53 protein-coding genes and 1 pseudogene (1 of these 54 running past the window's edge) are annotated in these 56,723 nt (G+C 66.8%); 32 read left to right on the top strand and 22 right to left on the bottom strand.

The window, feature by feature from the left end:
- The 4 genes from AC1DJN_RS00860 to AC1DJN_RS00845 all read left to right on the top strand — a co-directional run.
- Positions 1-280, top strand: partial view of an outer membrane protein transport protein gene (locus tag AC1DJN_RS00860; RefSeq protein ID WP_478038590.1) — the final stretch only. The gene continues 1,148 nt to the left of window position 1, outside the view; the window shows 280 of its 1,428 coding nt (coding positions 1,149-1,428); its start codon lies off the left edge, out of view; the stop codon is at positions 278-280.
- A 109-nt stretch (positions 281-389) separates the two neighbouring features.
- On the top strand, positions 390-830 hold the full coding sequence (locus AC1DJN_RS00855) for a hypothetical protein (RefSeq protein WP_051501537.1): 441 nt from the start codon (positions 390-392) through the stop codon (positions 828-830).
- Positions 831-901: 71 nt separating this feature from the next.
- Complete coding sequence (gene pnuC, locus AC1DJN_RS00850) at positions 902-1,510, top strand: nicotinamide riboside transporter PnuC (protein WP_025878300.1); 609 nt, start codon at positions 902-904, stop codon at positions 1,508-1,510.
- Positions 1,497-2,567 (top strand): AAA family ATPase, encoded by a 1,071-nt coding sequence (locus AC1DJN_RS00845; protein WP_032975635.1) that lies wholly within the window; start codon positions 1,497-1,499, stop codon positions 2,565-2,567. The genes pnuC and AC1DJN_RS00845 overlap by 14 nt, the downstream gene beginning before the upstream one ends.
- Before the next feature lie 88 nt (positions 2,568-2,655).
- Here AC1DJN_RS00845 and putA read toward each other — a convergent pair whose 3' ends face one another.
- Complete coding sequence (putA, locus tag AC1DJN_RS00840) at positions 2,656-5,874, bottom strand: bifunctional proline dehydrogenase/L-glutamate gamma-semialdehyde dehydrogenase PutA (protein WP_032975634.1); 3,219 nt, start codon at positions 5,872-5,874, stop codon at positions 2,656-2,658.
- Between the two features lie 273 nt (positions 5,875-6,147).
- Here putA and AC1DJN_RS00835 point away from each other — a divergent pair, with 273 nt between their 5' ends.
- From AC1DJN_RS00835 to AC1DJN_RS00810, 6 genes are all read left to right on the top strand, one after another.
- Positions 6,148-6,624 carry a DUF2244 domain-containing protein gene (locus tag AC1DJN_RS00835; RefSeq protein WP_025878297.1) on the top strand — a complete coding sequence of 159 codons (477 nt, stop codon included), beginning with the start codon at positions 6,148-6,150 and terminating at the stop codon, positions 6,622-6,624.
- A gap of 11 nt (positions 6,625-6,635) precedes the next feature.
- Complete coding sequence (coxB, locus tag AC1DJN_RS00830; RefSeq protein ID WP_478038587.1) at positions 6,636-7,592, top strand: cytochrome c oxidase subunit II; 957 nt, start codon at positions 6,636-6,638, stop codon at positions 7,590-7,592.
- Positions 7,593-7,653: 61 nt separating this feature from the next.
- Positions 7,654-9,261 (top strand): cytochrome c oxidase subunit I, encoded by a 1,608-nt coding sequence (ctaD, locus tag AC1DJN_RS00825; RefSeq protein WP_478038585.1) that lies wholly within the window; start codon positions 7,654-7,656, stop codon positions 9,259-9,261.
- A gap of 8 nt (positions 9,262-9,269) precedes the next feature.
- Complete coding sequence (locus AC1DJN_RS00820) at positions 9,270-9,467, top strand: hypothetical protein (protein WP_478038583.1); 198 nt, start codon at positions 9,270-9,272, stop codon at positions 9,465-9,467.
- The gene (locus AC1DJN_RS00815) at positions 9,464-10,054 is read left to right on the top strand and encodes a cytochrome c oxidase assembly protein (RefSeq protein ID WP_478038581.1); all 591 of its coding nucleotides are present in this window, start codon (positions 9,464-9,466) and stop codon (positions 10,052-10,054) included. The genes AC1DJN_RS00820 and AC1DJN_RS00815 overlap by 4 nt, the downstream gene beginning before the upstream one ends.
- Positions 10,055-10,068: 14 nt before the next feature.
- Positions 10,069-10,944: a cytochrome c oxidase subunit 3 gene (locus tag AC1DJN_RS00810; RefSeq protein ID WP_478038578.1), complete on the top strand. Its 876-nt coding sequence runs from the start codon at positions 10,069-10,071 to the stop codon at positions 10,942-10,944.
- A 53-nt stretch (positions 10,945-10,997) separates the two neighbouring features.
- On the opposite strand, the gene AC1DJN_RS00805 is transcribed toward AC1DJN_RS00810, so the two are convergent.
- Positions 10,998-11,216, bottom strand: a complete 219-nt coding sequence (locus tag AC1DJN_RS00805; RefSeq protein ID WP_010484233.1) for a twin transmembrane helix small protein — start codon at positions 11,214-11,216, stop codon at positions 10,998-11,000.
- Positions 11,217-11,273: 57 nt separating this feature from the next.
- On the opposite strand from AC1DJN_RS00805, the gene AC1DJN_RS00800 reads away from it, so the two are divergent.
- From AC1DJN_RS00800 to cyoE, 4 genes are read left to right on the top strand one after another with little or no spacing between them, the layout of a single operon-like run.
- Positions 11,274-11,990 carry an SURF1 family protein gene (locus AC1DJN_RS00800; RefSeq protein ID WP_442251946.1) on the top strand — a complete coding sequence of 239 codons (717 nt, stop codon included), beginning with the start codon at positions 11,274-11,276 and terminating at the stop codon, positions 11,988-11,990.
- A 50-nt stretch (positions 11,991-12,040) separates the two neighbouring features.
- On the top strand, positions 12,041-12,610 hold the full coding sequence (locus AC1DJN_RS00795; protein ID WP_032975628.1) for a hypothetical protein: 570 nt from the start codon (positions 12,041-12,043) through the stop codon (positions 12,608-12,610).
- 10 nt (positions 12,611-12,620) lie between these two features.
- Positions 12,621-13,784: a COX15/CtaA family protein gene (locus AC1DJN_RS00790; RefSeq protein WP_025878285.1), complete on the top strand. Its 1,164-nt coding sequence runs from the start codon at positions 12,621-12,623 to the stop codon at positions 13,782-13,784.
- 4 nt (positions 13,785-13,788) lie between these two features.
- Positions 13,789-14,682 (top strand): heme o synthase, encoded by an 894-nt coding sequence (gene cyoE, locus AC1DJN_RS00785; RefSeq protein WP_033830169.1) that lies wholly within the window; start codon positions 13,789-13,791, stop codon positions 14,680-14,682.
- A gap of 104 nt (positions 14,683-14,786) precedes the next feature.
- Here cyoE and AC1DJN_RS00780 read toward each other — a convergent pair.
- The 6 genes and pseudogenes from AC1DJN_RS00780 to rpsU all read right to left on the bottom strand — a co-directional run bounded on the left by AC1DJN_RS00780 (position 14,787) and on the right by rpsU (position 19,990).
- Positions 14,787-15,763: pseudogene (locus AC1DJN_RS00780) on the bottom strand (bile acid:sodium symporter family protein).
- Positions 15,764-15,803: 40 nt separating this feature from the next.
- Positions 15,804-16,307 (bottom strand): protein tyrosine phosphatase family protein, encoded by a 504-nt coding sequence (locus tag AC1DJN_RS00775; protein ID WP_032975626.1) that lies wholly within the window; start codon positions 16,305-16,307, stop codon positions 15,804-15,806.
- 26 nt (positions 16,308-16,333) lie between these two features.
- Positions 16,334-18,073 (bottom strand): DNA primase, encoded by a 1,740-nt coding sequence (dnaG, locus tag AC1DJN_RS00770; protein WP_478038576.1) that lies wholly within the window; start codon positions 18,071-18,073, stop codon positions 16,334-16,336.
- A 59-nt stretch (positions 18,074-18,132) separates the two neighbouring features.
- Positions 18,133-19,092: a YihY/virulence factor BrkB family protein gene (locus AC1DJN_RS00765; protein WP_051501539.1), complete on the bottom strand. Its 960-nt coding sequence runs from the start codon at positions 19,090-19,092 to the stop codon at positions 18,133-18,135.
- A 105-nt stretch (positions 19,093-19,197) separates the two neighbouring features.
- A complete protein-coding gene (locus AC1DJN_RS00760; RefSeq protein ID WP_478038574.1) occupies positions 19,198-19,641 on the bottom strand; it encodes a GatB/YqeY domain-containing protein in 444 nt (147 codons plus the stop codon).
- A 133-nt stretch (positions 19,642-19,774) separates the two neighbouring features.
- Complete coding sequence (gene rpsU / locus AC1DJN_RS00755; protein ID WP_002808376.1) at positions 19,775-19,990, bottom strand: 30S ribosomal protein S21; 216 nt, start codon at positions 19,988-19,990, stop codon at positions 19,775-19,777.
- A 166-nt stretch (positions 19,991-20,156) separates the two neighbouring features.
- On the opposite strand from rpsU, the gene tsaD reads away from it, so the two are divergent.
- Complete coding sequence (gene tsaD / locus AC1DJN_RS00750; RefSeq protein WP_049468546.1) at positions 20,157-21,182, top strand: tRNA (adenosine(37)-N6)-threonylcarbamoyltransferase complex transferase subunit TsaD; 1,026 nt, start codon at positions 20,157-20,159, stop codon at positions 21,180-21,182.
- Between the two features lie 42 nt (positions 21,183-21,224).
- Here tsaD and AC1DJN_RS00745 read toward each other — a convergent pair whose 3' ends face one another.
- The gene (locus AC1DJN_RS00745) at positions 21,225-21,884 is read right to left on the bottom strand and encodes a hypothetical protein (protein ID WP_442251949.1); all 660 of its coding nucleotides are present in this window, start codon (positions 21,882-21,884) and stop codon (positions 21,225-21,227) included.
- A 365-nt stretch (positions 21,885-22,249) separates the two neighbouring features.
- Here AC1DJN_RS00745 and folB point away from each other — a divergent pair, with 365 nt between their 5' ends.
- The 4 genes from folB (at position 22,250) to AC1DJN_RS00725 (ending at position 27,000) form a co-directional block, all read left to right on the top strand.
- Positions 22,250-22,603, top strand: a complete 354-nt coding sequence (gene folB / locus AC1DJN_RS00740; protein WP_025878255.1) for a dihydroneopterin aldolase — start codon at positions 22,250-22,252, stop codon at positions 22,601-22,603.
- A gap of 91 nt (positions 22,604-22,694) precedes the next feature.
- Positions 22,695-23,966, top strand: a complete 1,272-nt coding sequence (locus AC1DJN_RS00735) for a mechanosensitive ion channel family protein (RefSeq protein WP_033830173.1) — start codon at positions 22,695-22,697, stop codon at positions 23,964-23,966.
- Between the two features lie 128 nt (positions 23,967-24,094).
- Positions 24,095-26,269 (top strand): glycoside hydrolase family 3 N-terminal domain-containing protein, encoded by a 2,175-nt coding sequence (locus tag AC1DJN_RS00730; protein WP_442251945.1) that lies wholly within the window; start codon positions 24,095-24,097, stop codon positions 26,267-26,269.
- A gap of 137 nt (positions 26,270-26,406) precedes the next feature.
- Positions 26,407-27,000: a hypothetical protein gene (locus tag AC1DJN_RS00725; RefSeq protein WP_313446512.1), complete on the top strand. Its 594-nt coding sequence runs from the start codon at positions 26,407-26,409 to the stop codon at positions 26,998-27,000.
- A gap of 106 nt (positions 27,001-27,106) precedes the next feature.
- Here the strand turns inward: AC1DJN_RS00725 and AC1DJN_RS00720 are convergent, their stop codons facing one another.
- Positions 27,107-28,273 (bottom strand): PQQ-dependent sugar dehydrogenase, encoded by a 1,167-nt coding sequence (locus AC1DJN_RS00720; protein WP_059065755.1) that lies wholly within the window; start codon positions 28,271-28,273, stop codon positions 27,107-27,109.
- A gap of 172 nt (positions 28,274-28,445) precedes the next feature.
- Here AC1DJN_RS00720 and yiaA point away from each other — a divergent pair, with 172 nt between their 5' ends.
- Positions 28,446-28,898: an inner membrane protein YiaA gene (gene yiaA, locus AC1DJN_RS00715; RefSeq protein ID WP_025878247.1), complete on the top strand. Its 453-nt coding sequence runs from the start codon at positions 28,446-28,448 to the stop codon at positions 28,896-28,898.
- 107 nt (positions 28,899-29,005) lie between these two features.
- Here yiaA and AC1DJN_RS00710 read toward each other — a convergent pair whose 3' ends face one another.
- The 6 genes from AC1DJN_RS00710 to AC1DJN_RS00685 all read right to left on the bottom strand — a co-directional run bounded on the left by AC1DJN_RS00710 (position 29,006) and on the right by AC1DJN_RS00685 (position 35,300).
- Entirely contained in the window at positions 29,006-29,353 is a 348-nt protein-coding gene (locus tag AC1DJN_RS00710) for a hypothetical protein (protein ID WP_025878246.1), read from the bottom strand.
- Positions 29,354-29,435: 82 nt separating this feature from the next.
- Positions 29,436-30,737, bottom strand: a complete 1,302-nt coding sequence (locus AC1DJN_RS00705) for an APC family permease (RefSeq protein WP_033830177.1) — start codon at positions 30,735-30,737, stop codon at positions 29,436-29,438.
- Complete coding sequence (locus AC1DJN_RS00700) at positions 30,734-31,498, bottom strand: L,D-transpeptidase family protein (RefSeq protein ID WP_313446510.1); 765 nt, start codon at positions 31,496-31,498, stop codon at positions 30,734-30,736. The genes AC1DJN_RS00705 and AC1DJN_RS00700 overlap by 4 nt, the downstream gene beginning before the upstream one ends.
- A 12-nt stretch (positions 31,499-31,510) precedes the next feature.
- The gene (locus tag AC1DJN_RS00695; protein WP_478038571.1) at positions 31,511-32,359 is read right to left on the bottom strand and encodes a MurR/RpiR family transcriptional regulator; all 849 of its coding nucleotides are present in this window, start codon (positions 32,357-32,359) and stop codon (positions 31,511-31,513) included.
- Positions 32,360-32,759: 400 nt separating this feature from the next.
- Positions 32,760-33,854 (bottom strand): dipeptide epimerase, encoded by a 1,095-nt coding sequence (locus AC1DJN_RS00690; RefSeq protein WP_025878242.1) that lies wholly within the window; start codon positions 33,852-33,854, stop codon positions 32,760-32,762.
- Positions 33,855-35,300 carry an SH3 domain-containing protein gene (locus AC1DJN_RS00685; RefSeq protein WP_442251943.1) on the bottom strand — a complete coding sequence of 482 codons (1,446 nt, stop codon included), beginning with the start codon at positions 35,298-35,300 and terminating at the stop codon, positions 33,855-33,857.
- A gap of 132 nt (positions 35,301-35,432) precedes the next feature.
- On the opposite strand from AC1DJN_RS00685, the gene AC1DJN_RS00680 reads away from it, so the two are divergent.
- From AC1DJN_RS00680 to hglS, 9 genes are all read left to right on the top strand, one after another.
- Entirely contained in the window at positions 35,433-36,905 is a 1,473-nt protein-coding gene (locus AC1DJN_RS00680) for a transglutaminase-like domain-containing protein (protein ID WP_442251942.1), read from the top strand.
- A gap of 50 nt (positions 36,906-36,955) precedes the next feature.
- On the top strand, positions 36,956-39,979 hold the full coding sequence (locus AC1DJN_RS00675) for a TonB-dependent receptor (protein WP_478038569.1): 3,024 nt from the start codon (positions 36,956-36,958) through the stop codon (positions 39,977-39,979).
- 55 nt (positions 39,980-40,034) lie between these two features.
- A complete protein-coding gene (locus AC1DJN_RS00670) occupies positions 40,035-41,588 on the top strand; it encodes a serine hydrolase domain-containing protein (RefSeq protein ID WP_478038566.1) in 1,554 nt (517 codons plus the stop codon).
- On the top strand, positions 41,521-42,234 hold the full coding sequence (locus tag AC1DJN_RS00665) for a M15 family metallopeptidase (protein ID WP_442251939.1): 714 nt from the start codon (positions 41,521-41,523) through the stop codon (positions 42,232-42,234). Before AC1DJN_RS00670 ends, AC1DJN_RS00665 begins: the two co-directional genes overlap by 68 nt.
- Positions 42,235-42,746: 512 nt before the next feature.
- Complete coding sequence (locus AC1DJN_RS00660) at positions 42,747-43,118, top strand: hypothetical protein (protein ID WP_059065767.1); 372 nt, start codon at positions 42,747-42,749, stop codon at positions 43,116-43,118.
- A gap of 227 nt (positions 43,119-43,345) precedes the next feature.
- Positions 43,346-43,765: an EF-hand domain-containing protein gene (locus tag AC1DJN_RS00655; protein ID WP_025878233.1), complete on the top strand. Its 420-nt coding sequence runs from the start codon at positions 43,346-43,348 to the stop codon at positions 43,763-43,765.
- Positions 43,766-43,862: 97 nt separating this feature from the next.
- Entirely contained in the window at positions 43,863-44,615 is a 753-nt protein-coding gene (locus AC1DJN_RS00650) for an HAD family hydrolase (RefSeq protein WP_032975604.1), read from the top strand.
- Between the two features lie 31 nt (positions 44,616-44,646).
- A complete protein-coding gene (locus AC1DJN_RS00645) occupies positions 44,647-45,186 on the top strand; it encodes a hypothetical protein (protein ID WP_478038564.1) in 540 nt (179 codons plus the stop codon).
- 11 nt (positions 45,187-45,197) lie between these two features.
- Positions 45,198-46,559, top strand: coding sequence for a 2-oxoadipate dioxygenase/decarboxylase HglS (hglS, locus tag AC1DJN_RS00640; protein WP_059065771.1), 1,362 nt, complete (start codon positions 45,198-45,200; stop codon positions 46,557-46,559).
- 85 nt (positions 46,560-46,644) lie between these two features.
- Here hglS and AC1DJN_RS00635 read toward each other — a convergent pair whose 3' ends face one another.
- A complete protein-coding gene (locus AC1DJN_RS00635) occupies positions 46,645-48,159 on the bottom strand; it encodes an acetyl-CoA hydrolase/transferase family protein (protein WP_478038562.1) in 1,515 nt (504 codons plus the stop codon).
- A gap of 375 nt (positions 48,160-48,534) precedes the next feature.
- Here AC1DJN_RS00635 and glnE point away from each other — a divergent pair, with 375 nt between their 5' ends.
- Positions 48,535-51,330: a bifunctional [glutamate--ammonia ligase]-adenylyl-L-tyrosine phosphorylase/[glutamate--ammonia-ligase] adenylyltransferase gene (glnE, locus tag AC1DJN_RS00630; protein WP_442252345.1), complete on the top strand. Its 2,796-nt coding sequence runs from the start codon at positions 48,535-48,537 to the stop codon at positions 51,328-51,330.
- A 216-nt stretch (positions 51,331-51,546) separates the two neighbouring features.
- Here the strand turns inward: glnE and AC1DJN_RS00625 are convergent, their stop codons facing one another.
- The 5 genes from AC1DJN_RS00625 to AC1DJN_RS00605 all read right to left on the bottom strand — a co-directional run bounded on the left by AC1DJN_RS00625 (position 51,547) and on the right by AC1DJN_RS00605 (position 55,050).
- Positions 51,547-52,107 carry a queuosine precursor transporter gene (locus tag AC1DJN_RS00625; protein WP_025878224.1) on the bottom strand — a complete coding sequence of 187 codons (561 nt, stop codon included), beginning with the start codon at positions 52,105-52,107 and terminating at the stop codon, positions 51,547-51,549.
- A gap of 74 nt (positions 52,108-52,181) precedes the next feature.
- The gene (locus tag AC1DJN_RS00620) at positions 52,182-52,697 is read right to left on the bottom strand and encodes a hypothetical protein (protein ID WP_025878222.1); all 516 of its coding nucleotides are present in this window, start codon (positions 52,695-52,697) and stop codon (positions 52,182-52,184) included.
- A 32-nt stretch (positions 52,698-52,729) separates the two neighbouring features.
- Entirely contained in the window at positions 52,730-53,224 is a 495-nt protein-coding gene (locus AC1DJN_RS00615) for a hypothetical protein (RefSeq protein WP_025878220.1), read from the bottom strand.
- Positions 53,225-53,242: 18 nt separating this feature from the next.
- Positions 53,243-54,067 carry a DUF2145 domain-containing protein gene (locus AC1DJN_RS00610; protein WP_478038560.1) on the bottom strand — a complete coding sequence of 275 codons (825 nt, stop codon included), beginning with the start codon at positions 54,065-54,067 and terminating at the stop codon, positions 53,243-53,245.
- A gap of 23 nt (positions 54,068-54,090) precedes the next feature.
- Complete coding sequence (locus tag AC1DJN_RS00605; RefSeq protein ID WP_442252346.1) at positions 54,091-55,050, bottom strand: mitochondrial fission ELM1 family protein; 960 nt, start codon at positions 55,048-55,050, stop codon at positions 54,091-54,093.
- Between the two features lie 122 nt (positions 55,051-55,172).
- Between AC1DJN_RS00605 and AC1DJN_RS00600 the strand changes: the two genes are divergently transcribed.
- A complete protein-coding gene (locus AC1DJN_RS00600; RefSeq protein WP_025878215.1) occupies positions 55,173-55,763 on the top strand; it encodes a malonic semialdehyde reductase in 591 nt (196 codons plus the stop codon).
- Between the two features lie 85 nt (positions 55,764-55,848).
- On the top strand, positions 55,849-56,559 hold the full coding sequence (locus tag AC1DJN_RS00595; protein WP_025878214.1) for a YceI family protein: 711 nt from the start codon (positions 55,849-55,851) through the stop codon (positions 56,557-56,559).
- Positions 56,560-56,723 lie beyond the last annotated feature (164 nt).

Here is a 56,723-nt window from a genome sequence, read left to right as displayed (position 1 = left end):
TCTGAACGAGCAGCTGACCCTGCGTGGCGGTCTGGCCTATGACCAGACCCCGACCACCGACGCCCACCGTGACGTCCGCGTGCCGGATACCACCCGCAAGTGGCTGTCGCTGGGCCTGACCTGGGCGCCGTCGGAGAAGATGGAATACAGCGTGGGCTACACCCACCTGTTCACCAAGGATCCGAACATCAACTCGACCTCCGCTACCGCCAACAACGTTGTCGGCAAGTACAAGGTCACCGGCGACGTGCTGGCTGCGTCGATGCAGTACAAGTTCTGATTCCGGCGATTGCCTGAAGCAGTACGAAGGAGGCCCCGCGCAAGCGGGGCTTTCTTTTTTCCGGGGATCTGCATCCACGCATGGCGTGGATCTACGCGACAATGGCCTGATGGCCGATCGCCGATACCTGAAGAAGATGACCCGCTACTGGGCCGCCGAAGAGGCGAGGGCCACCGTGGCGCTGCAGGATGCGCTCGCATCGGAATGGTTCGACTACTGGCACACCCACTTGGACTGGAAGGGGCGTGGCAATCGCCATGGCAGTGATCGCACCGCCGTTGCCGCCGCGTTGCTGCGGCTACTCGAGCGCGCGGTGGCCTGCAGGCGGCAGGACACCCAGTGCTGGGTGGTGTTGGCGCCGGATAGCGGCCAGAGCGCGCTGTTCCTGCATTCGCCGAATCCGCAGGGTACGCCTTGGCCGCATCCGTTCGATGGCGTGACCTGGGATATCGAAGCACCGGATTGGCTCGCGCCTGTGATGGCGCCGCACCATCAACTGGGCCGCTGGGGTAGCGCAGAGCCCCGGCTGCTGGTGCGCGTGCGCGCTTGATTTCCATCCACGCATGGCGTGGATCTACTGGCTCAATCCCGCGGGGCGTGGATCTACGCGACAATAGCGCGATGAACCTGTCCGACCCGAATTTCCAGCTGGAGCTGGCTGCCAACATCGCCGTTGCCGGCTCGATCCTGCTGGCCGGCCGCAACAACGTGCATACGTGGTGGCTGGGCATCGTCGGCTGCGCGTTGTTCGCTGCGGTGTTCGAGCGCTCCCACCTGTACGCGGACATGGTCCTGCAGTTCTTCTTCGTGGTCATCAGCGTGTTCGGCTGGTGGCAGTGGCTGCGTGGTGACCATGGCGCGCCGTTGCCCATCACCCGCTTGCCAGCACGCGCGTGGAGCTGGCTGCTGCCGTTGGCGGTGCTGGCGACCTTCGGCTACGGCTGGATGCTGACCCGGCTGACCAACGCGTATGCGCCCTACATCGACTCGGCGGTGCTGGTGCTGAGCGTGATCGCACAGATCCTGATGATGCGGCGCAAGCTGGAATCGTGGTGGGTGTGGCTGCTGGTCAACACCATCGCGGTGCCGCTTTACTACAGCCGCGGGCTGCACCTGACCTCGATCCTGTATGTCGGTTTCTGGATCAACGCGCTGGTGGCGCTGCGTCACTGGCGGCACCTGATGCGCGCCGAAGCGGATACGGGCAGGGCGGCCGATGGCATTGCCTGAGCGGGTACCGCGCGGGTTGGTGGTCGGCAAGTTCTGCCCGCTGCACCTCGGCCACGAGCGCCTGATCGAATTTGCTTCTGCCCGCTGCATCCAGCTGCTGGTGATCGGCTGGTCGCAGCCGGGCTTTGCCGGCTACAGCGCAGAGCGCCGCGAGCGCTGGCTGCGCGCGCGCTTTCCGCAGGCGACGGTGGCGGTGCTGGATGATGCGCGGCTGGCGGCGTTGTGCAGGCAACAGGGTGTTCCCGTACGTGCGCTGCCGCAGGACAAGGACAGTGAGCAGGTGCAACGCGCGTTCACCGCATGGCTGTGCGTGGCGTTGTTTGGCGGACCGGTGCAGGCTGTTTTCACCGGTGAAGACTACGGCGATGGTTTCGCTGCAGCCCTGGCGCAGCATTTCAATGCGCCGGTGCAGCACCATCGGCTGGAGCGTTCGACCGACATCGGTCAGGCCAGTGGTACCGAACTGCGCGCCGATCCGCATGCGCATCGACAGGGCCTGAGCCGGTCGGTCTATGCCGACCATGTGCAGCGGGTGGCCTTCATCGGCGGTGAGTCCACGGGCAAGAGCACGCTGGCGCGGGTGCTGGCCGAACGCCTGGGTACGGCATGGGTGCCGGAGTTCGGGCGTACGTTGTGGGAGCAGCAGGGCGGCGAGCTGCAGGCGCAGGATCTGCTGCGTATCGCTGCGACCCAGCCGCAGCACGAGCACCAGGCCGCGCAGCATGCGCATCGCTGGTTGTTCTGCGATACCACGCCGTTGGTGACGCTGGGCTACAGCGGCTGGATGTTCGGGACTGCGCCCGAACCACTGCAGCGGGCCGCGGCGCGTGCGTACGACCTGCTGTTCCTGTGCGCCCCGGATATCCCGTTCGAGCAGGATGGAACGCGTGTGGGCGAGGAGTTCCGCATGCGCCAACACGCGTGGTATCTGCAGCAGTTGCAGGCGCGTGGAATGGCGCATGTGCTGCTGGAAGGCGACCTGGAGATGCGTATCGCGCGGGTGCTGGAGGAATTGGTGAGGCGTGCGGACAACCGGTTCAGTGTGGTGGCGGAATGAGCTGCCAGGGGCTGGCAGGCCCGCATCCGCCCAACATGAAAAAACCCCGCTTTCGCGGGGTTTTTCGTTTACTGCATGACGCCTGGGATCAGTCGCCCAGGGTCAGCAGCGAGGCATTGCCGCCGGCAGCGGTGGTGTTCACCGTCACCGTCTTTTCGGTGGCGAAGCGCAGCAGGTAGTGCGGGCCGCCGGCCTTGGGGCCGGTGCCGGACAGGCCCTGGCCGCCGAACGGCTGCACGCCGACCACCGCACCGATCTGGTTGCGGTTGACGTAGACGTTGCCGACGTGGACGCCGTTGCTGATGCGGTCGACGGTTTCGTCGATGCGCGAATGCACGCCCAGGGTCAGGCCATAGCCGGTGGCGTTGATCTGGTCGATCACCGCGTCGAGCTGGTCGCCCTTCCAGCGGATCACGTGCAGGACCGGCCCGAAGATTTCCTTCTGCAGCTGGCCCAGGTCCTTCAGTTCGTACGCACGCGGTGCGAAGAAGGTGCCGTTGGCCGCTTCGGCGGACAGTTCGGCCGCAGCGATCAGGCGCGCTTCGCGGTCCATGCGCACGGCGTGGTCCTGCAGGATCTTCAGTGCATCGGCGTCGATCACCGGGCCGACGTCGGTGGACAGCAGGCCGGGGTTGCCGACCTTCAGTTCCTTCATCGCACCGGCCAGCATGGTCATCACCTTGTCGGCGATGTCGTCCTGCACGAACAGCACGCGCGCGGCCGAGCAGCGCTGGCCGGCCGAGGTGAAGGCCGAACCGATGGCGTCCTTGACCAGCTGTTCCGGCAGTGCCGAGGAGTCGGCGATGAAGGCGTTCTGGCCGCCGGTCTCGGCGATCAGCACGCCGATGGCGGCGTCACGTGCAGCCATCGCGCGGTTGATCGCACGGGCGGTGTCGGTAGAGCCGGTGAAGGCCACGCCGGCCACGCGCGGGTCGGCGGTCAGCGCGGCGCCGACGGTGGCGCCATCGCCCGGCAGGTACTGCACCACGTCAGCCGGCACGCCGGCATCGTGCAGCAGCTTCACTGCGTAGTAGCCGATCAGGTTGGTCTGCTCGGCCGGCTTGGCGATCACGCTGTTGCCGGCGGCCAGTGCGGCAGCCACCTGGCCCAGGAAGATCGCCAGCGGGAAGTTCCACGGGCTGATGCAGACGAACACGCCGCGGCCATGCAGCTGCAGTTCGTTGGATTCGCCGGTCGGGCTGGGCAGCTTCTCGGCGTGACTGAACTGCTCGCGTGCCTGCTTGGCGTAGTAGCGCAGGAAGTCCACGGCTTCGCGTACTTCGGCGATGCCGTCGGGCAGGCTCTTGCCGGCTTCCTTCACGCACAGCGCCATGAATTCGGGCATGCGCGCTTCCAGCTGGTCAGCGGCGTGCTCGAGGATGGCGGCGCGGCTGGCGGCCGGGGTGCGGTTCCAGGCCGGCTGTGCGGCCACGGCATTGGCCAGCGCCTTCTGCACGGTGGCGGCATCGGCGGCCTGCCACTGGCCGACCACTTCACGGGTGTCGGCCGGGTTGGTCACCGGCAGCGAGGCACCGGTCGGGTTCGCGCCCGGCACCAGCGGTGCGGCCTGCCAAGGCTTCACTGCAGCGTTGAGCTGCTCGGCCAGGGCGCGCAGTTCGTTGTCGTTGGCGAGGTTGGCGCCCATGGAATTCTTCCTGTCGTGGTTCTGGCTGCGCAGCAGGTCAACCGGCAGCGGGATCTTGGGATGCGGAATCGATTCGAACGAGGACACCATCTCAACCGGATCGCGGACCAGGTCGGCGATCGGCACGCGCTCGTCGGTGATGCGGTTGACGAAGCTGGAGTTGGCGCCGTTTTCCAGCAGGCGACGCACCAGGTACGGCAGCAGGTCTTCATGCGAACCGACCGGCGCGTACACGCGGCAGGGCAGGCCAAGGCGATCGGCCGGCACTACTTCGGCGTACAGGTCATCGCCCATGCCGTGCAGCTTCTGGTGTTCGTAGACGCCACCGTTGGCGATGCTGCGCACTGCGGCGATGGTGTGCGCATTGTGCGTGGCGAACATCGGGTAGATCGCGTCGGCATGGGTAAACAGACGCTTGGCACACGCCAGGTAGGACACGTCGGTGTTCTGCTTGCGGGTGAACACCGGGTAGCCGGCATAGCCTTCGATCTGCGCGCGCTTGATCTCGGCGTCCCAGTAGGCGCCCTTGACCAGGCGCACCTGCAGGCGACGACCGGCGCGACGCGCCATGTCGGCCAGGTGGTCGATCGTGTACGGCGTACGCTTCTGGTAAGCCTGCACGACCACGCCGAAGCCATCCCAGCCGGCCAGCGAGGCATCGCCGAACACCTGCTCGATGATGTCCAGCGACAGTTCCAGGCGATCGGACTCTTCGGCGTCGACGGTGCAGCCGATGCCGTAGCTCTTGGCCAGCTGCGCCAGTTCCAGCACGCCGGGCACCAGGTCCTTCAGCACGCGCGCGCGCTTGGCGTGCTCGTAGCGCGGGTACAGCGCCGACAGCTTGATCGAGATGCCCGGTGCGTTGTTGACGTCGCCATCGGCACGGCCACCGCGCGACTTGTGGTCACCACCGATGGCGTGGATCGCACGACGGTAGTCTTCCAGGTAACGCAGGGCGTCCTTCATGGTCAGCGCGCCTTCGCCGAGCATGTCGAACGAGTAGCGGTAGCTGGCGCTGTCGCCCTTGTGCGAGCGTGCCAGCGCTTCGCCGATGGTGCGGCCCATGACGAACTGGTGGCCCATGATCTTCATTGCCTGGCGCACGGCCAGGCGTACCACCGGCTCACCGACGCGGCCGACCAGGCGCTTGAACGCGCTGGGCGCATCGGCGCGGGTGGCGTCGTTCATCTGCACCAGCTTGCCGGTCAGCATCAGGCCCCAGGTGGAGGCGTTGACCAGCACCGAGTCGCTGCCGCCCAGGTGTTTTTCCCAGTCGGCATCGGCCAGCTTGTCGCGGATCAGCTTGTCGGCGGTCTCCTGGTCCGGAATGCGCAGCAGCGCCTCGGCCACGCACATCAGCAGCACGCCTTCCTCGCTGCCCAGGTCGTACTGGCGCATGAAGGCTTCGATCGCGCCCTGGTCCTTGGCGCGCACACGCACCCGGGCGACCAGGTCGGCGGCCAGCGCCTGCACCTTGGCCTGCTCGTCGGCCGGCAGGCGCGCCTGCGCCAGCAGTTCGCGCACATGGCTGGCCTCGTCCTTCAGCCAACCATCGGTGATGGCCTGGCGGAACGGGTTGGGGGACGCCGGCAGTTCCGGCGACAGCAGCGCCGAGTGACGCGGGGCGTCACTGGCGGCAATGGGAGAGGAGGGTGCGTTCATGCCGGTCCGGCCAGTGGAAAACTTGGCGATTTTAATCATTTTTTCGACTTCAGGAAGGCCCGCGCAGCCACCTTCATGAATGCTGATAGCCCCTAGCGGTGGTGGATTCAGCGTGTTCAGCAAAGTCGGGCCGTTTTGTGCCGAATTCGTCATTCGTGCCGCTGGGCCCATGCTGTATTGCAGCATCGGAAAAAGTGTGAATGCACCCTTGCTACCGGCGAGAGGGCAGGGCTACCATCGAGACGTTTCCCGCGGCAGGAACGCGGTTGCGACATGATCGAGGTGCTTACAGCTCCGGATGGGTCAGGTACGCAGCTGCGACTGCGTCCCCCACGGGCGCTCGATGCCCGGCAGTTCGTCCTGTTGTTTGCTGTGTTGTCGGGAGTGATGTGGCTGGTGTCCGCCTTCGGGTGGGTGGCCGGCAATGCATTCGCCCCCCTGTTCGCGCTGCTGTACAGCCTGTTGCTGGCAGCTGCGTTGCGCGCGTTGTGGCGCAGTGGTGAACGGCAGGAGGAAATCCGGGTAGTGCCGGCGTGCGTGGAGGTCATCCCCGTGCCCGGTGGATCGCCGGTGTTCCGGGCTCATCCGCACTGGGTGCGCCTGCTCACCGACGACCAGAGGGTCCGGCTGGCATCCAGCGGCCGGCAGGTGGAGGTGGGGAGTTTCCTCGCGCCGGCCGAACGTCAAACGCTTGTTGAAACGCTTGAAGATTTGCTCGCCGCCAGCGATGGCGGCAACCGACGACGCTAAGGGTCTAGGCAATGAAGCAAAGCAGAGGGTGGGGCACGAAGTGCGTTGCAATGGCCGCCGCGATGGGGGCCCTGCTGTCGATGACGGGGACGGTGCTGGCCCAGGCGGCCGATCCAAAGCCGTGGCAGTTGAACATGGGCAAGGGGGTGACCCAGACCTCGCGCCTGGCCTGGGAATCGAACAACCTTTCGCTRATCGTCTGTACGGTGATCGGCGTGATCGTGTTCGGCGCGATGGCCTACGCGATGTTCAAGTTCCGCAAGTCCAAGGGTGCGGTCGCTGCCACCTTCAGCCACAACACCAAGGCCGAAGTCATCTGGACGGTGATCCCGGTGATCATCCTGGTGGTGATGGCGTGGCCGGCCACGGCCAACCTGATCAAGATGTACGACACCCGCGATGCCGAGATGACGGTCAAGGTCACCGGCTACCAGTGGATGTGGAAGTACGAGTACCTGGGCGAGAACGTGACCTTCACCAGCCGCCTGGACCGCGAGTCCGACCGCATGCGGCAGAGTGGCAAGGTGCCGACCCGCGAGAGCCATCCGCACTACCTGCTGGATGTCGACAACCGGCTGGTACTGCCGGTGGACACCAAGGTGCGCTTCGTCATCACCTCCGACGATGTGATCCACKCCTGGTGGGTGCCGGCGCTGGGCTGGAAGCWGGACGCCATTCCSGGCTTCATCAACGAAGCCTGGACCARCATCGAGCAGCCCGGTGTCTACCGCGGCCAGTGCGCGGAGCTGTGCGGCAAGGACCATGGCTTCATGCCGATCGTGGTCGAGGCGGTGTCCAAGGAAGAATTCAAGCAGTGGCTGGCGCAGCGCAAACCCGCGCCTGCACCGGCAGCCCCTGCCGCGCCTGCCGAACCCACTGCACCTGCCAGTGAAACGCCGGCGCAGCCGGCGGCACCGGCAGCCGCCGAGGCCGGCAACACGCCTGCGGCGGCGGCCAGCGGAGCCTGATGTAACTGCCCGCGGCCGTATCGCGGCTGCGGCGACAACCGATCCTGAGAGGTGTTTTGCAATGGCGCACTCGGCAGTTGGGCACGACGATCACCATCACCCGCAGAGCTTCTTCGAGCGTTGGTTCTTCTCGACCAACCACAAGGACATCGGCACGCTGTACCTGGGTTTCAGCTTCATCATGTTCGTCATCGGCGCGTTCATGAGCGTGCTGATCCGGCTGGAACTGGCCCAGCCCGGCATCCAGTACATCCGTCCGGAAATCTTCAACCAGCTGACCACCGTACACGCGCTGGTGATGATCTTCGGCGGGGTGATGCCGGCCTTCGTCGGCCTGGCCAACTGGATGATCCCACTGCAGATCGGCGCGCCGGACATGGCGCTGCCGCGCATGAACAACTGGTCGTTCTGGCTGCTGCCGGTGGCCTTCAGCCTGCTGCTGCTGACCTTCCTGCTGCCCGGTGGCGCGCCGGCCGGTGGCTGGACGCTGTACCCGCCGCTGTCGCTGCAGGGCGGCTACAACGTGGCGTTCACCGTGTTCGCCATCCACGTGGCCGGCATCAGTTCGATCATGGGCGCGATCAACATCATCGCCACGGTGCTGAACATGCGCGCGCCCGGCATCGACCTGCTGAAGATGCCGATCTTCTGCTGGGCCTGGCTGATCACCGCGTTCCTGCTGATCGCGGTGATGCCGGTGCTGGCCGGTGCGGTGACGATGCTGCTGACCGACAAATTCTTCGGCACCAGCTTCTTCAATGCGGCCGGTGGTGGCGACCCGGTGATGTTCCAGCACATCTTCTGGTTCTTCGGCCATCCCGAGGTCTACATCATGATCCTGCCCGCCTTCGGCGTGGTCAGCGAGATCATCCCGACCTTCAGCCGCAAGCCGCTGTTCGGCTACCAGGCGATGGTCTACGCCACAGCGGCGATCGCGTTCCTGTCGTTCATCGTCTGGGCCCACCACATGTTCACCGTGGGCATGCCGCTGGGCGGTGAGATCTACTTCATGTTCGCCACCATGCTGATCTCGATCCCGACCGGSGTGAAGGTGTTCAACTGGGYCAGCACSATGTGGCGCGGCTCGCTCACGTTCGAAGCCCCCATGCTGTGGTCGGTGGCGTTCGTCATCCTGTTCACCATCGGTGGGTTCTCCGGCCTGATGCTGGCGATCGTGGCCGCCGACTTCCAGTATCACGACACCTACTTCGTGGTCGCCCACTTCCACTACGTGCTGGTGACCGGCGCGGTGTTCGCGCTGATCGCGGCGGTGTACTACTGGTGGCCGAAGTGGACCGGGCGCATGTACAGCGAGAAGTGGGCCAAGGTGCACTTCTGGTGGTCGATCGTGTTCGTCAACCTGCTGTTCTTCCCGCAGCATTTCCTGGGCCTGGCCGGCATGCCGCGCCGCATCCCCGATTACTCGGTGGCGTTCGCCGACTGGAACCTGATCAGCTCGATCGGTGCGTTCGGCATGTTCGCCACGCCGTTCATGATGGCTGCGATCCTGCTGTCCTCGCTGCGCAATGGCGAGAAGGCCGAGGCCCGCTCCTGGGAAGGCGCGCGCGGTCTGGAGTGGACGCTGCCGTCGCCGGCACCGGCGCACACCTTCACCACGCCGCCGACCATCCGCCCGGGCGACCTGGCCCACGACGATATCGGTCATTGAGGTGATGCATGCATAACGAGAGCCCGATCACCCCGGCCAGAGCCGAGCCACGCCTGGCCGCAAGCGCATCGCCAAGCCAGCGGCCGGGCACCGCGCCGCTTTATGCGGAGCAGCGCCAGCGTGYCAGGCGCACCGCGCTGTGGGTGGGCGCGATCGCCGTGCTGGTGTACGTCGGCTTCATCCTCAGCGGCGTGATCGGTCGATGAGCGAAACACCGGCCACCGCTCCGTCACGCAGCGCCGGCCTGCCGCGCCTGATCGGCGTTGCGGTGGTGGTGTTCCTGCTGACGTTCTCGCTGGTACCGCTGTATCGCATCGCCTGCGAGAAGGTATTCGGCGTGCGCCTGGAACGTGGCCCGGGCAGCGAAGCCAGTACCGGTGCTGCCACCGGCAAGCGCACCGTGCGGGTGGAATTCGATGGCGGRGTCAATTCSMRGCTGCCGTGGKCGTTCCATCCCGAACAGCTGACCATGGATGTGGTGCCSGGCGAGCTCAACGAGGCGCTGTACTWCGCCCGCAACGACAGCCAGCAGGCCGTGGTCGGCAGCGCGGTGCCGTCGGTGGCGCCGGCACGCGCGTCGGGATTCTTCAGCAAGACCGAATGCTTCTGCTTCACCGCGCAGACCCTGCAGGCCGGCGAAAAGCGTGACATGCCGGTGCGCTTCATCGTCGATCCGGACCTGCCGCCGGAAATCCGCACGATCACCTTGTCCTACACCTTCTACCGCAACGATGCGTTGTCCGATCGGCTGGCGCCCGCCGCCACGTCGGAAGGCGCCCATGCTGCTCCCTGACCCGGATACCGACCATGGCCCAGACACCTACCGACGCCAACGTGTACTTCGTCCCGGCCCAGAGCAAGTGGCCGTTCGTCGGTTCCATCGCGATGATGGTGACCATGGTCGGCGTGGCCAGTTGGCTCAATGACGCCAGCTGGGGCCGCTGGACGTTCTACATCGGCGTGGCGATGCTGGTGCTGACCCTGTTCTGGTGGTTCAGCGATGTGGTGCGCGAGTCGCAGGCCGGCAACTACAACCGGCAGGTGGATGGTTCGTTCCGGATGGGGATGGTCTGGTTCATCTTCTCCGAAGTGATGTTCTTCGGTGCCTTCTTCGGTGCGCTGTTCTACACCCGCCACCTCGGCCTGTCGTGGTTGAGCGGCGAAGGGCGCGGGGTGATGACCAACGAGCTGCTGTGGCAGGGCTACTCGGCCGGCTGGCCGACCAATGGCCCGGCAGCGATCGGTGGCGCGTTCCAGACGATCCCGGCCTGGGGCCTGCCGCTGATCAATACGCTGATCCTGCTGACCTCGGGCGTGACCCTGACCATCGCCCACCATGCGCTGAAGGCGGGCAACCGCCGCCAGCTGTTGATCTGGCTGGGCCTGACCGTGCTGCTCGGCCTTGGCTTCCTGACCCTGCAGGCCGAGGARTACATCCACGCCTACAAGGAAYTSAACCTSACSCTSGGCTCGGGCATCTACGGTTCGACCTTCTTCATGCTGACCGGCTTCCACGGCGCACACGTGCTGCTGGGAACGATCATGCTGATCGTGATGTGGCTGCGGTCGGCGAAGGGACACTTCACCCGCGACAACCATTTCGGCTTTGAAGCGGCCGCGTGGTACTGGCACTTCGTCGACGTGGTGTGGCTGATGCTGTTCCTGTTCGTCTACGTGCTTTGACCGCGCAGGCGTCGGCAGCGTCAGCCGCCGGCGCTGCCTGGCCTGATGGGGCGTCAGCCGCCGATGCCGTGCGGTTTGATCCAGCCCATGTAGATGCTCACGATCACCAGTACGATCAACGCCACCGACACTCCGATGCGGCGGGTCAGTGCATTGACCGTGCGCTTGGTCTGGCCGCGGTCCACCAGCAGGTAATACAGGCCGGCGCCCAGATTCCAGACGATGACGATCAGAAACGCGATTACCAGCAGGGTCTTCAGCGAATCACTCATGCGCGGCTCGAGGGCAGGGTGGATGTGCCTATCTGACCGCGTTTGCGCGGACTTGTCATGATGCGCCAGCACACGCGCCTGATCGGCTGGCTGATGGCGTTGCTGGCGATGGCCGGATTCACCGCGCTGGGGCTGTGGCAGCTGCAGCGGATGCAGGCCAAGCAGGTGTTGCTGGATGCACAGGGGCCAGCCGTGGCGCAGGCGCTGCCGTTGGCGCAGGCGCTGGCGGCGCAGGGCGCGCTGCATGGCGTGGCCGATCACGGTCGCTTCCTGCCGGGCGTGGTGCTGCTGGACAACCAGACCCGCCACGGCCGCGCCGGAGTGAAGATCTATCGTCCGTTCCGCAGCGATGCGGGCAGCGTGTTGCTGGTGGACCTTGGCTGGCGCGCGCTGCCGCCGGACCGCAGGTTGCCGGTGGTGCCGGCACCGCCGTCGCCGGTGGCCGTGCGAGGCCTGTTGGCGCCGCCCCCTTCGTCCGGGCTGGCGCTGGGGCCGGCGTTCACTACCACCGATGTTGCAGGGCGCTGGCTGGCCAGTCGCCTTCCCGCCGATGGCCTGGCTGCGGCACTGGGCCTGCCATCGTTGCCCGAGCGCGTGCTGCGGCTGGACCCGGCGCTGCCGTTCGGCGATGAGCGCGATCTCGACCTGCTCCCGAACACGCTGCCGCCGCAGCGCCACCTGGGTTACGCCGTGCAGTGGTTCGGGCTGGCGCTGACCGTGYTGGTGGTGGCGCTGGTACTGGAATGGCGCAGAAGACGGCCCGTTGCCCGGTAGTGCCGGCCGCTGGCCGGCATCCCTTTCCCAACCATGAGAAAATGCCCTGCATGAACACTGCTACCTCCCCGCAGGCGCGCGGCAACGGCCGCCGGACCCTGGTGCTGCTGTTCGCCGTTTTCTTCGGGGCGATGGCGCTGGCCGCCCTCCTGCGTTTCTCCGGATGGCAGCCGACCGCACATCGCAACAGCGGGCAATTGCTGAAGCCGCCGGTGGATCTGCGCCAGCAACCGCCGACGCTGGCCAATGGCGCGGCCTACCCCTGGAACCCCGAGGCGCGCACATGGCGCCTGCTGGTGGCCCCGGCCGGAGCCTGCGACGCGCAGTGCGTCACTTTGTCGCAGGGACTGGGCAAGGTGTGGCAGCTGTTCGGCCATAACGCCGATAATGTCGAGATCCTGTGGCTGGGAACGCCACCGGCGTCGATCGCCTCGCTGCCCGCGCTGCGGCCGCTGGCCCCGTCGCCAGCCCTGCGCGCGGCGCTGCCTGGCGTCGATGATCCGGCGGGTCTGCCGGTCTACGTGATCGATCCGAACGGCTTCGTGATCATGCGTCATGCCCCCGGGAGCGATCTCGGCGGTCTGCGCAAGGACATGGCCACGTTGCTGAAACTGAAGTGAGTCCCGTTTGATGAGCCTTTCCGCGCGTCCGGCGCTGCACCGCAATTTCCACCGCCTGGCGTGGTTCGCCATGATCATGACCGCGAGCACGATCATGTTCGGTGCCTTCGTGCGCCTGTCCGATGCCGGCCTGAGCTGCCCGGACTGGCCGACCTGCTATGGGCAGGCAACCTGGCCGCAGCACGTGGAAGAGACCATTGGCCACCCGGCAGCGGAGATCCGTCCGCTGGAAACACACAAGGCCTGGCGTGAGCAGGTGCACCGCTTCCTGGCCGGCGCGCTCGGCATCGAGATCCTGACCCTGGCCCTGCTGGCCACGCGCAAGCGGCGTTTCGGAAGCACGGCGGTGGTCACCGCCTGCGTGCTGGTGGCCGCGGGCATACCGCTGTACATGATGGGCTGGCATGGAACCGCCAGCGCACTGGCGCTGGTCGGCGAGGCCATCCTGCTGATCGCGGCGCTGCGCTGGAGCAACATCGACCTGGCGCGCGCTGCGCTGCTGACGTTGGCGGTGGTGATCTTCCAGGCGCTGCTGGGCATGTGGACGGTGACCCTGCTGCTCAAGCCGATCGTGGTGATGGGTCATCTGCTGGGCGGCATGCTGATGTTCGGCCTGCTGGTGTGGATGGCCTGGCGTGCCACGCACATGCCGATCACCCTGGCTGAGGCGCCGAAGCTGAAGTGGCTGCTGCGCATTGGCGTGGCGGTGCTGGTCACCCAGATCGCGCTGGGTGGCTGGGTCAGCGCCAACTACGCGGCGCTGGCGTGCGGCGGCGGCAGCGCCTCGCTGGACAACTTCCCGCGCTGTGCCAACCAGTGGTGGCCGCAGCACAACTTCGCCGAGGGCTTCACCCTGTGGCGCGGTATCGGTGTGGACTACGAAGGCGGCGTGCTCGACGGTGCCTCGCGCATCGCCATCCAGATGGCCCATCGCCTGTTTGCCATCGTCGTTGCCGTTTACCTGCTGTGGCTGGGCCTGCGCCTGTTCCGGCTGCCGAGCATGCGCGGCTGGGCTTCGGCCCTGGTCGCGCTGCTGGTGCTGCAGGTCACCCTCGGCATCCTCAACGTGAAGCTGGCGCTGCCGCTGGAAGTGGCAGTGGCGCACAACGGCGTTGCCGTTGCCCTGTTGTTTGTATTGGTCAGCCTGCTGGCCCGCCTGCGTGCCCCGGACTGATCCCATGTTTTCCAACTATCGCCAGTACTGGGACCTGACCAAGCCCAAGGTCGTTGCCCTTATCGTCTTCACCGCCCTGGTCGGCATGGTCCTGGCCATTCCCGGCGTGCCCAGCTGGGAGCAGGTGCGTGCCGGCCTGCTCGGCTTCCTCGGCATCTGGCTTGCCGCGTCCGCCGCTGCAGCCATCAACCAGCTGCTGGATGCGCACATCGACGCGCAGATGGCGCGCACCTCGTGGCGTCCGCTGGTGGTGGGCAAGGTCAAGCCGTGGCAGGTGCTGGTATTCGCCGGCGTGCTGATCGTGCTGTCGATGGCGATCCTGGTGCTGTGGGTGAACTGGATCACCGCGGTGCTGACCTTCGCCTCGCTGATCGGTTATGCGGTGATCTACACCGTCTACCTGAAACGTGCGACCTCGCAGAACATCGTCATCGGTGGTCTGGCCGGTGCGATGCCGCCGATGCTGGGGTGGGCGGCGGTGACCGGCATGCAGGGGCAGTCGGACTGGGCGTACTCGTCGCTGCTGGTGCTGATCATCTTCATCTGGACGCCGCCGCACTTCTGGGCGCTGGCGATCTTCCGTCGCGAGGATTACGCCAAGGCGGAAATCCCGATGCTGCCGGTCACCCATGGCGTGGTGCACACGCGCAAGCAGATCATGGCGTACTCGGTGGTGCTGGCGCTGGTCTGCCTGCTGCCGTACCTGGTTGGCATGAGCGGAGCGTTCTACCTGGGCGGGGCGATCGTGCTCAACGCGGTGTTCCTCTGGTACGCCTGGCGCATGCTCAACCCGCCGGACGAGCTGTTCTCGATGAAGATGTTCAGTTACTCCATCGTCTATCTGATGGCGCTGTTCGCCTTCCTGCTGGTGGACCACTGGATCCTGCCCTGGTTGTAGCGGGTGGATCCGCCGGGCATGGCCCGGCGCTACCTGTGGAACATCCACTGCCCTGGTTGTGACGGGGTGACGCCGCCGGGCATGGCCCGGCGCTGTTCCACAGGTCAGGGCGCGCGCTTGGCATACCGTTGCGCGATCACCCCGCAGACGATCAGCTGGATCTGGTGATAGATCATCACCGGCAGCACGATCGCGCCGAGGCTGCCCCCAGCGAACAGCACCTTGGCGATCGGAACGCCGGTGGCCAGGCTCTTCTTCTCTTCGAGCCGCAGAACACGATGGCGATCTCGTCTTCGCGGTTGAAGCGCAGGCGGCGGGCGATGAAGGTGATCAGCGGCATGGCGATGCCCAGCAGTACCGCCGCCACCACCGCCACCGCGAACAGCGACAGCAGCGGTGTCTTGCTCCACAACCCCTCGGTAACCGCTTCGCCGAATGCCGAGTACACCACCAGCAGGATCGTGGCCTGGTCGGTGTAGCGCAGCAGCGCGCGCTGCCTCTCAACCCAGCCGGCGATCCACGGGCGCAGCAGGTGGCCGGCCACGAACGGCACCAGCAGCTGCAGCATGATGCCGCCGATGGCATGCAGCGGGTCGTGCACGCCGCCGGAGGTGCCGGCCAGTGCGGTCAGCAGCAGGGGCGTGAGGAACACGCCGAGGATGCTCGACAGCGAGGCACTGCACACGGCCGCCGGCACGTTGCCGCGCGCCATCGAGGTGAACGCGATGGACGACTGCACGGTGGAGGGCAGGGTGCACAGGAACAGCACGCCCAGGTACAGCTCAGGCGTCAGCAGCCAGCCGGACAACGGCTTGAACAACAGCCCCAGCAGCGGGAACAGGATGAAGGTGCAGGCGAGGATCGTCAGGTGCAGGCGCCAGTGCAGCATGCCGCCGATGATCGATTCGCGTGGCAGGCGCGCGCCGTGCAGGAAGAACAGCGCGGCGATGGCGACGGTGGTGACATCGTCGAGCACCAGGGCGGCGGCGCCTTTCATCGGCAGCAGCGAGGCCAGGCCGACGGTGCACAGCAGGGCGAGGGTGAAGTTGTCCGGTCGCAGGCGCGACCACCAGCGGGTCATGGTGGATGGGCTCCTTGGTGCGGGGGGATTACCCCGGGAATCAGGGGGTGGGAGAAGGGATCGCCAGACGCTCGCGGGTGGCCGCTTCCAACGACTTCAGGCCGGCTCGCTGGCCCAGTTGCAGCGCCTGTTCCGGGCTGGCGTGTTCGTAGCGTGCGTTGACCAGGCCGAGCACGGCACCGGCGCGGTTGCCGGAAGCGCAGTGCAGCAGCACCGGCCCCTGGCTCTGCTGCAGCGCCTGGTGCACGGCGCGCAGGTTGGTGGCATCCAGGCCTTCGGCGCCGGCTACCGGGATGCGCACATAGCGCAGGCCGAGCGCTTCGGCCTCGCGTGTTTCATCGAAGCCGCGATCTTCATCGGGTTGGCGCAGGTCGATCACCGTGCGCACGCCTTGGGCAGCCAGTTCGTGCAGTTGCGCGGCCGTGGGCTGGCCACCGGCGTAGAGGCCGGGGCGGACTTCAGCAAGAACAGGGTCCGCAGCCCAGGCCGGCAGGATCGGGCAGAGCGACAACAACAACAGCAGGCAGGTCAGGCGCAGCAGCATGCTCTCTCCGGGAATGTGTTCTGCCGCTACAGGCGCAGATTGGCGCGTGCCTTCAGCAGCTCGCGCATCTCGTACTTGTCAGTATCGTCCAGACCCTGTTGTCGCTGCTTGGCGTTGAGGTCGTCGATCCGCTGGAACAGCAGCTGCTTCTCCAGCTGGCCGACTGCGTCATGCAGTTCCACCGTCCACATCGCTTCATCGCCCGCCAGCGTCTGCGCGGCCAAGGTGTGCAGTGAGGCCTGTTCTTCGCGGCCGTCGAAATGCTCCAGCAGGGCGCCGGTACTGATGTCCGGGCGCTGTTCGACCAGCCCCAGCAATTCCAGCAGCAGCTCCACGCCGGGCAGGCGCAGGCCCTGGAAGTGGTGCTTGCCGCCCAGGGTCAGGGCCAGCGATGGCTGCTGCAGCAGGACGGCGATCGCGCCGCGCACCAGGCTGCGCTTGGCCGCCGGCTGGATCGTGCGCGGCGCGGCGCGTTGTGGCATCTGCGGCCGGCCCGCCTGCGCGTTGCCACCCAGGCCGGTCAGCTGCGCCAACTGCTGCTTCATCAGGTCGCCGAAGGCACCATCGGGAATCTGCGCGAGCATCGGCTTGGCGCGCTCGGCCAGCCGTGCCTTGCCGTCCAGGGTGCCCAGGTTGATCTCGCGGGTCAGTTCGTCGAAGAAGAACTGCGACAGCGGCGTGGCCTCCTTCAGGCGTTCGTCGAAGGCCTCGGCGCCTTCCTTGCGCACGATGCTGTCCGGGTCTTCGCCGTCGGGCAGGAACAGGAAGAAGGCCTGGCGGCCGTCCTTCATGCGTGGCAGCACCGATTCCAGCGCCTTCCAGCCGGCGCGGCGGCCGGCGGCGTCGCCATCGAAGCAGAAGAACACGTCCGGCGCGTTGCGGAACAACAGTTCGGCGTGGTCCGGCGTGGTCGCCGTGCCCAGCGTCGCCACCGCCTGGGTGACGCCGAACTGGAACAGCGAGACCACGTCCATGTAGCCCTCGACCACGATCAAGCGCTCGATCTTCTGGTTGGCCTGGCGCACCTGCCACAGGCCGTACAGCTCGCGGCCCTTGTGGAACAGCGCGGTCTCGGGCGAGTTGAGGTACTTGGGGCCGTCATCCTTCTCGAACACGCGCCCGCCGAAGGCGATCACCCGGCCACGGCGGTCGAAGATCGGGAACATCACCCGGTCGCGGAACTTGTCGTAGACGTGGCCGCGGTCGTTCTTGGAGAACAGGCCGGCGCGGTCGAGCAGCTTCATCCGCCGCTCGTCCTTGCCCAGTGCGTCGCGCAGGCCGCTGTAGCCATCAGGTGCATAGCCGATCTGGAAGCGCGCGCGGTTCTCTTCATCCACGCCGCGGCCATCGAGGTAGCTGCGGGCTTTCTCGCTGCCTTCCAGGTTCTTCTGGAAGAACTTGGTTGCCGCGTCCAGCGCCGAATACAGCTCGCGACTGTCATCCTGCTGCTGGGCGTTGCGCGGGTTCTCGCTGCGCGGCACTTCCATGCCGGCACGCTTGGCCAGTTCATCCACCGCGTCGAGGAATTCGAGGCGGTCGTAGTTCATCAGGAAGCTGATGGCCGTGCCGTGCGCGCCGCAGCCGAAGCAGTGATAGAACTGCTTGGTCGGCGAGACGGTGAAGGAGGCCGAGCGTTCGTCATGGAACGGGCAGYGCGCGGCGTACTCCTTGCCCTGGCGCTTCAACGGCACGCGGCTGCCCACCACCTCGACGATGTCGGAGCGGGCCAGCAGGTCGTCGATGAAAGCGTCGGGGATACGGGCCATGGGCAACGAGGCAGGGCGTGGCGGCAGCCACGCGGAAGGGGGAAGTCAGTCCCCCTAGTTTACCCCTTGCCGGCCACGTTCCCGGGCGCGTTCGCCGCAGTGCCAGGGTCGATGCCGGCAGCGAGCAGATGATGGCGTGCGCGCAGGCGTTCATCGATCACCGCGGTCATCAGCGCGCCGACGAAGAAGACCACGGTGGCGTAGTAGATCCAGACCAGCGAGATCACCAGCGCACCCATCGAGCCGTAAGCGCTGCCCGGTGCGACGGTGGCGATGTACACGCCGATGCCATAGCGGCCGAGCGCGAACAGCGCCGAGGTGATGAGGCCGCCGATGAAGGCCTGGCGCCACGCCACGCGCCGGTCCGGCAGGTAGTGATACATGAAGGCGAAGCCGACCGCGTACAGCAGCAGGCTGGTCAGGTAGCCGATGGCCGGCAGGATCGAGGGCAGCTGCGCAAAGGCCACCTGCAGCACGGTGGTGGCGGTCATCGACAGGATCAGCAGGAAGCCCAGCGCCAGCACGACGCCGAAGGAGAACACGCGCTTGCGCAGCCAGGCCTTGATGCCCTCCAGGCGTTCGCCGCTGGTGCGGAAGATCAGGTTCAGTGCGTTCTGCAACTGGGCAAACACCGCAGTGGCGCCAACGAACAGCAACAGCGTGCTCCACAGCCCGGCCAGCGATCCGACGTCGGGCTGGTTGTCGGCATTCTTCAGCACGGTTTCGGCCACGGTCGCGGCACTGCTGCCGGCCACCGAGCTGATCTGGTCGACCAGGGCCTGCTGTGCCGGCGGATACAGCGAGGCGGTCAGCCACAGCAGCAGCACCAGCAGCGGCGCCATCGACAGCAGGGCATAGAAGGAAACCGAGGCGGCCTGGGTCAGCACGTCGATTTCGACGAAGCGCTTGACGACGGCCATCGGGAAACTGTCCTGCAGGCGCTTGATGTACTTGTGCAGGGACGCGGGGCCGCCGTGCGGCGCGCGGTCTTCGGGGGCGTGGGACGTTGGATCAACCATGCCGGAGTTGTAGCAGCACCACGTCGAAGACGCGGTGAAGCAGGTGCGCAGGAGCGCGTCCCGGAGTCCCTTCGCAGTGCGGAAGGGACCCGGGTCTGGCGTTGCTTACGACAGCGCCTGCTTGACCAGCTTGGACACCAGGCCCATGTCGGCCTGGCCGGCCAGCTTGGGCTTCAGCGCGCCCATCAGCTTGCCCATGTCGGCCGCGCTGCTGGCGCCGGTTTCGGCGATGGCCGCCTGGATGGCCGCGACAATCTCGGCTTCGCCCATCTTGGCCGGCAGGTAGGCTTCGATCACCACGATTTCGGCGCGCTCGATTGCCGCCAGGTCTTCGCGGTTGGCCGCTTCAAACTGGCTGACCGAGTCCTTGCGCTGCTTSACCAKCTTGTCGAGCACGGCGATCACGGCGGTGTCGTCGAGCTCGATGCGCTCGTCGACTTCCTTCTGCTTGATGGCGGCGTTGATCAGGCGGATGACGCCCAGCTTGTGCTTCTCGCCGCCCTTCATGGCGGCCTTCATGTCTTCGGTGAGCTGCTGCTTCATGCTCATGACGAACCTCGTGGTGGTAGTGGGGCAGGGCGGATGCCCGGGCCCGGAAACGCAAAAAGCCGGCGACGCTCGCGCGTGCCGGCTTCGACTCCATCGCGGCAGGGAATGCCCACCGCAATGAAGATGCGTCCGATCAGTACAGGCGCTGACGCTTGGTAACGTCGCGCGACGAGCGGCGCAGCTGACGCTTCACAGCAGCGGCGGCCTTGCGCTTGCGCTCCTGGGTCGGCTTTTCGTAGAACTCGCGCTTGCGGGTTTCGGCCAGCACACCGGCCTTTTCGCAAGTGCGCTTGAAGCGGCGAAGAGCAAACTCAAAGGGTTCGTTCTCGCGGACTTTGACGCTGGGCATGGAATCTCCGGGACACAGTAGAACCGGGTCACGCCCGGCGAGCCGCACATTATAGTGGCGAATAAACAAACTGCAAGCCACAAATCCTGAATAGGGGCAAGTTGTTGGATTGCAGTGAGGCCTGCCAGTTCCCCGAGGGGTTGGCAGGGGCGTCATAATAGCAGGCATGCGAGTCCTTGGCATCGAATCTTCCTGTGACGAGACCGGCGTGGCGGTGTATGACACCGACCTGGCCGGCAGCGCTGCCCTGCGCGCCCATGCGGTCTACAGTCAGATCGCCCTGCACGCCGAGTACGGCGGTGTGGTGCCTGAACTGGCCAGCCGTGACCACGTGCGCAAGCTGCTGCCGTTGATCCGGCAGACGCTGGCCGAGGCCGGGCTTGGCGTGAACGACATCGACGGGGTGGCCTACACCGCCGGCCCCGGCCTGGTCGGGGCGCTGCTGGTGGGCGCCGGCGTGGCCCGGTCGCTGGCCTGGGCGCTGGAGGTCCCCGCCGTGGGCGTGCACCACATGGAAGGTCACYTGYTGGCGCCGCTGATGGAAGACGATCCGCCGCAGGCCCCGTTCGTGGCGCTGCTGGTGTCCGGTGGCCATACCCAGCTGGTGGCCGTCGATGCCATCGGCCAGTACCGGCTGCTGGGCGAAACCTTGGACGACGCCGCAGGCGAAGCCTTCGACAAGACCGCCAAGATGATGGGCCTGCCGTACCCCGGCGGGCCGCAGCTGGCCGCGCTGGCCGAGCAGGGCACGCCGGGCGTCTACCGCTTCACGCGGCCGATGACTGATCGCCCGGGCCTGGATTTCAGCTTCTCCGGCCTGAAGACCCAGGTCCTGATGGCCTGGCGCGACAGCGACCAGAGCGAGCAGACCCGCGCCGACATCGCCCGTGGCTTTGAAGACGCCGTGGTCGAGACCCTGTGCATCAAGTGCGAACGCGCGCTGGAAGCGGCCGGCACCAATGTGATCGTGGTGGCCGGCGGCGTGGGTGCGAACAAGCGCCTGCGCGCCCGCCTGCAGCAGATGGCCGAGCGCCTCGGCGGCCGCGCCTGCTTCCCGCGGCCGGCGTTGTGCACCGACAACGGCGCGATGATCGCCTTCGCCGGCGCGCTGCGCCTGCTGGCGGGCCAGCACAGCCCCCCGAAGGTGGACGTCACCCCGCGCTGGGACATGGCGACGCTGCCGGCGGTGTAAAGCCCCGCAACCGGTAGCGCCGGGCCATGCCCGGCGGACGCATTATGGACGCCCTGCCAACGGAGAGGCCGCCAGCACCGTGGTGGCCCGTTCATGGCGCTGCAGCCATGCCAGCGTGTGCGGGCACCGGGCGTGGATCAGCCGCCCGATCGCGGCCAGGTCGGCGCCGATGTCGCGCTCAAGGATCGGTTCGTGGTGGGCGATGCGGTTGCGCAGGTGGCGGATGCGGTCGATATCTGCGTGGATGGCTTTCCTGGTGACACTGGGATGGGCCGAAGGCGCATGGCGTAGAACACCGCTGAGTGCTGGTATCCACAGCGAAGCGTCGAAGCGGCAGGTGAAGAGCTGCTGCCAGAAAACCATCGGCAGGTTGGCGACGATCTCGGGCGTGTCGGTGGTACGGCCGGTGACCAGTTCCAGTGCGGTTCTCGCCGAAGCGGATGAAGATGCCGGCAACCTGCGACGGAAGGCATCATTCCACGGCCATCGAGGCCCATGTTGCCGGGCCAGCGCCGATGCGGCTGCGTTGCGGATGACCACTTCGCACAGATGCACCGGCATCATCAGCGCACCGCACATCCGCATGTTCCACAGGTACAGGGATTCGGCGGTGACACCCGGGCTGCAGGCCGATGCAATTCTCTCGTAGGTCGACAGGCGCTCCGCTGACAGAGCGCGCCTCAATGCATCGTATGCAGCCATCGTGATGTGCGGTGGTGAAGGAAGGGTCGATGCTGGCCAGAGACGGCGGCGATCACCATCGGGGAACGCCGTTGCCTGCGTGACCGATTTCCTGTGTTTCGGCTCGGACGAATTCCGTGAGTTGCTTTGTCGCAATTGGCCTTGACCGGCGATTGGGTCCTTGCCTAACCTCAGTGCCTGCGCCACCGGGACCCGCGGCTTGAGAAAGCTCCCCCCGGGGACAAAACGGTAGTACCAAAGGGCCCCGCTAGCAGGGCCCTTTGTCTTTTCCAGACCTTGCGAATGCCCGGCGACCCTCCTCCGTTCCGGGCAGGCTCACTGCCGTCCCGTTACCATGGCCGCCTGTTTTCCGGCTGGTAACCGCAATGGACAAGGTTTTCATCGAAGGGCTGACGATCGACGCCCTGATCGGCATCTACGATTGGGAGCGGCGGATCCGCCAGGACCTGGTGTTCGATCTGGAGATGGGGTTCGACAACCGTCGCCCGGCCGCCAGCGATGACATTGCCCACACCCTGAACTACAAGGCGGTCAGCAAGCGCCTGGAGCAGTTCGTGCGCGAATCGGAGTTCGGCCTGGTGGAGACCCTGGCCGAGCGCTGCGCGCAGATCGTGCTGGACGAGTTCGACGTGAAGTGGCTGCGCCTGAAGCTGAGCAAGCCCGGGGCGGTGCGCGGTGCACGTGCGGTCGGCGTGATCATCGAACGCTCGCGGGACTGACACGCCGGTAATGCCGGCCGTCGGCTGGCAACCCCCGGTAGTGCCGGCCGCTGGCCGGCAACCTCAACAGCAATGAAGAAGGAGACAACCGATGGTGGACGCAGTGGTGGCGGTACAGTGGCTGGAAAAGCTGCAGAACACACTGGAACCCTATCCTGGCGCCTACCTGGCGTTGATGATCTCGGCGCTGCTGGTTGCCGCCGGCCTGGCCAACTGGGTGACCAAGCGCATCCTGCTGCGCGGCCTGCGTCGCCTGCTCAACCGCCTGCCCGGCGCCGATACCGGCCGCGGCAGCCATCTGATGCGGGTCATTTCGCGGCTGTCCAACGTGGTGCCCAGCCAGGTGATCGCCTCRGGCATCCGTATCGTGCCGGACCTGCCGCCGGGCCTGGTCGGCTTCATCATCGGTGCCTGCCAGGCGTGGGCGATCCTGACCGTGGTGCTGGCGCTGTCGCATGCGCTGGATGCGGCCAACGACCTGTACGAACGTCGCCCCGAGGCGCGCAACAAGCCGATCAAGGGGTACCTGCAGGTCGCCAAGATCATCATCTTCGTGATCGCCGGGCTGTCGATCGTTGCCACCCTCGCCGGTGTCGACCTGCGCTACCTGGTCACCGGCCTGGGCGCGGCCACCGCAGTACTGATGCTGATCTTCCAAGACACCATCCTGTCGCTGGTGGCCAGCGTGCAGATCAGTGGTGATGGGCGTATCCGTATCGGCGACTGGATCGAGATGCCCAGCCAGAATGCCGACGGCGATGTCATCGATATCGCCCTGCATACGGTGACGGTGCAGAACTTCGACAAGACCATCACCACCATCCCGACCAAGAAGCTGGTGACCGAGTCGTTCAAGAACTGGCGCGGCATGCAGGAGGCCGGTGGCCGCCGGATCAAGCGCGCGCTGTTCCTGGACCAGCACAGTGTGCGTTTCATGGAGGAGGACGACCTGGCCTTCCTCGGCCAGTTCGCCCTGCTGGGCGACTACCTGCGCGGCAAGCAGCAGGAGCTGGGCCAGTGGAACGGGCGCCTGCGCGAGCAGGGCGTGGCCGAGGTCAACAGCCGCCGGGTGACCAACCTGGGCACCTTCCGCGCCTACGTGGAGCGTTATCTGGCCAGCCACCCGGGCATCCATACCGATATGACCCTGCTGGTGCGCCAGCTGCAGCCGACCACCGAAGGCCTGCCGCTGGAGCTGTACTGCTTCACCCGCAGCACCGCCTGGGGCGAATACGAGGCGGTGCAGTCGGACATCTTCGACCACCTGCTGGCGATCCTGCCGGCCTTTGGCCTGCGGGTGTTCCAGGCGTCCAGCGACGCGATGTTGATGGCCGGGCAGCGCCAGTTGGCCGGCTCGGAGTAAGCTGCGATGCCCCCGGCCGGACCGTACGGATCCGGCTGGTGGCTGAAACTGAATGACGAAACCTCTCGCCAAATCGTCCGGGATCGCTAGAATGCCGGGCTTGTAAACGTTTTCATTAAGGACTGCCGGTGGCCTCCGATCGCATCGAATCCCTCATTGCCCAGATGACCGTCGAGGAAAAAGTCGGCCAGCTGGGTGTCTTCGCGGACATGGTCCGCCCGTTCGCCCCGGACGTGAACCCGGAAGCCAACGTGCGCAATGCCGACCAGGTGCTGCAGCAGGTGCGCGAGGGCAAGGTCGGCTCGCTGTTCAACGGTGTCGGCGCCGAGCTCGGCCGCCGCATCCAGCAGGTCGCCACCGAGGAGAGCCGCCTGGGCATCCCGGTGATCCTGGCGGCCGACGTCATCCACGGCATGCGCACGGTGTTCCCGATTCCGCTGGGCGAGGCCGCCAGCTTCGAGCCGGATCTGGCCGAGCGCACCGCGCGCGCCACTGCGGTTGAAGCTACCGCTGCCGGCCTGCACTGGACCTACGCACCGGCAGTGGACATCGCCCGTGACCAGCGCTGGGGCCGCGGTGCCGAAGGTGCCGGTGAGGACGTGGTACTGGGCTGTGCCTTCGCCGCTGCCCGCGTGCGTGGCTTCCAGGGCAGCGACCTGCGCGCCGCCGACTCGCTGCTGGCCACGCCCAAGCACTTTGCCGCCTATGGCGCGGTGATGGCCGGCATGGAATACAACATGGTGGACATTTCGCCGCAGACCCTGCGCGATGTGCACCTGCCGCCGTTCAAGGCGGCCTTCGATGCTGGCGCGATCACCGTGATGTCCTCGTTCAACGACATCAACGGCGTGCCGGCCAGCGCCAACGCCGAGCTGCTGACCGACATCCTGCGCGGTGAATGGAAGTTCCCGGGCGTGGTGATCTCCGACTACACCGCCGACATGGAACTGGTCGCGCACGGTTATGCCGCCGACGACCGCGATGCCACCGCCAAGGCGTTCACCGCCGGCCTGGACCTGAGCATGCAGAGCGGCTTCTACGCCGAGCACCTGCCGGGCCTGGTGGAGAGCGGCGAGGTGCCGATGAGCGTGCTGGATGAAGGCGTGCGCCGCATCCTGTGGCTGAAGGAAGCCATCGGCCTGTTCGACGACCCGTACCGTTCGCTGGACCCGGCGCGCGAAGCCGATACCTCCCATATCGACGCCCATGACGAACTGTCGCGTGATGCCGCGCGCCGTTCGATCGTGCTGCTGAACAACCGCGACAACGTGCTGCCGCTGCAGAAGAACGGGCAGAAGATCGCGCTGATCGGCCCGTTCGTGCAGGACCGCGACAACATCGAAGGCTGCTGGACGCTGTTCGGCGACAAGCAGCGCTACGTGGATCTGGAAACCGGCGTGCGCGCGGCCATCGGCGATGACGCGCAGCTGGAAGTGGTGCCGGGATGCGAACTGGAAGCCGCCATTGCCGGTGGCACCGAGGCGGCCGTGGCCGCTGCGCTGCGCGCCGACGTGGTGGTGCTGGCGCTGGGCGAGCCGCAGCGTTACAGCGGCGAGGCGCAGTCGCGCGTGGAGATCACCCTGCCGCCGGCACAGCAGGCGCTGGCCGAAGCGGTGGCGATGACCGGCAAGCCGCTGGTGGTGCTGCTGCGCAATGGTCGCGCGCTGGCCCTGCAGGGCGCCGTGCGCAATGCGCATGCCGTTGCGATCACCTGGTACCTGGGCACGCAGACCGGCCATGCCGTGGCCGATGTGCTGTTCGGCGATTACAGCCCCTCCGGCCGCCTGCCGGTCAGCTTCCCGCAGGTGTCCGGCCAGCAGCCGTACTTCTACAACCACCCGCGCACCGGTCGCCCGGAACTGCCGACGATGTCGGAATTCAAGGCACGCTGGCGCGAGATTCCGAACGAGCCGTTGTACCCGTTCGGCCATGGCATCGGCTACACCACCTTCGCCTACGGCGTGCCGCAGCTGAGCAGTGCGCGCGTCGGCTGGGACGACACCCTGACCCTGACCACCACGCTGACCAATACCGGCAGCGTGGCTGGCGAGGAAGTGGTGCAGCTGTACATCCACGACCGCGTGGCCAGCCGCGTGCGGCCGGTGCGCGAGCTGAAGGACTTCCGCAAGGTGGCCCTGCAGCCGGGCGAGTCGGCCGAGGTGGTGTTCACCCTGACCCGTGAACAGCTGGCATTCACCGGCCGCGACGGCGTGCTGCGTGCMGAGCCGGGCCTGTTCGACGTGTGGGTGTGCGCCTCGTCGATGGCCGGTGACGCGGTGCAGTTCGAACTGCTGAAGGCCTGATCGGTAGAGCATCCACGCATGGCGTGGATCTACTGGCAATGAGTAGCGCCGGGCCATGCCCGGCGTCCTCACCCATGGCGAACACGCCGGGCACGGCCCGGCGCTACCATCGGAGCCTGATCCGATGGAGACCGCGCATGCGCACGATGGCCTACCTTGTTCCTGTCCTGTTGCTGGCAGCGTGCTCGCAGCCGGCACCGCCGCCCGAACCTGCCGCCGATGCGCCTCCGCCGATGACGGGCGCGACGCCGGCCGAGGCGGCCGCCAGCACCACGCCCGATGCCGTCGCCGCGCCACAGGCTGCGGCGGAGCACGCCAAGGATACGGCTGCGACGCCGGCCGATGCTGCCAACCCCGCAGCACCTGCGGCGGCAGACGACGCCCGCGCGCGCATCGAGACGCTGCTCGGCGATGCGGCGCAGTATGAAAAAGTATTCACTGCCTTCAAGACCGCAGTGGTCGGTGGCGATCGCGCGGCGGTGGTTGAAGAAGTGCGTTTCCCGCTGAACATCAGCGGTGGCAGGAAGATCACCGGGCCCGGTGAATTCCAGCGCAACTACGAAAAGATCATCACCCCGGCGGTGGTCAAGGCGGTGTCCGCGCAGGACTTCGGCACGGTGTTCGTCAACCAGCAGGGCGTGATGATCGGCGATGGCCAGGTCTGGCTGACCGGCGAGTGCCTGGACAAGGCCTGCACGCGCACCGAGGTGAAGGTCGGCACCATCCAGTAACGAAAACGGCCCCGTATGCAGGGCCGTTCCAGATCGGTAGTGCCGGCCGCTGGCCGGCAACCAGGGCTCCTGCAGGTGCCGGCCAGCAGCCGGCACCACCCGGCCGTCAGGCCTTCGGCGTGAGCTTCAGCAGCCGTGCCTTGCTGCCGTCTTCCAGCAGCCACAGTGCGCCGTCCGGGCCCTGTTCCACTTCGCGGATGCGCTCGCCCATGTTGAAGCGTTCGGCCTCGCGCGCGCTGTCGCCGTCGAAGGCAACCCGCACCAGCGAGGTGGACGACAAGCCACCGATGAAGGCGCTGCCCTTCCACTGCGGGAACAGGCTGCCGCTGTAGAACATCAGGCCGGCCGGGGAAATGACCGGGTTCCAGGTCACCTTCGGTGCGGCGAACTCCGGGCGGGTGTCATGGTCGGGAATCGGACGGCCGTCGTAGTGGTCGCCGTTGGACACGATCGGGTAGCCGTAGTTGGCACCGCGCACGATCAGGTTCAGCTCATCGCCGCCGGCCGGGCCCATCTCCTGCGCCCACAGCTTGCCATTGGCATCGAAGGCGATGCCCAGCACGTTGCGGTGGCCGAGCGACCACACCTGCGCGGCCACGCCGCCCTGCGAGGCGAACGGATTGTCGGCCGGCAGGCTGCCGTCGTCGTTGAGGCGGATGATCTTGCCCAGGTTGCCGCTCATGTCCTGCGCAGGATCGAACTTCTGCCGTTCGCTCGAACTGATCCACAGCTTGCCGTCCGGGCCGAAGGCCAAGCGGTGGCCGTAGTGGCCTTCGCCGCTGACCTTCGGCGTCTGCCGCCAGATCACCTTCAGGTCCTTCAGCTGGCCGCCACCGTTGGCATCGAGGGCGAGGGTGGCACGGGCCACGGCCGCGCCGCGCGTGTCCAGCGTGCCTTCCTCGGCGTAGCTGACGTACACCACATGGTTGCGGGCGAAATCCGGATGCAGGATGACGTCGCCGAACCCACCCTGGCCGCCGTAGGCGACCTTCGGCACACCGGTGATCTCATGTTTTTGGCCGCTGGCCAGGTCCAGGTGCTGCAGCTTGCCGCGCTTTTCGGTGACCAGCAGGCTGCCATCGGGCAGGAAGGTCATCGCCCACGGCTGGTCGAACCGGCTGACCTCGGTGGCGGTGAAGGGACGTTGGTCTGCGCTGGCCGCGGCGGTCGCCGGGGCCTTCTGGCCAGACGCATCAGGGCCGGCCGCGTTGCAGGCGGTGGTGGCGAGGATCGGCAGCAGGCCGAGGGCGAGCAGCAGGGGCGTGCGGGTCATGGGTATCTCCAGCGGAAGGGGATGCGGATGGCCAGGCTCTCCCTTGTATACCACCGGGGCGGTGACGGTCGTGGCCCGAAGGTCCTGCTCCCCCCTGTGCGGCATGGCGCGGATCGTCTAGGGTGTTGTCGCCCGGGCAAAGCATTGCCCGCCTGTCTGCCAAGGACCTGCAATGAACGCACCCCTCATCCATCGACCCTCGCCCGCCTTCATCGCCGCCTCGTGGGTGGCCCTGCTGCTGGGCGCGGTGGCCTACCTGGTCGGCCTGTTCAATGCCGAGATGCCGCTGAACGAGAAGGGCTATTACCTGACCCTGCTGCTGTTCGGCCTGTTTGCGGCGGTATCGCTGCAGAAGAGCGTGCGTGACCGCGTCGAGGCCATTCCGGTGAGCGGCCTGTACTACGCGCTGTGCTGGTTCGCACTGCTGTCGGCGCTGTTGCTGCTGCTGGTCGGCCTGTGGAACGCCACCCTGGTGCTGAGCGAAAAGGGCTTCTACGGCATGGCATTCGCGCTGTCGCTGTTTGGCGCGGTGGCGGTGCAGAAGAACACCCGCGACCTGATTGCCGCCAACGCGGCCGAGCCCAAGCGCGCTTCGTCGATCCCGCCGCTGCCGGAACAGGAATGACCGGCTGAGGCAGCGCCGAGCGCCTGCCCGGCCCAGGCCTGCAACGCAGAAGGCGCCGAGCAGGGGCTCGGCGCTACTGGGCCTGCATCAGTCAACTGCTGGAGGGGTCAACCGTGGCGCGTCAGCCGCGGATCGGCTACATGGGCTTCATCCCAACCGCGGCGGACAGCGGCGCGGGCCTGATCCCATTCCAGGCGGCTCTTGCCGCGCTCCGTCGCCCAGCGGGACTGCAACTCCGCTTCGACCTGTTCGTAGGCGCGGATCACCTGATCGGCGCGGGTTTCGTTGAAACGTGCTGCGTGGCCGATCTGATAGGCCGGCTCGTAGTCATCGAACAGCAGGCTGGCGTCGTAATACGGTTCGGCGCTGTAGCGGTCGCGCCAGTAGTCGGAAATGGCCTCGCGCGGGGTGCTGTCTTCCGGTACGCGGCCGGGGATCTGGTAATCGGGGCTCATGGACAGAAGGCTCCGTAGTGGACGAAGCCTGATCGTGCCCATCGGCCGGTTAACGCGCCGGACCGGCAGCGTGATCGGCAGGTCAATCAGCAGCGGCATCCTTGCGCGGCAGCTTGTAGATCACCGCGCCAACGGCGAAGGCGACCAGCGCCGCGACGATGTTCTGCCAGCTGGCACTGGCAAACAGGGCCACGCACAGCAGCAGGGCCAGCACCGGAATCAACGGGCCGCCGGGCAGCTTCAGCGCGCCGGGACGGTCGGCATAGCGCTTGGCCAGTACCAGCACTGCGGCGGCCGTGCCGATGTAGGCGAACAGTCGTGTGGTCATCGACAGCAGTGCCAGCTGCACGAACGACCCGGACAGCGCCAGGCCGAGGGCGATCAGGCCCTGGCAGAAGATCGCCGCGGCCGGGGTACGGAAGCGCGGGTGCACCTGCGCCAGCACCTTCGGGCCGTAGCCATCGCGGGCCAGGGCGAACAGGAAGCGCGGGCCCATCATCATCGTGTTGCTGTTGGTGCCGAGGATGGAGATGGTCGCGCCCACGGTGAGGATCAGCGCCAGCGCCTCGCCGCCGAAGCTGGAGGCCGCATCGGCCAGTGGCGTGGCCGAGTTGGCCAGGCCGGGCAGCGTGCCCTGCGCCACGATCTGCACCGCCGCGTAGATCACGGTGACGGTGACGATCATGGTGATCAGCGCGAACGGGATGTCGCGGCGTGGGTTGCGGTATTCACCGGCTGCGGCCGGAATGTTCTCGAACCCGGCGTAGGCATACAGCAACAGCAGCGCCGCCTCGCCCATGCGCTGCAGGTCGTGCGGGTCCGGGCGCTGGCCGGAGAAGGCCAGCTGTGGGTCGATGTAGAACGCGCCGATGGCCACGAACAACAGCAGCGGCAGCATCTTGCCGATCACCAGCACGATGCCGGTGCGGGCGGCCGAACGCACGCCGATGATGTTCACCCCGGTGAGGAAACCGAGCGAGACAACGATGATCGCGATACGGCCCATGCCTGCGCCTGCCCACGGCCAGAACCGCGCCACAGCGTCGGCCAGCGCATTGCTGAGCGCTGCGGCCGAGCTGATGCGGGTCAGCCAGATCATCCAGCCGATCTCGAAACCGGCGAAGCGGCCAAAGGCTTCGCGCGCGTACAGGTAGCTGCCACCAGGTTCATCGAAATAGCTGGCCGCCTGCGCGTAGCACAGCACCAGCAGGGCGACGACGATGCCGGCGGCGACCACGCCCCACAGGCTGAAGGGACCGAGCAGGGCGACCGTGGCCGCCGGCAGCAGGTAGATGCCGCTGCCGACCACATCGTTGATGGACAGGCCGACGATCTGCCAGCGGCTGACCGCGCGCTGCAGTTGGGGTTCGTCGGCGGCGCTCAACGTACGGCTCCTTCAAGCGCGGGCAGTTTCCACTGTGCCTGCAGGCGCTGGTATTCGGCCCTTGGCAACAGGACGAAGCGTGGCGTGTCCTGCGGGTGCAGCCAGTCCAGCAACGCCTGCATGCGCACCTCTGGCATCGCAGTGCAGCCAGCGGTGGCCTCGCCGGGCTGGCGCCACAGATGGGCGAAGATGCAGCTGCCCTTGCCGGGTTGGTTGTCCGGGTTGTGCGCGATCACGAAGCCTTCCCGGTAACGCACGTCACCCTGGTTGTGCAGGTCCAGCCGCATCGGTTCGGTGGAACCGGCTATGGCGGCGCTGCCCACCTTCTTCGCATCGACGATGCGGTTGTAGAACGGCGATGCTGGCACGTCCATGCAGTAGCTGCTCTCGAGCATCGGCTGATAGGTCATCGCCGTGCCGGGCCGGGTGATGGCATAGCCGAACGCGCTGCCCAGCGCGAACACACCGGCCGGACTGCGGCCATCGCCCTCCTGTTTCTGCGGACCGCCGGTCTGGGCAGGATGCAGGCCCAGGCCCCAGGCACTGCCGGTGCGACCCAGTGCCACCGGGAAGGCCTGGCCGTGCCTGCGCCAGTGCTTGCCGTCGCGCACGAAGGCCTGCAGCTGGCCCTGCGTGCTGTCCCAGGTCTCGCTGGTGACCACGATCAGTTGGCGAGCGTTGTCCAGCGGGGCAGCGTGGAGAGCAGCTGCGGCAACGAGCAGCAGCGCGGCAGATGCAAGGCGGGCCAGCAGCAGGTTCATCGGGCGCTCCGGTCAGGAATCCAGCAGGTGGTCGATCCGTTCCAGGTTCACCGCCAGCTGCTGCTGGCGATCCGGATTGGCGTGGCAGAGCAGCACGAACAGGAAATCGAGCAGGGCATGCATGGCGCTACGGTACAGCAGCTGCGCCACCTGCGGCGCGCGGTCGTGCGCGCACACCACCAGTGCCGCATCGGCATGCGCACGCAGCGGGTTGGCGGTGTGGCGGGTGATCGACACCACCTTGCCGCCCATGTCCTGGAACTGGCGCGACAGCTGCGAAAGCTGTGGCAACTTGCCGAACTCGGAGAACATCAGCAGCACATCGCCCGGGCGCGCGGCGGACAGGTTGGCCAGCATCAGGATCGGATCGGTATGCGGCACCACCAGCAGGCCGAGCAGCGACAGCCGCATGGCGAATTCGCGCGCGTACAGGCCGTCGTCACCCAGGCCGTATACAAACAGCTTGGGCGCGCAGTCGAGCAGCTGCACGATGCGCTCGATCTCCTCGCGTGGGTTGGCCTGGCGGGTTTCTTCCTCGGCCTGGGCCTTGCTGCGGCGCAGGGCGTCGCCCAGGCGCAGGTAGTCATCGCTGATGTCCGGTTCGGCGGGCGCCTGCTGTGGGTCGGCACCGGCGCGGGCGACGTCCTCGCCGATGGAATATTTCAGGTCCGGGTAGCCCTTGAAGCCGAGCTTCTGGCTGAACTTGACCACGCTGGACTGGCTGATGCCCAGCGCGCTGGCCAGCTGCTGCGAGGAGTAGTCGCGCAGCAGGTGCGCGTTGTCGAGGATGAAGTCGGCGATGCGGCGTTCGATGGCCGACATCTGCCCGCGCTCGGTGCGGAYTTTCAGCAGGGGCGGCATGCGGGGCGTCCGGGCATGTGTAGGCGCGTTGCGGTTGGTTGCGTAGAGCGGATTATGGGGTGGGTCGGGCGGGTGCCAGCCGCGAAGGGGTTACGGAGTGGAGCAAAAGCAGGAGCAAGGACATCCACGCATGGCGTGGATCTACCCGGAGCTGCAGTTGAGTCCGCCTTCAAGCGAGCCGAGCACCGCAGGTCCGGCGAGGGCGAAGAGGCGCGGGTGTCTGAGCGCAGCGAGTTCCGCGCCGTCCCTCGGCGGACCGAGGAGCGCAGGGCACCGGCGTGCGCAGCACGTCGGCTCGCGGCCGGCGGAGCGTTTCTTTTGGTTACTTTTCTTTTCGCGAAAAGAAAAGTAACGCCCGACCCAACGTCAGTTGTACGCCAAGCCAGCCGCAAGGCAGAAATCAACCCAGCATCTCCAACCCCCGCACTTCGGTAATGCCCAACCCCGGCACATCGCTGATGCTGATCTCCGACTCGTTGAAGCGCACCCCGCCGCTGACCGGATCGAACTGCCCCAGCGAGGGGCCATCCAGGTCGACCTTGGTGATCACATCGCTCTTGGCTACCGCCAGGTGCACCGCTGCGGCCACGCTGATGCTGGATTCGATCATGCAGCCGATCATGCACGGCACGCCGTAGATGCCGGCGATGTCGGCAATGCGGATTGCGTTGGACAGGCCACCGGTTTTCATCAGCTTGATGTTGATGATGTCGGCGGCGCGCTGTTGGATCAGGTCCATCACCTGGCTCGGGCTGAACACGCTCTCGTCGGCCATCACCGGGGTGTTGACCCGATCGGTCACGTACTTCAGGCCGCTGATGTCGGCGGCCTTGACTGGCTGCTCCAGCAGTTCCAGCACCACACCTGCATCTTCCAGCGTGCGCATCGCATGTACCGCCTGCTTGGCAGTCCAGCCCTGGTTGGCATCCAGGCGCAGCAGCGCACGGCCTTCGACGGCGGCATGGATCGCCTTGACCCGCTCGATGTCCACGCCGATGTCCTTGCCGACCTTGATCTTCAGCGACTCGAAGCCGCGTTCGATCGCCGACAGCGAATCGGCCACCATCTTATCGATGTAGTCCACGCTGATGGTGATGTCGGTGGTGATCACCGGGTCGCCACCACCGAGCATCTGGTACAGCGGCGCGCCATGCAGCTGCGCCCACAGGTCGTACAGGGCGATCTCCACCGCCGCCTTGGCGCTGGTGTTGCGCTCCATCGCGGTCTGCACCAGCGTGCACAGGCGGTTGAGGTTGACCACCTCCTGGCCGATCAAGCGCGGGGCAATGAAGTGCCGGATCGCTTCGATGATCGAGCCGTGGGTGTCACCGGTGATCACCGCGGTGGCAGGCGCCTCGCCGTAGCCGGTGTGGCCGCTGTCGGTGCGGATCAGCACCACCACGTCCTCCACGGTTTCCACCGTGCGCAGCGCGGTCTTGAAAGGGGTCTTCAGCGGCACGCGCAGCATGCCCAGTTCGATGGCGGTGATCTTCATTCAGGGGTTCTTGGCACGCAGGCGTTGGATGTTGGTGATGCGATCGATGTAGCGGACGCTGTCGCTGGCCATCATCGGCTCCAGCGGGGTGACCGATACGCCATTGAGGTGGGCCTGCACACGCTTGCCGTCGGCGCCGAACCARCTGCCGCCCGCGGTATCGTGGATCACCCAGGTGCGGCCATCGACGTGGCCGATGGCCATCATCACGTGGCCGGGGATGTAGACCAGGTCACCCACCTGCAGATCGGTGACAGCGCGGTCGCGCACGGCCTTGCCGTCCTTGGCGGTGAACGGCAAGCGGTCCAGCGCGGGACTGACCGCCTGTGCGCTGGTATTGCGTGGCAGCAGCACACCGAAGCTGCGGTAGATCTCGGAGACGAAACCACTGCAGTCGCGGGTGTCGTAGTCGTGGCCCCAGCCGTAGCGCTCGCCGAGGAACTTGAACGCTTGCTGCAGCAGCAGGCGCGGGGTCAGCGGCAGGTAGTCGGCGGCAGTGTCCTGCGAGCGCGGCAGCAGCGCCGGCATCAGCTTCAGGCGGCCATCGGCCTCGCGCACCGGCAGCTGCACCACCCACGAGGCGTGCGCCTGTTGCCCGTTCACCGGCTCGGCGGCGGGCCAGTCGGCCAACACCGGCAGGCGCACGCCCATGTCCAGCTGCAGGCGCGAGACACGCGGTTCCTCGGGTGTGTAGGCAGTGTGCGCTGTGGCAGCGGTGACGACGCGGTACGGCCCCTTCGCGCCGTAGCCGAGCACCGTGGCCCTGTCACCGCTGGCCACCGCGTCGGCTTCGATCCATGCGCTGTAGCGCTCGCTGTGCACGAACAACCAGCGGCCGTCGGTGCTGCGGTGGACGACGGCAACCTTGTCGCCGGGGAACAGTGCCGACTCCTGGAAGCGGTCGATGTCGGTATCGCCGACGGTGCTGAAGACACGCTGGCGGGTTGGGAAGGTGCGCAGCGCAGCGCGCTTCACCACCAGGGCGTAGTCCGGCGACACCTGCCCCGGAACTGCATCGAGACCGAGGTTGGCTTCGATCGCGCTGCGCACGTCCGGTGCGATGGCGCGGCCCCTGTCGTCATACAGCGCCCGCGTGGGCCAGCTCGACAGCGTGGTGATGCTGTCACGCACCTGTGCCGAGCTGAGCTGCGCAGGCAGGGTGGCGATGTCCTGGATGTGCTTGTCCTGCGCGCGCATCCGTGCGTTCTGCGCCTCGATCTGCGCGCGGTCCAGGATAGGTGCGTCGGCATTGTCCAGCCGTGCCGCCCAGTAGTCTGCGGTGAGGTAGGCCTCGTGCAGGCCGATCACGTAAGGCAGCGGGGCGCCGGGGTCGGGTACAGGCGTGGCCGCCTGGGTGAATGCGGGTGCGCCCAGCAGGCCCAGGGCCAGTGCCAAGGTCAACCGGTGCGGCCAGTGCCGACGCGGTTCGCGGGAAGCCAGGATCATGCGCTGCACACCCTCCTCGAATGCCTGTTGGAATATTTATTCCTTTCGGCCCCGAAAGCAAGAATAAATTATTGACCGGTCTTCCGGCCCGTGTTACACAGCCGTTACCACCCGCGCTTGGGAAGTGTCGCTGTGGATCCTGCCGTTCGCAAACCGTCTCTGCCTGCCGCTGCCGGCCTGTGTGCCGCGCTGCTGCTGTGGGCGTCGGCGGCACCGGCCGCGGATCCGCGCAGCGCCACTGAACGCGAACGGGAAACCCAGCTGATCGATCTGGTCGACAGCGGTCGTTTCAGCGATGCCGATGCGTTGCTGGCGACCGCTGGCGATGCTGCCGAAAGCGCGTTCCAGCGCGAGCGCATGCGCCGCATCAGACTGGATTTCTCCCTTGACCAAGCCGCAGCCAAAGCAGCGGTACGCCGCTGGATTCCCGACCTGACCAACGAGGAATTCGCGCGCTGGGACCAGCTTGGCCTGATCGAGCATCTCGACATCGATGGCACGCGCTGGTACTTCAAGCGCGCACCATCGAACCTGTTCCTGCTCAGCGATGAAGCACGTGCACGCCGCCGCGCGGATGCGCCGATGCCGGCGCCGGGCCCCAACGAGGTGCTCAACGCGCATCACGCGCGCGTGGTTGCCGCCGCCGAACAGAGCGGCATGGCATCCGTGCTGCCGCAGCGCATCGAATTCACCCAATCGTTGACGGTCAAGGCGGATGCCGTACCGGCCGGCGAAACCGTACGTGCCTGGATTCCGTACCCGCGCGAGATTCCCGGCCAGCAGGAGCGCGTGCAGTGGATCGGCAGTGCACCAGGCAAGGCTCGAGTCGCCCCGGCCAGCACCCAGCAGCGCACCGCCTACCTGGAAGCCAAGGCGGTGGCCGGGCAGCCGACGTACTTTGAAATCCGCTACGCGGTGACGATCTTCGCGCGCCGCACGGCAATCGATGTGACAAAGGTGCAGGCTACGCCGGATGATCCAGCATTGAAGCCCTATCTGGCCGAGCAGCTGCCGCACGTGCGCTTCACGCCGGCGCTGAAGCTGTTCTCCGAGCAGGTGCTGCAGGGCGAGACGCGCCCGTATGAAGTGGTACGCAAGCTGTTCGCCGCGGTCGACCGCATTCCATGGGCCGGTGCGCGCGAGTACTCGACCCTCAGCAACATCAGCGACTACGCGTTGCGCGCCGGTCATGCCGATTGCGGGCAACAGACACTGCTGTTGATCGCCCTGCTGCGCATGAACGGCATTCCCGCGCGCTGGCAATCGGGCATGGTGTTCTCCGACGATGGCAGCGGCTACAACAACCTGCACGACTGGGGCCAGGTCTACCTGGCGCCCTATGGCTGGCTGCCGATGGATGTGACCACCGGCGTGTTGGCCAGCGACACGCCCGCGCTGCGTGACTTCTACCTCGGTGGCCTCGATGGCTACCGCATCGCCTTCAACGACGATTTCGGCCAGGCGTTCGCGCCGGCCAAACAGCACTACCGCTCGGAAACGGTCGACTCGCAGCGCGGCGAGGCCGAGTGGTCAGGCGGCAACCTGTACTTCGACCAATGGAGCTACGACTTCCAGTGGCGGGTACTGCCAGCCGGGCAACGCTAGCGCGACACACCACCCCACCACCATTCAATTCTTGCAGGAGAGAGCAGGGGATGAAGGCTTACAACATCAAGCGGGCGGCCTTGTGCGTCGCCCTCGGCGCGTGTCTGGGCATCATGCTGCCCACCACGGCCACGGCCCAGAACGTGTCGGGTGCCGTTGCCGGCCGCGCCACCGCGGGCGACCAGATCACCGTCGTCAATGCCGGCACCGGCCTGACCCGGACGGTCACCGTCGGTGCCGACGGCAGCTACCGCCTCGGCCAGCTGCCGGTGGGTGACTATCGGCTGCAGCTCAGCCGCGATGGCCAGACCTTGGGCGAACAGGTGGCGGTAAGCGTCGCTGTCGGCGGCACCACGACCGTCAACCTGGCCAGTGGCGGCGGCGTCACCAACCTCGATGCACTGCAGGTGGTCGGTACCCGCGTGATCAACCGGGTGGACGTCTATTCCACCGAGACCTCATTCAACATCAACCGGCAGGAAATCTCACGGCTTCCGGTGGCACAGGATCTGTCCGCCGTGGCGCTGATGGCACCGGGCGTGGTCGGCGGCAACTCGTCGTTCGGCGGCCTGTCCTTCGCCGGTTCCTCGGTGGCCGAGAACGCAGTCTTCATCAACGGCCTCAACGTTACCGACATGTACACGCGTCGCGGCTTCAGCACGGCCCCGTTCGCGTTCTTCAATGAATTCCAGGTCAAGACCGGCGGCTACTCGGTSGAGTTYGGCCGTTCCACCGGCGGCGTGATCAACGCGGTCACCCGCTCGGGCAGCAACGAGTTCAAGGGCGGCGTGGAAGTCACTGCCGAGCCCAGCGCAGGGCGCTCAAGCGGCGGTGACCATTTCCATCGCGACGGTACGCCGCATTCCTATGGCAGCCGCGACAACAACTCGTTCCTGAAGACCAATGTCTGGGGCTCTGGGCCGATCATCAAGGACAAGCTGTTCCTGTTCGCCATGTACGAGGACCGCAACGACCGCGGCCACAACACCTCGTCCGATGGCAGCACCTGGTTCAAGAACAAGTCCGGCAATGGGTTCTGGGGCACCAAGCTGGACTGGAACATCAATGACAACCACAGCCTGGCGCTGCTGGCATTCTCCGATGAAGGCGATGTCACCAATGCGTCCTACGCCTACGACTGGGATGACAACCGCCTCGGCGACTGGGGCGGTGATTCGATCACCGAGACTGGCGGCAAGAACTGGTCAGCCACCTACACCGGTCACTTCGGACAGAACTTCACCGCGCGCGCGATGGTCGGCCAGAACAACCAGCGCGCCTTCACCAACTCGTCGCTGGACCAGGCCTGCAGCCCGGTGTTCACCGACAGCACCTATGGCACCCGTCTGTCCAAGCTGCAGGGCCTGCGCGCCGGCTGCCATCCGACCGGGACCGCCGTGGCCGAGCGTGATGACACACGCGACGTGGCGCGCCTGGACTTCGAATGGCAGCTGGGAGACCACCTGCTGCGCTTCGGCGTTGACCGCGAGCTGATGACCACCGACCAGACCACCCGCTATCCCGGGCCGACCGCCTTGAGCTACACCGCCTACGTGGCGCGTCCCGGGGATGAAGTGTGGGACGGCGCCAATGCCTACGTGCCGGCCGGTGTCACCGAGATGCTGCGTGCGCGCAACCGGCAATCCGGCGGCAAGTTCGAGACCGAAGCCAATGCCTTCTACCTGGAAGACATCTGGAACATCACTCCGAACCTGATGCTGAACCTTGGCGTGCGTTGGGACCGCTTCGAAAACCGCACCGCCGCCGGCAAGGCGTTCATCAAGATGGACGATCTGATTGCGCCGCGGGTGGGCTTCTCGTGGGACATGAAGGGCGATGGCAGCACCAAGCTGTTCGGCAACGCGGGTCGTTACTACCTGCCGGTGACGAACAACATCAACGTCAACTTCGCCGGCGGCCTGACCGACGAGTACAGCTACTACGTGCTTGAGGGCTGGGAACGGAAGACCTCGCCTACCGGTTCGGCGTACATGGCGCCGGTCATCGGACAGCAGATCGGGCCGACCGACACCCGCATGAACACCGGCGGTGCCGACCTGCGGCAGAGCGTGGACAAGGACCTGAAAGCGGTCTACCAGGACGAGTACATCCTCGGTTTCCAGAACATGATCAACCAGGCCTGGTCGTGGGGCGTCAACGCCACCTACCGGCGCATGACCCGCGCACTGGATGACATCCGCATCAACTACACCCCGTGCGGACCGACGCCGAGCACGTTGTGGCCGATCGCGAACCCGGGCGAGAGCCTGACCATCTGGGGCGAYAAGAGCATCGGCTGCGCCRASGAAGGCTGGATCACCATCGATACCGCCAACAGCGGCTATCGCAAGGGCGGCAGCGGCGAGGTGATCGGTTATTCCAAGCCGAAGCGTACCTACAAGGCGCTGGAATTCCAGATCGATCGCGCATGGGACGAGAAGTGGATGCTCAACGCGTCCTACCTGTGGTCCAAGAGCGAGGGCAATTTCGAAGGGCCGGTGAACTCCGATACCAACTACGGCGACACCGGCATGGTCCAGTTCTGGGATCACCCGGCTACCAATGAACGTTATGGCGTGCTGTTCAATGATTTCCGTCACCAGTTCAAGCTGCGCGCGGCGTATGCGCTGAACAAGCAGTGGTCGTTCGGCACCACGTTGCAGGTGCAGTCCGGCGGCCCGATCACCGCTTATGGCGTCATGTGGCCGAACGATTCGATCGCAGGTGGCAGCACCTCCAGTGAGGGCAGCGGTGGTGGCACCGGCTGGCTGTGCGTGGCCAACTGCTCCGGCCCCTATGACAAACGCCAGTTCGAATACAGCCCGCGTGGTGCCTTCGGTCGCCTGCCGTGGACTTGGACCATGGGCGCGAACGTGACCTGGCGCCTGCCGGTGGAGAGCATCGACCTGAGTGCCCGGCTGTCGGTGTACAACATCTTCAACAACCAGAAGACCATCAACGTGCACCAGCGTTACGAAGCCCAGCCTGGCCAGTACCGCGAGAACACCTTCGCTACCGGTACCCGCTGGCAGGCGCCGCGCTACACCCAGCTGGTGGTGACCTGGAACTTCTGATCGACGAGGATGCGCAGGGCCGGGCGTCGCCCGGCCCTGCCAATGGAGACCGGCCGTGTATCGCCTGCTGACCTTGGCCGCGTTGCTTGCCGCCACCGCCCCAGCAGGGGCGGTGGACACCGCACGCCTGGACGCCGACATCGCCTTCGTGGGCCAGCACGAGCACCTGCCGGGGCTGGCGATGGCGGTGGTCGAGGATGGCCAGGTGGTCTATCGCCACACCGAAGGGGGGCGCGGTGACGGCGGCCGCATCGATGAAGACACGCTGTTCAAGATCGCCTCCAACAGCAAGGCGATGACCGCCGCGCTGCTGGCCACGCTGGTGGAGCAGGGCAAGCTGCGCTGGGACGACCCGGTACGCCGCCATCTGCCGGCGTTCCGCATGCATGACCCCTGGGTGGGCGAACACCTGCAGGTGCGCGATCTGCTGATTCACAACAGTGGCCTCGGCCTGGGGGCCGGTGACCTGATGCTGTGGCCCGAGCCCAATGCCTTCACCCGCAGCGATGTCATCGCAGGGCTGGCACACCTGAAGCCRGTCACCAGTTTCCGCAGCGGCTACGCCTACGACAACCTGATGTACGTCGTTGCCGGTGAGGTGGCTGCGGCCGCCGGTGGCAAGCCGTATGACCAGCTGATGCGCGAGCGGGTGTTTGATCCGTTGGGGATGACCCGTTGCCAGGTGGGCGCATGGTCGGTGAAGCAGGTCGGCAATGTCGCGCAACCGCATGTGCGTCGCGATGGCCGCAATGTGGTGGCCGGTGCCGATGGAACGCTCAGCCCCGATCTGACGTCGATGGCGGCCGGTGGCATCCGCTGTTCGCTGCGCGACATGACGCGCTGGATGCAGGTGCTGCTGGACCCGGCGCTGGCACCGGCGTGGTTGRGYGCCGAGCAACGCSGCATGCTGTGGACGCTGCACATGCCGATGCCRTTGGGCGAACGCCAACGCAAGTGGGACAACGCCCRCTTCTATGGCTATGGGCTGGGCTGGCGGGTGTCGGACATGGACGGGCACTGGAAGGTCGCGCACACCGGTACGCTGTCGGGCATGTATTCCTCGCTGGCGCTGCTGCCGGATCGCAAGGTCGGCGTGGTGATGCTGATCAACGGCGAGGCCGAAGAAGCCCGCACCGCGTTGATGGAGTCGACGCTGAAACAGTTCACCGCGCCGGATGACGCGCAACCTGTGGGGTACTACCTGGCCGAGCTGAAGGCCGATCGTGCCGAGCGCGCCGCCACGGGAAGTCGTGCACCCTCCACCAGGGCCGCGCAACCGGCCGCCGCCACCGATCTGGCGCAATGGCAGGGGCGTTACCGCGATCCCTGGCTTGGCCCCGCCTCGCTATGCCCCACCAGCAATGGCCTGCGCTTCAGTGTGGACAAATCGCCCGCGCTGCAGGCAACAGTGAAGCAGTTGGAAGGGCGCTGGCTGTTGCAGTGGGATACGCTGGAACCCTCGGCACAGGCGTGGCTGAATCCCGATGCAGGCACGCCGACGCTGGAACTGCGCGCCATCGATCCGGAGATCGACTTCAGCTATGACTTCCAGGACCTGCATTTCACTCGTACTGGCGATTGCCCTGGCAGCGGCGGCCCACGCCGCTGAGCCACCACGCATCTCGCCCGCCACCGACGTCACTGCGGCGGGACTGGTGGAGATCCGCACGCTGTCACCGCGCATCGAGATGGACATCCGCTACGCCGGTGCCAACAACTTCACCGCTGCGCGCGTGCCCGGCTATGAGGCGCCCGCGTGTTATCTGATGGCGCCGGTGGCAAAGGCGTTGGCCGCTGTGGAAGCTGACCTGCGCGCGCAGGGTTTTGGCTTGCGTCTCTACGATTGCTATCGCCCGGTGCGCGCGGTGCAGGCGTTCATGGCCTGGGTGAGTGATCCGCAGGAACAGTCGCGCAAGGCGCTGCAGTATCCGGATCTGGACAAGCCGCAGCTGCTGAGCGACGGCTACATCGCCGAGCGCTCCGGCCACAGCCGTGGTGCCACCGTGGATCTGGGCCTGCTGGATTGCCGCAGCGGGCGCTGTACGCCGATGGACATGGGCACCGATTTCGACTTCTTCGGCCCGCGCGCGCATACGCAGACGCCCGGCCTGAATGACGCACAGAAGGGCAACCGCCAGCAGCTGGTACAGGCGATGGCACGGCGTGGTTTCGCCAACTATGCGCAGGAGTGGTGGCACTACACGCTGCAGCCCGAGCCGGACTCCGGTACCGCCTACGACGTGCCAGTGCGGTAAGGGGTTGTCGGCAGGGCTGCGCCCTGCACCCGCCGAATCGACGGCAACAGCAACAGCAACAGCAACAGCGGGCATTCCGTGGGATGGCGGGGTGGATCCGGTTGCGGGGGCCGCTGCAAGTACGTCCATGTAAGCTCGGTCGCCGCATCCATGCGGCTCACGCCCCCTCAACCGGACCCACCCCGCCTTCGACAGATTTCCGCGATCTGTCGGGAAGGCATGGCCTGCTCTTGGTGGGTGTCGACCTTGGTCGACACGGTAGGTCCACGCCATGCGTGGATGTTCTTCGTTCAATTGGTCGGATTGCGGGGTGTCAGCCGCATGGATGCGGCTGCCAAGCCTACAAGGACGTACTTGCGGCGTCCCCGCAATCCGACACCGCCCCGCCATTCCACGGAATGCTTGCCGTTGCTTTGGCCGTTGCCGTTGCTTGCGCCCTGGCCTCTGCAGGTGCAGGGGCGCAGCCCTGCCGATACCCTTACACTGGCCGCCTTCTCCTGCGTCCCCGCCTGATGAACCTTCCCCTGCATTTCGGCCTGCTCGGTACGCTCGAGGCGGGCCTCATCGCTCTGCTGGTCGGCCTGCTGGTGTATTTCCTGTGGCACCACCTGTGCCGGGTGCTGCACTGGACCGTGGGCCATGCGATCGGCTGGTCGTGCGTGATCGCGGTGATCATCTCCGCCGGCATCGATGCCTGGAAGCTGTTTTACATGGGCATCGTGCGGCTGGAGTCGCCGCTGTATGCGCGCCTGTTCCTGTCCACCATCCACGATCCGAACGAACTGGGCAGCCGCGTGGTGCTGGAGATCGCCGGTGCGCTCTCCGGTGTTGCATTGGGATGGGTGTTGTTCAGTTCGCGGTCATCGGAAAAAACCGTCGACTGACGCAGGTTTTTCGTTCGCTGCCGGTTAAATCCTGCAGCGCTGAATGCTCGTCTTACTGTCTGCTCACTTCGCACTAACCACCGCGCTAACGCATACGTCTGCGCCAGTGGTTAACCATGCGTGTTCGAGGGAATTGCGGCGCAAAATCGATTCAGAAACGCGGTGGCAGGGTAGGTGCCGTGCGGAGACAACGACCGCGCACTACCACCCTTCAGGAGACACCCCAGATGACTATTCGCAACCGCAAGCCCCTGATCGCCCTGATCGTCGCCGCCGGCAGCGTGTTGGCCATCCCGGCGATGGCGCAGTCGGCCAAGCAGCAGGCCGCGCATGCACAGAACGAAGCGGCGCAGGCCCAGCAGGCGGCGGCACAGGCAGGCCAGGCGGCCGACCAGGCTACCGACGCGGCCGCAGCAGCCTCGGCGCAGGCCAACGGCGGTGGCCAGACGTGGGCCAGCATCGATACCGATGGCAACGGCACCATCAGCAAGAGCGAGTCGCAGGTGAATGCGGGCCTTGCGCAGGTGTTCGACCAGGCGGATGCCAACAAGGACGGCCAGTTGAGCGCCGACGAGTACAAGGCCTACGTGGCCGCCCAGCAGGCGGGTGCCGGCGCGGGTGGCACGGCCGCGGGCCAGGGTCGCTGATCCACGGTTGAATTCGGGACAACCGGTGCATGGGCAACCCGGGTGGCTTCGGCCACCCGGGTTTTTTTCGTCATCGCCGCGCCTGTATCCTAGGGCGATGAACACCTCCACGCCTGCGCCCTCGCGCGCCATCGGCCTGGTCGGTTTTGACGGTGACGACACGCTGTGGAAGAGCGAGGACTACTACCGCAAGGCCGAACAGGATTACCTGGACCTGCTGTCGCGCTACATCGACGTCCACGACACCCAGACCGCCCGCCACCTGCTGGAAGTGCAGCAGCGCCACCTCGGCGTGTTCGGTTACGGGGTGAAAAGCATGACGCTGTCGATGATCGAAGCAGCCATCGAGATCACCTCGCAGCGGATCGAAGCCAAGGACATCCAGCGCATCCTCGACATCGGCCATGACACCCTGCGCCACCCGGTCGAACTGATCGACGGCGTACGCGAGTCGGTGGCCGCCATCGCCGCGCAGTACCCGGTGGTGCTGATCACCAAGGGCGACCTGTTCCACCAGGAAGCCAAGATCAAGGTCGCGGCGCTGGCGGACCTGTTCCCGCGCATCGAGATCGTGTCCGAGAAGGACCCGGAAACCTATGCCCGCGTGCTGGCCGAATTCGACCTGCCGATGCAGCAGTTCGTAATGGTCGGCAATTCGCTGCGCTCGGACATCGAACCGGTGATCACCCTCGGCGGCTGGGGTATCCACACCCCCTACGCAGTGACCTGGGCGCACGAGACCCAGCACGGCGTGGCCGACGACGAACCACGCATGGTCAACGCCGATACCGCCTGGGACTGGCCGGCGGCGCTGGCGACGATCGAGGCCAAGGCCGCTGCCGCGGCCTGACACGGCGCGGCCGCTGCGGCAGAATCGAAGCATGAAACTGCCACTGCGCGCCCTGCTGTTGTCCCTGCTGCTGGCGCCGGCCATCGTGCTGGCGCAGCAGACCGCCGAACGTTCGGCGACCTATGAGGTGGATACCGGCGATGCCTGGGTCGACATCCAGCTGGCCGACATCAACCACTACGCCGAGCGTTACCCCGATGCCTTCCTCGACGAGGTATCGCGCTATGCCGGTGTACCGCGCGGTTACATCGCCGCGCTGGCCACCACCCACCGGTGGCAGGCCGGCGACATCTATTTCGCCTGTTTCTGGGCCAAGGCCAGTGGCCAGACCTGCCGCGACAGCGTGCGCGCCTTCAGCCAGGACCCCGAGGGCGGCTGGGCCGAGGTGGTGAAGCGGATGCCGGCCAAGCCGCAGAACCTGCACTACCGGGCCGTTCCTGCATGCCCCCGCCGCACGGAGGTTGCCGGCCAGCGGCCGGCACTACCCATCGCAGGTCATGTTGCTCTGCGTATCGCCGCCGCCGCGCGCTCCGGCGACAATACTGGTCCGAGCTGTTCCCCGTTCCCGTAATCGAGTGACTGATGAGCGCCTCTTTCGTTTCGCCTGATGTGATCCGCCGCCTGTTCGCCCAGGCCATGTCCCGCATGTACCGCACCGAAGTGCCGTTGTACGGCACGCTGGTGGAACTGGTGGAGCGGATCAACACGCAGGTCCTGGCGCAGGACCCGGCGCTGGCCGCGCAGCTGCTGCGCAACGACGAGCGTGCCCGCCTGGATGAAGAACGCCATGGCGCGATCCGCGTCGGTACCCCGCAGGAACTGGCAACCCTGCGCCGCCTGTTCGCGGTGATGGGCATGTACCCGGTGGGCTACTACGATCTGTCGGTGGCCGGCGTGCCGGTGCATTCCACCGCCTTCCGCCCGCTGACCGCCGCTGCGCTGGCACTGAACCCGTTCCGCGTGTTCACCTCGCTGCTGCGCCTGGAGCTGATCGAAGACGAGGCGCTGCGTGCGCAGTCGGCCGAAATCCTCGCCCGCCGCCGCATCTTCACCGACGAGGCACTGGCGCTGATCGACCAGGCCGAGCGTGACGGTGGCCTGACCCAGGCCGATGCCGAGCGCTTCGTCGAACAGGCGCTGGAGACCTTCCGCTGGCATGGCGACGCCACCGTCGACCTGCCGACCTACCATGCCCTGCACAAGGCGCACCGGCTGGTGGCCGATGTGGTCAGCTTCCGTGGCCCGCACATCAACCACCTGACCCCGCGCACGCTGGACATCGACGCTGCGCAGGCGGCGATGATCGAGCACGGCATGGCCGCCAAGGCGGTGATCGAGGGCCCGCCGCGCCGCGCCTGCCCGATCCTGCTGCGGCAGACCAGCTTCAAGGCGCTGGAAGAGGCGGTGCACTTCCCGGGCAACGAGGGCGGCGACGCCGGTACCCATACCGCGCGCTTCGGCGAGATCGAGCAGCGTGGCCTGGCGCTGACTGCGAAAGGCCGCGCGCTGTACGACCAGCTGCTGACGCAGGCGCGCGATGCCGACGGCGCGGGCAGCACCGGTGGCGACTATGGGCAGCGCCTGCAGGCGGTGTTCGCCAGCTTCCCGGATGACCACGACACCCTGCGCCAGGAAGGCCTGGGGTATTACCGCTACCAGCTGACCGACGCTGGCCGCGCCGCGCCGGAGCGCGTGGCCGATCTGCCGGCCGAAGTGCTGGTTGCCGCGGGCCTGGCCACGGCCGATCCGATCGTCTACGAGGACTTCCTGCCGGTCAGTGCCGCAGGCATCTTCCAGTCGAACCTGGGCGGCGGTGAGCAGCGCGCGTACGCCGCCCATGCCAATCGCGAGGCCTTCGAACAGGCGCTGGGTGCGGCGGTGAACGATGAGTTCGAGATCTACGAGCGCATCCAGGCCGAATCGCTGGCGAGCCTGCGCACCTGATGCGGAACACCCGCCGGGCATGGCCCGGCGCTACCAAGGTGCGATGCGGGGTAGCGCCGGGCCATGCCCGGCGAACCGGCAATACTCAGGCCTTCATGGTGCCCGTATCCAGCCACCGCTGGTGCCACGACAGCGCCTCCGGCAGCAGGTGCGGGGTGTGCTTGCCGTAGCTCTCGCGGCTGGCGCGGTCGAAGTAGTCCTGCAGCTGCGCGCGGAAATCCGGGTGCGCGCAGTTGTCGATCAGCACCTGCGCGCGCTTGCGCGGGGTCAGGCCACGCAGATCGGCCAGGCCCTGTTCGGTCACGATCACCGACACGTCGTGCTCGGTGTGGTCGACATGGCTGGCCATCGGCACGATCGCCGAAATGGTGCCGTTCTTCGCCGTCGACGGGCTCAGGAACGCAGACAGGAAGCCRTTGCGCGCGAAGTCGCCCGAACCGCCRATRCCGTTCATGATCCGCGTGCCCATCACGTGCGTCGAATTGACGTTGCCGTAGATGTCCACCTCGATCATGCCGTTCATGCCGATGCAGCCCAGGCGGCGCACCAGTTCCGGATGGTTGGAGATTTCCTGCGTGCGCATGATGATGCGCTCGCGGTAGAAATCGATGTTCYCCTTGAACGTCTCGTTGGCCTGCGGGCTCAGTGCGAAGCCGGTGCACGAGGCGTAGCTCAGCACGCCGTCGCGCAGCAGGTCGAGCATGCCGTCCTGGATCACTTCGGTGAACGCGGCCAGGTCGCGGAAACCACTCTTGGCCAGGCCGGCCAGCACCGCATTGGGGATGTTGCCCACGCCCGACTGCAGCGGCAGCAGGTTGGCCGGCAGGCGGCCGCGTTTCACTTCGTGCTGCAGGAACTCGATCAGGTGCGCGGCGATCTGCTCGCTGGTCGCATCGATCGGGCTGAACGGGCTGTTGCGGTCGGGGCCGTTGGTGCGCACCACSGCCACGATCTTGTCCGGGTCGCAGCGCAGCGCGGTCTCGCCGATGCGGTCGTTGGCATTGACCAGCGGAATCGGCTTGCGGTGCGGCGGCAGCGCGGTGCCGTAGTAGATGTCATGCATGCCGTCCACGCCGGCCGGCTGCCACTCGTTGACCTCGATGATCACCTTCTTGGCCAGGTCCAGCCAGGTCTTGTTGTTGCCCAGCGAGGTGGACGGCACCAGCGAGCCATCCTCGCGGATCGCCGAGACCTCGACCACGGCGGTATCGATCTCGCCGTAGAAGCCGAACCAGACGTGCTGGGCGACGTGGCTGAGGTGGATGTCGATGTAATCCAGCTTGCCCTCGTTGATGCGGTTGCGCGCATCCGGGTCGCTCTGGAACGGCATGCGCATGGCGATGCCATCGGCCTTGGCCAGCGCACCATCGAGTTCCGGCGCGGTGGAGGCGCCGGTCATCAGGCTGATCTGGAAGGGCAGGCCCTGGGCATGCACCGATTCGATGCGGCGGGCCAGCTCAACGGGAACGGCCTTGGGGTAACCGGAGCCGGTAAAGCCGCTCATGGCCACGGTTTCACCGGGCTGGATCAGCGCGGCTGCGGCCTCGGCCGAGACCACGCGGTCACGAAGACGCGCGTTGGCGATGCGATCAACAGTCATGACGACAGCGTTTCTGGGGGGAATCCCGATTATCGGCCATCCCCTGCCGTACGGGGGGTTCTACCTTCGTGGAATGGCGTTTCCGGCAAGGCCTCTCCCATACCCGTCAGTTTTGTTTTGCAGTGCAGCGTGCAAAGTACTTTCGTACACCGCACGATGGCCCTGCATCCCGACGTGGGGGAGGGAGCAGAGCCCGCTGGCAGTTCGCTGCAAGCGGGCTTTTTTATTGCCTGTCGCCCAAGATGAATGCGCGGACTCCATTTTCGGTAGTGCCGGCCGCTGGCCGGCAACCCCAGCAACCTTCGGCGATATCGCAGCAAGCGGTCACAGCCCTTCGCCGTTGGCAAAGGGATGCGACCCCGCGAGAATCAGTGCATGACCCTCGCCCCCGCCGAATTGCCCGCCACCCTGCAGCCCCTCGTCCACCGCGCGCTGACGCGCTTGGCCCAGGCAGTGCCCGATCCCATCCCGGCCGAACTGCAGCCGATGCTGGTGCAGCTGGCCATCAGCAGCGACTTCGCCCTGGACACCCTGGTGCGCCAGCCCGGCCTGCTGGCGCAGCTGGCCGCGCCGGGCTGCCCGCCGCTGCCGGCGCCGGTGCTCGACCCGCTGCAGCCCAGCGACTGGCCGGCACAGCTGCGACGCTGGCGCACGGCGATGTCCACCCGCTTGATCTGGCGCGACCTGGCCGGGCTGGATGACGTGCCGCAGACTCTGGCGGGCGCCACCTCGCTGGCCGAGGACTGCCTGCGCTTGGCGCTGGACGCCCTGCAGCGGGAGTTCGCCCAGCGCCACGGGGTGATCACCGATGACCACGGCCAACCTCAGCAGCTGGTGGTGTTCGGGCTGGGCAAGCTGGGCGGTGGCGAGCTCAACTTCAGTTCCGATGTCGATCTGGTCTACGCCTACGTGCAGGGCGGTGAATCCGACGGTCCGCGCGCGCTGGCGGCCGAAGAGTATTTCGCCCGGCTCGGCCAGCGCCTGGCCAAGCTGCTGGATGAAACCACCGTCGATGGCTTCAGCCATCGCGTCGACCTGCGCCTGCGCCCGTTTGGCAGCGCAGGCCGCGTCGCGCTGTCATTCGCTGCGATGGATCAGTACTTCCAGCGCGAAGGCCGTGACTGGGAGCGCTATGCCTGGCTGAAAGCGCGTGCGGTGGCGGGCGATATCGCCGCTGGCGAGGCCTGGCTGCAGACCCTGCGTCCGTTCGTGTACCGCCGCTACCTGGATTTCACCGCGCTCGACGGCCTGCGCGAGATGAAAGCGGCGATCACCGCTGAAGTCGCCCGGCGCGAGATGCACGACGACATCAAGCGCGGTGCCGGTGGCATCCGCGAGATCGAATTCCTGTGCCAGGCGCTGCAGCTCATTCGCGGTGGCCGTGAGCCGGTGCTGCGTGAGCGGCGGTTGCTGGTCGCGCTGGATGCCCTGGTGGCTGCCGGGCAGATCGCCCGCGATGATGGCGCCGCACTGCGCGAGGCCTATCTGTTCCTGCGCCGGCTGGAAAACCGGCTGCAGATGCTGCGCGATGCGCAGACCCATGTGCTGCCCAGCGATGCGCTGGATCGCGAGCGGATTGCCGTCGGCCTGGGCTATGCCGATTGGGATGCGCTGCGCGACGCACTGCGTGTGCAGCAGCAGCGCGTCAGTACCGAGTTCGGTGCGCTGCTGGCGCCACGCAAGGGCCAGGCAGCGCCCGATGCGCTGGCCAATTACTGGCGCAGCCTGCCCGAAGGCAGCAACGCGCCGCTGCTGGCCGAGGCCGGTTTCCTCGATGCCAATGGCGCCGATCAGTCACTGCGCGATTTCGCCCAGGGCACGGGCGTGAAGTCGCTGTCCGATGCGGCGCGTGCGCGCCTGGACCGCGTACTGCCGGCACTGCTGCACGCGGCCACCCGTTCACCGCAGCCCGATGCCGCACTCAAGCGCGTGCTCGGCCTGCTGCAGGCAGTGCTGCGCCGTACCAGCTACCTGGCGCTGCTGGACGAACAGCCCAGCGCACTCGCGCGACTGGTCGACGTGCTGGCACGCAGCGCGCTGCTGGCCGAGCGCCTGGCCGCGTATCCGCTGCTGCTGGACGAACTGCTGGACGTACGCGTGTCCGGGCCGATGCCCGACGCCGCCGGCATGCTGGCCGAATGCCGGCAGGTGCTGCCGGTGGAAGATCCCGAATCGCAGCTGCGCTGGCTCAATGAAACTCGCCTGGCGTTGAGCTTCCGCATGGCCATGGCCACGCTGGATGGCCGCCAGGGCGCGGTCGACAGCACCCGGCAACTGGCCGAACTGGCGCAGGCGGTGGTCATCACCGTGTTGGCGATGGCCGAGGCCGATATGCACGCCGCGCACGGCGCTATCGCCGGCGGCCGCTTCGCGATCATTGGTTACGGCAGCCTGGGCGGCCTGGAGCTGGGTTTCGGCTCGGATCTGGACCTGGTGTTCCTGCACGATCACCCGCCGGGCGTGGAAGCCAGTGACGGCGCGCGCCCGCTGGAGCCGGGCCGCTGGTATGCGCGCCTGGCCCAGAAGGTGATGGCGCTGCTGGCTGCGGTCACCGCCGCCGGCCGCCTGTACGACATCGACGTGCGCCTGCGTCCGGATGGTGGCAAGGGCTCGCTGGTGTCTTCGCTGGCCAGCTACACCGAGTACCAGCGCGATCGCGCATGGACCTGGGAGCACCAGGCGCTGGTGCGCGCACGCGGCGTGGCCGGCGATGCCAGCCTGCTGCAGGATTTCGAACAGGTACGTGCGCAGACCCTGGGTCGCGAACGTGATCGCGCAACGCTGTATGCCGATGTAGTGAAGATGCGCGGGCGCATGCGCACTGAACTGGACCGCAGCGATGCCGCGCGGCTCGACCTGAAGCAGGGCGCGGGTGGCGTGGTCGACCTGGAATTCCTGCTGCAGACCGGCGTGCTGGCATGCAGTGCGCAAGTCCCTGCATTGCTGCAGCCGCGTGCCACGCCGGCATTGATCGACGCGCTGGCGGCGGCGGAGTTCCTGCCCGAAGCCACCGCACAGGCGCTGCATGGCGCACATGCCACGCTGCTGGAGGTCGGGCTGGCCTGCACGCTGGATCGCCGGCCGCGCTTGGCACCGACCACGCCGGCCATCGAAGAGGCATGTGCGGTGATCCGCGCTGCGTGCATCGCCGCGGAGCTGCCGTTCGCCTGACCGCCTGCAATGGCGGTAGCAGCTTTGGGTAGGTGCCGACCTCTGGCACCCACCGGGTCAATGGCTCGGCGATGGCTTTTCATTGGTAGGTGCCGACCGTTGGTCGGCACAATCTCTCAGCTGCGATGAACCCTGAAGGAGCGTGCCGACCAACGGTCGGCACCCACCGGGTTCARGGAGTGYGCCAACCAAGGTTGGCACCCACCGGTGAGGCAGTCAGCCCGCTGTACGCAGCGGCGCCATCTTCCACAGCAGCGCGCGGAACGGGGCCAGCAGGCACACGCCGATCGCCAGCTTCACTGCCAGGTCGCCCGCTGCCCAGCTCACCCACGGCAGGGTGGAACCGGCGAAGGCGATCGACCAGAAGATCGTGGTGTCCACCGTGGCGCTGCAGGTGGTGGCCACCATCGGTGCGCGCCACCAGCTGCCGCGGCGCAGGCGATCGAATACGGTGATGTCCAGCAACTGGGCCACGATGAAGGCCGAGCACGAGGCGATCGCAATGCGCGGTGTGGCCACCCACACCGACAGCAGCACCGCCACCGCAAACCCGATCCACGCCACGCGGCGGGCCGGGCCCGGGCCGAAGCGGCGGTTGATCAGGTTGCTGACCAGAAAGGCCACCGGGTAGCTGAAAGCACCCCAGGTCAGCCAGTCATTGATCGGGTACTGCACCAGCACGTTGGACAGCAGCACCACCGCGCCCATGGCCAGCACCGCCAGCACCAGGGCGCGGGCGGTCAACGGGGCAAAAACAGGCGCAGGACGCACGGACATGGCGAGCCAGGGGACAAAGGGGATCGCCCATTATCCGCCCGGCCCGCCGCAAAGCCAAAAACGGCCGTTCAGTTTTACAGCTGCTCGCTCAGCGCGTCGCCGGCGGCGTAGGCGGTCGGCACATAGGCCAGGGCCTTGCCGTCACTGTTCTTCACTGTCCAGCCGGCACCGGCATCGGTCGGGTCGAAGCGCACCTGCTGGCCCACTACGAAACCGGCCACCGGGTCTTCGCCCTCGATCGCCGGCCACTGCAGGGTGGCGGTCTGGTCGGCCTTGTCCGGCACCTGCAGCTGCACCTGGCGCTCGCCAGCGGCGGTGGTCGCCACCTGCTTCACTTCCATCGGCGGCAGCGGTACTGCCGGAGTGCGCTCGGCCACCCGGCCATTGCGCTCGCTGGCCTTGAACGGCGCCTTGGACAGCGCGGCCAGGCCCATCGAGGTGGCCAGCGGAACCGACACCACGATCAGCGAAGTGACCAGCACGCTGGCCTGGCCGCTGTTGATGTGCGGGGCGGCACCAGCGTGCACGGTCGGCACCGTCAGGGCCGAGAGCAGCAGGGCGGCGGCGGGGGCGCGCAGGGAACGAAGCATGGTGACCTCCTGGTCAGGATGAAGGCAGCGGCTCAGCGCTGCGTATCGAAAATGTCGCGTGGGCCGGTGGCCTCGGGCAGGTATTCCAGTGGGCGGCCCTGGTTGTCGCTCACACGCCAGCCGTTGCCCGATTCAGCAGGCTCGAAATTCACGGTCTGGCCCACGTTGAACTGCACGGCCGGGTCACCGGGGCGCTTGGGCCATTGCATGGACGCGGTGTTCTGCGGGTTGGCGGGGTCCTGCAGCAGCACTTCGCGGCGGCCATCGACGGTGGTGGAGATGGCGCTGACCTGCATCTGCGGCAGCGTCACCCGCGGGCCCTGGCCGGGGGGCATGCCCGCATCGTTGGTTTCCCCAGCCGCGGCTGCGCGCGCCCGTTCCACCATCGGCGCGGACATCTCCAGGCTCGGCCCCTCGGGCACGCTGTTCTGGATGATCACGATGCGGCGCTCGGCATGTGCCGGCGCTGCAGACAACAGGCTGCCGCACAAAAGCACGGCCAACGCGGAAAACTGCAGGTTGCGCATCATCTTCTCCTTGCCAGGTCAGGGCGCAGCGGCGGCAGTGCCGGCCGTCGCATGCGCAATGGTCAGTTCCTGCTGCAGCTGGCTGCGCTGGTGCAGGAAGTCGAATACCGATTCCACCGTCACCACCGAGTAGTTGCCGGAAATGCGTTCGCTGGCCGGATGGTCGGTGGTGGTGGCGTTGGCCACGAACAAGCGCGCACCCACGCGCTTGCCCAGGCCGATATGCAGCACGCTGGGCTGGTACTTCTGCGCGCGCAGCCATTGCTGTGCCTGTTCGCGCTTGACGATGACCGGGCCCCCTTCGGCCTGCGCCATCGCTGCGGCCAGCACTTCCAGGATCCACTGGTTGGAATTCTGGAAGTCGGTCGCGAACGGATAGGCCACCACGTTGTAGTTCGATTCGTGCAGCGCCTTGGGCTGGATCGCCGGCGCTGCCAGCATCCGCTTCAGTGCAGCCTGCAACGCCGGGGGCGGCACGCCGATGCGCAGATCAGTATGGGTGCCGCTTTCACCGACGAAATTGCCCAGGCCCTCGCGGTACAGCTGCGAGCTGTCGGTCTTGCAGCGGTTGAGCAGGTGCATCGCACGCCAGCGGCCGTCGTCCTCGCGCAGCAGGAAGGCCAGGTGGCTGTGGCGCAGGCCGTAGCGGCTCAGGTCCTGGCCGCCACGCGCGGCGATCACCACGTCCACGTCGGGCAGCGCGTCCAGGCGCTCGGCCGTGGTCCACGCCACATCGAACATCGCCGCCTGCGCGGCCACGCTGGGGTAGCGCTCGCGGCAGGTGCCGCTGTCGGCCCATGCCGGCCGCTGGCCGGCATCCGCATATACGTCGCCGAAGATCATGAGTTGCCGGCCAGCGGCCGGCACTACCGTGATGCCAGGCGCGCTTTGACCTCGGCGGCAATCCGCGTGGTTTCGCGCAGCGGTTCGATGCGGTCGTACTGCCAGTCCAGCCAACGCGGCTGCAGGCGCCCGCGCTCGCGCAGCTGCTGCTGGAAGCGTGCCAGCCGTCCCTGTGCGGTATCGGCCAGGGCCACCATCACCGGCATGCGGGTGGCGCTGGCCTCGGACAACAGGTTCACCGAATCGGGCGACACCACCACCCGGTTGGCCCAGCCGAGCAGGCCGGCATACGGGTTCACGCCATCGCCGCCATCGCCCCAGATCACATGCGGCAGATCGGCGAACTTCGCGCGCAGGATCTCGGCCAATGCTGGCGGCGTGCGTCGCGACGTCGTCGCCAGCAGGCTGCCGCCCTCGCTGCGGATCTGATCGGCCAGTGCCTGGAATACATGCACCATCGCGGTTTCGTCCCACGGCGCCAGCGGCGTCGGGCCGCCCACCAGCAGCGCGGTGCGCGGGCCGGGCAGGGTGCTGAAGCTGGCGAACGCCGCGCGGCCCCAGGCCAGCCAGTCATCGTCCACCGGGTTCAGGCTGCCGATCAGGGTCAGCACGTTGCTGCCGCGCAGCGCGTCATGTTCGGGCACCACCACCACGTCCCAGTGGCGGGAACCGATGCGCGGGTCGAGGATCTGCACCACTTGGCTGCCGCGCGCACGCAGTACGCGCAGCGCGCCGGCGGCCTGGCGACCACAGCCGATCGCCAGCGCGGGCGCATCGGCGGCGAGGGTTGCCAGGGCTTGGCCGTAGCCGTGCACATCACCGGGCAAGCGCCGCGGTGCCAGCCAGCGCCATGGCGCCCGGGGCTGCAGGATCAGGGGGCGGTGGGTGCCTTGGCGCAGCGCCGAGGCCAGCGCGACCGCCTGCCGGACATTGCCGGCACGGCCGTCGGTGACCGTCCAAGGCGCGCTCGATCGTTTCACCATTGGCATTAATTCGTTTCAGCCCTGCTGGGTGTTGCAACAGTCGCGACACTCTACACTGCGGATCGACGTTTCGCCCCGCGCCGCCCGCGGGCACAGACCTTAGCCGCCCTGGAGATCCACCGATGTCCCACGCGCTCGACGCTGCTGCACTGGACCAGTTGTTCCGCACTGCCCGTACCCAGAACGCCTTCCTCGACAAGCCGGTCGAAGACGCCCAGCTGCACGCCCTGTACGACCTGCTGAAGTGGGGCCCGACCGCCGCCAACGGCAGCCCGGCGCGCTTCGTGTTCGTGAAGTCGGCCGAAGCCAAGGCCAAGCTGGCCCCGGCCCTGTCCGAAGGCAACCACAACAAGACCCTGGCTGCCCCGGTCACCGTCATCGTGGCCTTCGACCAGGACTTCCACGAGAAGCTGCCGTACCTGTTCCCGCACACCGACGCCAAGGCCTGGTTCGACGGCCCGCGCGAAGGCCGCCATGAAGGCGCGTTCCGCAACGGCAGCCTGCAGGGCGCTTACCTGATCCTGGCCGCACGCGCGCTGGGCCTGGATGCCGGCCCGATGTCCGGCTTCGACAACGCCAAGGTCGATGAAGCCTTCTTCGCCGGCACCAGCATCAAGTCGAATTTCCTGGTCAACCTGGGGTACGGTGACGATTCGGGCCTGTTCCCCCGTCTGCCGCGTCTGTCCTTCGACGAAGCGGCGCGCATCGCGTAAGTCGCTGTATCGGTTTCGGGCCCGCCCGCCGTGGCGGGCCATTGCTGCACTGTGTTCCCACCCTACGATCCGGAGAGTTCCTGAGATGAGCGCCACCCGTAAACTGCTGCTGCCGCTGGCCCTGACCCTGGCCATCGCCGCCTGCTCCAAGCCGGCCGACACCGCCGCCCCGGCAGCCGATGCTGCTGCCCCGGCCGCCACCGAACAGGCTGCCACCACCCCGGCCGCCGATGCCGCTGCTGCCGCCCCGGCCGCTGCCGCCATCACCATCGCCTCGGGCACCTACAAGCTCGACCCTACCCACACCGACGTGCTGGCGCAGTGGAGCCACTTCGGCTTCTCCAACCCGAGCGCGCACTTCGGCAACGCCGAAGGCACCCTGGTGTACGACGCCACCGACGTCACCAAGTCCACCGTGGAAGTGAAGCTGCCGCTGAGCGGCCTGAACAGCTTCACCGCCAAGTTCGACGAGCACCTGAAGAGCGCCGATTTCTTCGACGCTGCCAAGTTCCCGGCTGCCAGCTTCAAGAGCACCAAGGTTGAATCGGCCGGCACCAACAAGCTGACCGTCACCGGCGACCTGACCATCAAGGACATCACCAAGCCGGTGACCCTGGACGTCACCGTCAACGGCGGCGGCGAGCACCCGATGGCCAAGGTTCCGGCCGCCGGCTTCGATGCCACCACCACGATCAAGCGCAGCGATTTCGGCGTCGGCGCCTACGCTCCGAACGTCAGCGATGAAGTGAAGATCCGCATCACCACCGAAGCCACCGGCGAGAAGCCGGCGGCTTGATCCCTCCCGCTCACTCGTCGTGAGAAGGCAGAAGGCCCGCTGAAAAGCGGGCCTTCTTTTTTGGCAGCGTCCTGGACGGGTCGCTCGATTGTCTGATGCCCGATCGCTGAATCGCCGAATCACTCGGTGGCCCGATCGTCTGGTAGTGCCGGCCGCTGGCCGGC

The sequence above is a fragment of the Stenotrophomonas sp. 05L414_2 genome, from assembly GCF_056397905.1.
This window is presented reverse-complemented; position numbering and strand designations above follow the sequence as displayed.

What these genes read in the sequence shown, in the direction of transcription:
- AC1DJN_RS00855 (WP_051501537.1), top strand. Translation starts at nt 390, where the DNA reads ATGGCCGATCGCCGATACCTGAAGAAGATGACCCGCTACTGGGCCGCC.
- pnuC (WP_025878300.1), top strand. Translation starts at nt 902, where the DNA reads ATGAACCTGTCCGACCCGAATTTCCAGCTGGAGCTGGCTGCCAACATC.
- AC1DJN_RS00845 (WP_032975635.1), top strand. Translation starts at nt 1,497, where the DNA reads ATGGCATTGCCTGAGCGGGTACCGCGCGGGTTGGTGGTCGGCAAGTTC.
- putA (WP_032975634.1), bottom strand. Translation starts at nt 5,874, where the DNA reads ATGAACGCACCCTCCTCTCCCATTGCCGCCAGTGACGCCCCGCGTCAC.
- AC1DJN_RS00835 (WP_025878297.1), top strand. Translation starts at nt 6,148, where the DNA reads ATGATCGAGGTGCTTACAGCTCCGGATGGGTCAGGTACGCAGCTGCGA.
- AC1DJN_RS00805 (WP_010484233.1), bottom strand. Translation starts at nt 11,216, where the DNA reads ATGAGTGATTCGCTGAAGACCCTGCTGGTAATCGCGTTTCTGATCGTC.
- AC1DJN_RS00795 (WP_032975628.1), top strand. Translation starts at nt 12,041, where the DNA reads ATGAACACTGCTACCTCCCCGCAGGCGCGCGGCAACGGCCGCCGGACC.
- AC1DJN_RS00790 (WP_025878285.1), top strand. Translation starts at nt 12,621, where the DNA reads ATGAGCCTTTCCGCGCGTCCGGCGCTGCACCGCAATTTCCACCGCCTG.
- cyoE (WP_033830169.1), top strand. Translation starts at nt 13,789, where the DNA reads ATGTTTTCCAACTATCGCCAGTACTGGGACCTGACCAAGCCCAAGGTC.
- AC1DJN_RS00775 (WP_032975626.1), bottom strand. Translation starts at nt 16,307, where the DNA reads ATGCTGCTGCGCCTGACCTGCCTGCTGTTGTTGTTGTCGCTCTGCCCG.
- AC1DJN_RS00765 (WP_051501539.1), bottom strand. Translation starts at nt 19,092, where the DNA reads ATGGTTGATCCAACGTCCCACGCCCCCGAAGACCGCGCGCCGCACGGC.
- rpsU (WP_002808376.1), bottom strand. Translation starts at nt 19,990, where the DNA reads ATGCCCAGCGTCAAAGTCCGCGAGAACGAACCCTTTGAGTTTGCTCTT.
- AC1DJN_RS00745 (WP_442251949.1), bottom strand. Translation starts at nt 21,884, where the DNA reads ATGGCTGCATACGATGCATTGAGGCGCGCTCTGTCAGCGGAGCGCCTG.
- folB (WP_025878255.1), top strand. Translation starts at nt 22,250, where the DNA reads ATGGACAAGGTTTTCATCGAAGGGCTGACGATCGACGCCCTGATCGGC.
- AC1DJN_RS00725 (WP_313446512.1), top strand. Translation starts at nt 26,407, where the DNA reads ATGCGCACGATGGCCTACCTTGTTCCTGTCCTGTTGCTGGCAGCGTGC.
- AC1DJN_RS00720 (WP_059065755.1), bottom strand. Translation starts at nt 28,273, where the DNA reads ATGACCCGCACGCCCCTGCTGCTCGCCCTCGGCCTGCTGCCGATCCTC.
- yiaA (WP_025878247.1), top strand. Translation starts at nt 28,446, where the DNA reads ATGAACGCACCCCTCATCCATCGACCCTCGCCCGCCTTCATCGCCGCC.
- AC1DJN_RS00710 (WP_025878246.1), bottom strand. Translation starts at nt 29,353, where the DNA reads ATGAGCCCCGATTACCAGATCCCCGGCCGCGTACCGGAAGACAGCACC.
- AC1DJN_RS00700 (WP_313446510.1), bottom strand. Translation starts at nt 31,498, where the DNA reads ATGAACCTGCTGCTGGCCCGCCTTGCATCTGCCGCGCTGCTGCTCGTT.
- AC1DJN_RS00690 (WP_025878242.1), bottom strand. Translation starts at nt 33,854, where the DNA reads ATGAAGATCACCGCCATCGAACTGGGCATGCTGCGCGTGCCGCTGAAG.
- AC1DJN_RS00665 (WP_442251939.1), top strand. Translation starts at nt 41,521, where the DNA reads ATGACTTCCAGGACCTGCATTTCACTCGTACTGGCGATTGCCCTGGCA.
- AC1DJN_RS00660 (WP_059065767.1), top strand. Translation starts at nt 42,747, where the DNA reads ATGAACCTTCCCCTGCATTTCGGCCTGCTCGGTACGCTCGAGGCGGGC.
- AC1DJN_RS00655 (WP_025878233.1), top strand. Translation starts at nt 43,346, where the DNA reads ATGACTATTCGCAACCGCAAGCCCCTGATCGCCCTGATCGTCGCCGCC.
- AC1DJN_RS00650 (WP_032975604.1), top strand. Translation starts at nt 43,863, where the DNA reads ATGAACACCTCCACGCCTGCGCCCTCGCGCGCCATCGGCCTGGTCGGT.
- AC1DJN_RS00645 (WP_478038564.1), top strand. Translation starts at nt 44,647, where the DNA reads ATGAAACTGCCACTGCGCGCCCTGCTGTTGTCCCTGCTGCTGGCGCCG.
- hglS (WP_059065771.1), top strand. Translation starts at nt 45,198, where the DNA reads ATGAGCGCCTCTTTCGTTTCGCCTGATGTGATCCGCCGCCTGTTCGCC.
- glnE (WP_442252345.1), top strand. Translation starts at nt 48,535, where the DNA reads ATGACCCTCGCCCCCGCCGAATTGCCCGCCACCCTGCAGCCCCTCGTC.
- AC1DJN_RS00625 (WP_025878224.1), bottom strand. Translation starts at nt 52,107, where the DNA reads ATGTCCGTGCGTCCTGCGCCTGTTTTTGCCCCGTTGACCGCCCGCGCC.
- AC1DJN_RS00620 (WP_025878222.1), bottom strand. Translation starts at nt 52,697, where the DNA reads ATGCTTCGTTCCCTGCGCGCCCCCGCCGCCGCCCTGCTGCTCTCGGCC.
- AC1DJN_RS00615 (WP_025878220.1), bottom strand. Translation starts at nt 53,224, where the DNA reads ATGCGCAACCTGCAGTTTTCCGCGTTGGCCGTGCTTTTGTGCGGCAGC.
- AC1DJN_RS00610 (WP_478038560.1), bottom strand. Translation starts at nt 54,067, where the DNA reads ATGATCTTCGGCGACGTATATGCGGATGCCGGCCAGCGGCCGGCATGG.
- AC1DJN_RS00605 (WP_442252346.1), bottom strand. Translation starts at nt 55,050, where the DNA reads ATGGTGAAACGATCGAGCGCGCCTTGGACGGTCACCGACGGCCGTGCC.
- AC1DJN_RS00600 (WP_025878215.1), top strand. Translation starts at nt 55,173, where the DNA reads ATGTCCCACGCGCTCGACGCTGCTGCACTGGACCAGTTGTTCCGCACT.
- AC1DJN_RS00595 (WP_025878214.1), top strand. Translation starts at nt 55,849, where the DNA reads ATGAGCGCCACCCGTAAACTGCTGCTGCCGCTGGCCCTGACCCTGGCC.